This is a genomic window from Actinomycetota bacterium (genome assembly GCA_013152275.1).
Lineage (GTDB): Bacteria > Actinomycetota > Acidimicrobiia > Spongiisociales > UBA4744 > BMS3Bbin01.
Genome location: JAADGS010000026.1, coordinates 1 through 43,982 on the forward strand (window position 1 = coordinate 1; position 43,982 = coordinate 43,982).

Sequence of the window (43,982 nt, forward strand, 5' to 3'; positions counted from 1 at the left end):
GGGGTCGCCACGACCCCCCTGAGCCCTGGGTTCAAAGGAGGCGAGGCGTGAAGGCGCCGTGAGCGATCCGGGCGGGCTACGCGAGATACTCTGTGATGCGGTCCTGAGCCACTTCCATGACCTGAGCGGCGAGCGATCCGAGCGCTCGCGCGATGGCCAGTTCTTCGCCCACGAGAGGTATCAGGGGGTCGCCGGGGTTGCGTCGGGCCTTGCCGTAGGACTCGAAGCGATCTCCTTGGAGATCCAGGCGCGCGTGCACAGTGGTTTCGGTCCCATCTTCCTCGACGTGGAGGTTCACGTGAAAACTTCTTCTCATCAGGGGACCCCTTTCACGAGCATCGTGCCTCAACGCTCTCGTTGATGGAAGGGGGCGGAAGACCCTACGAGGTGGGCCGACCGGACTTTTGGAGAAGGGGGGAGCACTTCGCGTCCCAAGAGGGAGATGGGCGCCGGTTGGTCGGTCGAGGTGATCTGGATCGTGACCACGTCGGCGGCGAGATTCGTTGCGAGAGGCGGGGGGGCATCGACACTACCCTCCACGGAGGCGGCGACCATGTGGCGACCCGGGATCTCATCCCGGGGAAGCTCGTCGGAGGAGGGGATCGCCCGGACCATCTCGTCTCCCGGTTGAATCGCGGGGCTTCGCCCGAGAGGGGCGACAGTTCGATCCGTAGGGGCGGTCGGAGTGCCGTGGTCGACGTGATGGTGCGACTCGGTGCGATGGCTGAGGCGCATCCTGAGCTCATCGAAGTGGAGATCAACCTCCTCTCTGCGCGTGCCGGCGGTGCGGTCGCGCTCGGCTGACGCGTGTATGTTGGTGGCGGCGAGGCATGAGCGTGCGAGAATACGACCTTTGAGGAAGAGCGTGACCGACCGAAACCAACACAAGACCCGACGACCGTCCGGCTCGGACGACTCTCAGAACCTAGGGAAGCCTCCCGGTCCCGGCGGTTTGCCGGAGCGGCCGAAACTCTCTCCGTTGTGGTGGTTCATTCTCATTGGATTGCTCATTTGGAACGTGTTCTCGATTCTGGGTTCGGCCCCCAAGAAGGCGCCCCTCCCTTACACGGAGTTCCTTCGTCAGGTACGTGCCGACAACGTCGATCAGGTTCAGATCAAAGGCGATGCGATCATCGGCAAGCTGGTCCGTCCGATCAGTCTCGCCGCGGTGGAGGCGGCATCGGGTGTCACGACAACCACGGCCGCCAGTGGCAAGTCGACGACAACCACGACCAAAGTGGTCGAGTTCACCGAGTTCAAGACCACGTTTCCACAGAGCGTCGGCGACCCCAGACTGTTACCGCTCCTGGACGAGCATGGGGTCATCGTCAATGTTGAGCCGGCGACCACGACCTGGACGGCGCTCCTGATCAACGTTCTCCCGCTGGCCCTCTTGGTCGGCGTCCTGTGGTGGATGGGCAAGCAGACCATGCAGAGACAGTCCGGAATGCTTGGTTTCGGGAAGAGCAAGGCACGTGAATACACCACGGAACGACCGGACGTGTCTTTTGCCGATGTTGCCGGGGCAGAGGAAGCGAAAGCCGAGCTGGAGCAGGTGATCGGGTTCCTCAAGGATCCGGAGAAGTTCCATCGGATCGGAGCGCACCTCCCGCGCGGTTTCCTGCTCGTCGGACCCCCGGGAACAGGCAAGACACTGCTGGCAAAGGCCGTGGCCGGGGAAGCCTCGGTGCCATTCCTGAATATCAGCGCGTCCGAATTCGTCGAGATGTTCGTAGGCGTGGGTGCCAGTCGGGTGCGTGACCTCTTCCAAAAGGCAAAGGATATTGCACCGGCGATCATCTTCATCGACGAATTGGATGCCGTGGCACGCCGCCGAGGTGCGGGGTTGGGGACCGTGAACGATGAACGCGAACAGACCCTCAACCAACTTCTCACAGAGATGGACGGATTCGACGAACGGCAGAGCGTAATCGTGCTTGCTGCCACCAACCGGCCCGATGTGCTGGATCCCGCACTCTTGCGGCCGGGCAGGTTCGATCGGCAGATCGTCGTTCCCTTACCGAATCTGGAAGGCCGCCAAGGTATCTTGGAGATTCACACCAAGAAGCTTCAACTGTCTCCGGACGTAGATCTGGCCAAGCTGGCCCGGCGGACCATCGGCTTGAGCGGTGCGGACCTCGCCAATATCGCGAATGAGGCGGCATTGATTGCGGCCGAGGCCGGGGCGAAGACGGTGGGGGAGAAGGATTTCGATGCGGCGGTCGACAAGGTCACGCTCGGCGCGGAACGGCATATGCCGATGAGCGAGCACGACAGGAAACTGGTGGCCTATCACGAGTCCGGTCACACGCTCGTCGCCTGGTACTCGAAGCTGGCAGATCCGGTGGACAAAGTGACGATCGTTCCGCACGGATTGGCGCTCGGCGTGACGGAACAGCTTCCCGCCGAGGAGCGTGTCAACTACACCAAGGGGTACCTTTTGACGAAAGTGGCCGTCATGCTCGGAGGTCGCACGTCCGAAGAGCTGATATTCGAGGATTTCACGACCGGGGCCGAGTCCGACATCGTCGAGGCCACGAAGCTGGCACGCAGGATGGTGACGAAGTGGGGTATGGGAAGCTTCGGTCCACTCTCGCTCGATGGTGACGAGGATCAGCCGTTCCTCGGCTACGAGTTGGCCCAGGGCCGCAACGTGAGCGAGGAGACGCAGGCGCAGATCGACAGGGATATTCGGGGGATCATCGAAAAGCAGCACAAGGCCGCCCGTTCGGTGCTCGAACGGCATCGGGAGGTTCTCGATCGTCTCGTCGGTGCCCTCATCGACCATGAGACCGTTGAAGATGGGGAGCTTCGGGAGATCCTTGGGCCACCCGCGTCCGAGACCATGACGTCCCAAGGATGAGAGTCACACGGTACATCGATCGGCGGTAGGACGATCAGGGTGTCGAGGGTCGTTTCCGGACTTCGATCGGCTCGTCCTCCGGGGCCAGGTCGGCAGCCGCTTCGACGACCTCGTCCATTTGTGGAAGGGCGAGGCCTGGTCGCGATACCGAGAGAGCACTCGCAACGTTGGCGAACCGGGCGGCTTCTCGCCAGCCACCCCCTGTTGCACGGTACATCGCAAGCGCCGCGATGAATACGTCACCGGCGCCTGTCTCATCGGTGGGTTTCACCGAAAGCGTCGGGATGCGCATCAGTTCGTCCTTGTGGCCGAAGAGCACGCCGGCGTGGCCGAGTTTGAGGAATACGTTCTTCGCTCCAGCATCGAGGAGATCGCGCACGGCGAGCACCGGGCTGAGGAGCGACGTGGACGTGCGGCCGGCGAGTGACGTTCCTTCCTGGAGGTCTGGCGTAATGGCCTCCGCTGTGAGCAGGGCGGCCCTCGTGACATTCTCCGGTGGTGCAGGATCGAGGAACAGCTGGACGTTTTGCCCGGCAGCCCATGTCGTGAGACGAGCGAGCACGTCGGTCGGGACCTCTGCCTGCACCAGGATCACGTCGCACGATGCGAGCGCGGGGAGCGCAGCTTGCACATCGGACCATGTGAGGTACTCGTTGGCACCAGGTACGTAGATCAGTGATTGATGATGGCCGTCGGTGAGGCGGATCGCAACGAAGCCGGTGCGGGCACCCTTCGTGGTGAGAACGTGCTCGGCGTCGACACCGTCTGCGACGACGGACTCTCGGCAGTCGCTTCCGAATTCGTCATCTCCGACTCGACCGACGAGGAGCACCTCCGCGCCGAGCACCGCGGCGGCGCGAGCCTGGTTGGCACCCTTTCCACCTGGCTGGGCCAGGTAGCGGCCTGCCTGGACCGCGGCTTGGCTGCCGCTCTCTCGGACGTCGAATAGGTGGATGTCCATGTTGAGACCGCCGACGACACCGATCCGAACGCTCATGCCTCTCTCCTTTGCGATGTGCATCATGTTACGCGCACGGGCTTCGCGGTAGTATTTCCGGGTTGTCGCGAGAAGGAGTCGCGGTGGACTCGAAAGAGGCCACGAAGGCGATCATCGGCATCTTGTCGGACCGGTCGGAGCACCCGCCGGCGTTTCAGCTGTGGGATGGTGAGCGTATCGGGCCATCCGACGCTCCCGCCACGGTGGTACTCCGACATCCCGGGGCGCTTCGGGCACTGCTGATACCCCTGAGCGACCTGACCGCCGGAGAGGCGTACGTGTACGACGATGTCGATATCGAAGGCGACATCTTCGCGGTGTTGAACTTCGGCTTTGAGCTCGTGGAGGGCACCGGCGACAAAGGGATGGCGCTGTCGATCCTTCGTCTTGCACGCAAATTGCCAAGACAGAACCGGCGTACGAAGGTCTATCGGCCGAGGAAACAAGGTCGTCTGCATTCGATCCGGCGAGATCGCGAGGACATCCGATACCACTACGACGTCGGCAACGACTTCTACCAGCAGTTTCTCGATCCCCTGATGGTCTACTCGAGCGCTGCGTTTCTCGACGCTTCCGAACCGCTCGAGGTGGCACAGCGACGGAAGCTGGACGTCATCTGTCGCAAACTCCAGCTTCAGCCAGGTCAGCGTCTCCTCGATGTCGGCTGCGGGTGGGGAGCACTCGTGACACACGCAGTCCGCAACTACGGCGTTGAAGCGGTCGGGATCACCCTTTCGTCCCGGCAGGCGGCATGGGCTCGCGACATCGCCGATCGTCAGGGCCTGAGCGAGCGAATCACGATCCTCGAGCGCGACTACCGGGAGATCGAAGGAGCGTATGACGCCATCGCCTCCGTCGGCATGTTCGAACACGTCGGCCGCGTCAAGATGCGGGCCTATTTCGAGCGGTTGCGAAGCCTGCTCACCCCGGGTGGCGTTCTCCTCAACCACGGCATCGGAACCCGTGACCGTGACCGCGGCCGGATGAAACCGACGTTTGTCTCCACGTACGTCTTCCCAGATGGGGAGCTGCTACCGATCGAAGAGGTCATTGGTGTTGCCGAACGAGTCGGCTTTGAGTTGCGAGACCTCGAGTCGTTGCGCACCAGCTACGCACTCACGCTGCGTCAATGGGTGACGAATCTGGAGCGAAACCGGGTCCATGCCGTCGCCGCCGCCGAGGAGCGCGTCTACCGGATCTGGAGGGCATTCATGGCAGGATCCGCCCTTTCGTTCGAGAAGGCGAGGATCAGCGTCTACCAGCTTCTGCTGGCGGACCCGGGCCGACCGTGGACCTACGGGAGAGCGTGGATGACGGCCGCGGACGATGAGGGTTGAGGAAGCCGCTCTCTGAGCGCAGATAGGGCTCAGGTTCGTCGCGGAATCGGAGGATGGCATGGAAGTTGCGCCGGGAGTTCACCGTCTCGGGACCAGTTTCGTCAACTTCTACGTCATCGAGGATGGGGGGAGGCTCACGGTGGTCGATGCCGGGTTGCCCGGGTACCGGCGTTTCCTCATGGAGTTCCTCGACTCGTCGGGAAAGAAGCCGGGCGACATCGAGGCCGTGGTCCTGACACACGCTCATGTGGATCACATCGGATTCTCGGAACATCTGCGCTCCAATCAACACACTCGGGTGCTTGTACATGAGGATGATGTCGCCCTTGCCACGGGTCGGGAAAAGGCTCGTATCCCCTTGGGTCCGATCTGGCGGCCGATGCTTTTGCGTTACCTTGCACATGGGCTCGCGTACAAGGGATTCTCCTTTCCGACGGTGCTGGAAGTGGCTGCGTTCGATGATGGCGAGGTCCTCGATCTTCCCGGCAGGCTTCAGGTGATCCATGCACCGGGGCACACGAAGGGGAGTTGTGTGTTGCGGTTCGGAAACGTGCTGCTTGCCGGCGATGTCCTGGCGACCGTCGACATCACGACCGGAGAGGTCGGCCCGAGAATCGGCCCGAGCTTCGTGAATGTCGACAGCGAACAGGCACTGCGATCCCTGGATCGTCTCGTGGGGCTGGATTTCGACACGGTGCTTGTAGGACACGGCGATCCGTGGACGGATGGGATCGACGAAGCAGTCCGGCAGGCCCGTCAAGTGGGCATTTGGTGACCCTCAGGTGCTCTTGACGAGTGATCCGCCCTTCCACACCTTGATGATGTTCGTCGGGTCCGCAAGGACGGCGATGTCGTCGAGCGGATTGGAGGAAACAGCGATGATGTCGGCGTCGAAGCCTGCCGTGAGCAGACCCGAGTTCGGTGCCTGTGGTCCGAGCGTCGCGGGACCGTTGGCGGTGGCGACCTCGATGATTTCAGCGGGTGAGAGGCCTGCTCGCTCGAGGTGAATGACTTCCTCGCCGTTTGCGCCCCAGGGCACGGCAGAGTCCATGCCGCTCGTCACGATGTCGGTACCGAGCGCGATTCTGACTCCTGTCTCGTGCGCCAGCGAGATGGCCTGCATATGGCGGTCTGCGATCTCGACGAGTTTTCGATAAGCGTATTCGGGCATGCCGGAGTTGCTGCCTCCGGCGAGGAGACGCTCCACGATGAAGCGGGTTGGTACCAGGATCGCACCCTGCTCCTTCATCTGTGCAGCGGTCTCCTCGTCGAGATAGGTGCCGTGTTCGATCGTCGAGACGCCGGCATCGAGGGCGGCCTTGATCCCAGGTGTTCCGTGGCAGTGAGCCATAACGACCCGTTCGGCTCGTGCCGCCTCCTCGACGATGGCGCGCAGCTCTTGTGCGCTGAACTGCTGGTGGATGGGATGGTCGATCTCACTCATGACGCCACCGGACGCGCAGACCTTGATCACCCGCGCGTTGCGGCGAAGTTGCTTGCGGGTCGCCTTCAGGCACTCTGCGACGCCATCGCAGATGCTGAGCCAGCCGCCGGAGGCTTCATAGTCGAGCATCCAGTCCAGCGGGTAGGAGTGCAGGTCGCCGTGGCCTCCCGTGGTGCTGAGAATCGATCCGGCAGCGTAGATGTTCGGCCCGACAAAGGTACCTTCGGCGATCGCTCGGGCCAGGTACACCCCGAGGCCACCCGCCTCGCGCAGGGACGTGAATCCCGCGTTGAGAGCAGCCTCGGCGTCTCTGGCGGAGCGCACACCGGCGAGGGCGTGGGGGATTCGTAGAGCCTCGTCGATGTTGGGCGTGGTGAGACCCGTGAAGTGTGTGTGACAGTCCCACATGCCGGGCATCACTACGGGCACCTTCGTGACCGTGGCCGACGATGGTGTCGGTGCCGCTTCGACGGGCCCTGCATAGGTGATCGTGCCGCCTCCGATGATCACACAACCGTCGTCGATGGGCGTTCCCCGCCCGGGAATCAGGACATCGGCCTCGATACGCTGCATTGGTCACCTCTTTCTTTGACCGCAAGTTACCTACCTGTCGCGACGGCTGCCGGCCGCCGGCAGGAGTTACGACCCTCGCCCCTCGGTCTCGAGGCCGGGTAGGCGCGGTACGAGATATACGAAACACGAGCTACCGGGTACCGGGCACGGTGAGCGAGGCGAGCCTCCTAAGCTCACCCGATGCAGACAGGGACCTCCACGACTCGCATCGGCGCCACGATCGGTGTCGTCTGCATCTCGTTTTCGGCAATTCTCGTGCGAGCGGCACAGGTCTCGCCTTCCACGGCTGCATTTTTCCGGGCCGTCTACGCCATTCCGTTCCTTACCGCAGTGTGGTGGTGGGGACGCGGTCGTGACCACCGAGACCGGAAGTCTCGATGGATCGCTGCAATGGCCGGTCTTCTCCTTGCCCTCGATCTGACCATCTGGCACCACTCGATCGAGTTGATCGGCGCGGGTCTTGCGACGGTACTGGCGAATGCGCAGGTCGTCTTTGTCGCTCTGGCAGCCTGGTTGGTGTGGCGGGAGCGTCCTTCGATGGCCACGTTATGGATCGGTCCTGGCGTCATCGCGGGGCTGATCCTCGTGTCGGGACTCGGCCGTGATGACGCCTTCGGATCGAATCCGACGCTCGGCGTGATCCTTGGCGCTGCCACGGGGATCACGTATGCGGGGTTCCTGATCGTCTTTCGCTTGGCGACACGTCGCCACGATGCCCCGCCGGCAGGTGCGCTTCTCGACGCGACGATCGGGGCGGCCCTTGGCTCGTTGGCGTTGGGAGTGGTATTCGGAACCATCTCATTTGTGCCGACGTGGCCTGCACACGGATGGCTGGTGCTTCTGGCAGTCGTCTCCCAGGTCGTTGGCTGGCTCTTGATCGCCGTGGCACTCCCAAGACTGCCGGCGTTGGAGACTTCGATCCTGCTGCTCATCCAGCCGGTGGCGGCGTTGCTGTGGGCCCGACTGTTCTTTGCAGAGACCATGTCGTGGATCCAGGCCACCGGGGTGGTGATGGTGATCGCAGGGGTGCTGGCGATCTCGACACGTGGTGCAACCGTTCAACGAGGCGTCGGGGACGCTGGTAGCCTGCGGCCGAGGAGGATGACATGAGACTCGAGGTCATCACGCATCAACCCAAGACAGACCGTAAGCCGATACCGCTGCTGTTCGTTCACGGAGCATGGCATGGCGCATGGTGCTGGAACGAGCACTTTCTTCCCTATTTCGCAGAACACGGGTACGAAGTCCACGCGCCGAGCCTTCGGGGTCATGGGAAGAGTGAAATCGACGGGAGTCTGCGCTTTGCTCGGGTGCGTGACTACGTGGCCGATGTCGCGTCCGTGGTCGACGGCTTGAGCGCTCCTCCGGTGCTCATCGGTCACTCGATGGGTGGCCTCGTCGTGCAGATGTATCTCGAGGACCATTCGGCTGCCGGGGGAGTGCTCCTGGCTTCCGACCCGGTCCGCGGTGTCTTCGGCACGACGCTGCGTATCGCCAAACGCCATCCGGTAGCGTTCATGAAGGCGAACCTCACCTGGAATCTCTATCCGATCGTTGCCACCCCCGAACTTGCCCGGGATGCCTTCTTCACCGAGAGCATGTCCGATGAACAGGTGGCCACATATCATCGACAGCTTCAGGCCGAGTCCTATCTGGGCTATCTGGACATGATGTTCCGGCTGCCCAAACCCGAGAAGGTGAAGACACCGATGCTCATCATGGGAGCCGAAAAGGACGCAATCTTCACTCCGGCGGAGATCGCGGCGACCGCTGCCGCCTATGGAACGGATCCGGTCATGGTGCCTGGCATGGGGCACGACATGATGCTCGAATCCGGCTGGCAGGACGTCGCCGATACGATTCTCCAGTGGCTGGAGGACAAATGAGTCATAGTGGCAACTTATGGTCACTGATCTGGGGGACAGGCGAAATAGGGTCCTTTGTCCGTCATTTGGCCTCTAGAAACGGATTGCCGTTGAGCGTACGGTGAAATGTGATGGGCAAGCATGTCCATTTTGATAATCAGGAGAGAAGAGAAGAGGGGTTCTGAGAGACCGCTCTGTTGTCAAGGAGTCTGCGCCCATGAAACGCGAAATCATTTTCGCGGCAGTGCTCATGACGGCTCTGACACTGGCGGCGTGTACAACCGGGTCGACCTCCACGACTGTGGAGGCTCCGGTGACCACATCGACAGCGGCACCGACGCCATCCACTACCACCAGTACCACCACCACCGCTGCGCCTGCAGGGGTCACCCTACGGACCGACTGCGAGACCTGTCATACGGACGTCCACAAGACGTGGACCACGGGGTCGCATGCGGATACTCAGGGAGACGTCGCGACCGAACTTGGTGAGGAGCGTGCAGGTCAGACCCCCGACGATGTCATCCACGGTGACGATCCGGAGAACTGCATCGCATGCCACGCCCCGACCGCCGGGGCGACCATGAGTGGCGTTACAGCCCTTGACATGTTCTTCACGACGACCGATGGTGTGTTCACTGCCGACACGACCATCAAGGATGCATCGGACTGGCCCGCCGTCGCATGCACGGCCTGCCACGAAGTGGCTGACGATCACCCCGCAGGGTCCATGCCCACGATCGCCGCATTCGACGCGACGACCGCCTCGTACACGGCCGTTGCCGGGATGAGCGAGCTATGCGGACAGTGTCATGGAACGCTCAGGTTTCCCGAAACCGACCACGTGACGTACGACGACTGGAAGGCCGGCGTGCATGCGGATACGCAGAGCGACGTCGCCGGTGAGTTGAGTGAGGAACGTGCAGGGGAGACTCCGGCGGATGTGATCGCCGGTGATGATCCGGAGAACTGCATCGCCTGTCACGGACCGTCGGCGGTTCTGACCAACGGTGGCATGACCGAACAGGATGCGTTGGCCTATTTCTTCACGACGGACAACGGCAAGTTCGGCGCAGCCACGACGAGCGCGCATTCCGAAGAGTGGCCTAGCGTCGGATGCGTATCCTGTCACAACCCGCACAACCCGCAGCAACCGGCGCTGTTGGATTCATCGACGGGGAAGTACGTCGCGATGTCGAGCAGCTCGCGGCTCTGTGGTCAGTGTCACGGGAGTCTCCGCTTCGACACAGATCATCTGACGTTCGACGCCTGGTCCTCGAGTTCGCACGCGGCGACACAAGCAGACGTGGCCGGCGAGCTGGCCGAGGAGCGTGCAGGGGAGACTCCGGCGGATGTGATCGCCGGTGATGATCCGGAGAACTGCATCGCCTGTCACGGACCTACGGCGATACTCGCCAACGGCGGGATGAGCGAGGCTGACGCACTCGCGTACTTCTTCACAACGGATGGTGGGAAGTTTGACGATGCGACAGCACCCGACCACGCGTCCGAATGGCCGAATGTCAGCTGTTCGACCTGTCATGATCCCCATAACCCGACTCAGCGTTCGCTGTTCGACTCGTCGACCGGCGAGTACCTGGTCATGAAGGACGACTCGCAACTGTGTGGGCAATGCCACGGGAACCTGCGGTTCCCCGACACGGACCATCTCAGCTACAACGTCTTGACCGGTACCGGCGGCATCGGCGTGCCGGACGGCCGCACGATGCCGGGAACGACCTGCACCAGCTGCCACATGTACGCGAGTGATGTGGATGGGAGCAACTCGTCGATGCAGCATGGGCACACATGGGCCATCGTCACTCCCGAGGCAAATGGTGAGATCACAGCCTCGTGTAACCAGTGTCATGCAGACTTCTCGAGCAGTGACATCGAGGCAAAGATCGCTGCGTGGCAGAAGTCCTTCAAGTCGCTCGACACGGTCGTGGCGGCGAAAGTGGCTGCCGCGAGTGACGCCATGGCCGATGTGGACAATGCCGACCTTCAGGCCAAGCTGGACGAATCAGAGAAGAACCTGGCACTCGCGGAAGGCGACGAGAGTGGCGGCTTCCACAACCACAAGTATCTGATGGCTTTGCTGAAGGATGCGGAAACAAAGGCGGAAGAGGTGCTGTCGACCCTCGGGAAGTAGCTGTTGCAGGCATGATCGAGGGGCCCGATCGGGCCCCTCGAGGCGGCGTCGATTCGAGGGCGGTCAACCCTGGGAGATCAGGCCCGGGCGGATACGGCTGCGAATCTGTTCGCGTGCGTCGGCGAGGCGTTCGGCGAGCATGTGGGTGAATCGCGCCAGGAGGTGGAGCCCAACGGCCGGGTTCTCTTCGAAGGCCTCCCAGAGTTCCGCGACGGGCATGACGACGAATTCAGAGTCCTCCATACAGACCGCACTGAACGGATGCACGGCGTCGTCCGCGGTTGCCAACGCCGAAGCGCCGATCACCTGGCCCGGCCGGCTGACAACATTCATGAGGATGTCCTCGCCCCCGTGGATGGGGTGCTGTCGATTCGCAACCATGCCGGTGACGAGCACGAGCAGGGTGTCGGAAGGTGCGCCTTCCTCGAATACCCGCTCACCGGTCTTGGCCGTGAGCAGGTTGGTGTGCGGTGCAAGCACGGCTATCGCTTCGTCGTCGAGCGAGCGGAAGAAGGGGAGGGTCTTGAGTTCGGCAGGATCGATCATGGTTTCTCCTCCTCAGAAAAGGCCTTGCACTTTGCCGGTCTCGGTGTCGATGTCGACGTTCTCGAACGCCGGTCTGGTGGGCAGCCCCGGCATGGTCCGCATCGTGCCGCACAATGGATACAAGAAGCCGGCCCCCACGCTGGCTCTGATATCGCGCACGGGAAGCCGGAAGTGCTTTGGTACGCCTTTGGCGTTGGGGTCGTGGCTCAGACTCAGATGCGTCTTGGCCATGCAGATCGGCAGGTTGTCGTAGCCGAGCTTGGTGTAGAGCTTGACCTTCTTCTCTGCCGCGTCCATGAAGTCGACACCATCGGCGCCATACACGCGTGTGGCGATCAACTCGATCTTGTCACGGATCGGCATGTCGAGCGGGTAGAGGAATCTGAAGTCCTTGGGCTGCTTGGCTGCCTCGACTACCGCCGCGGCAAGATCTTCGGCGCCTGCACCGCCGCGAGCCCAGTGGTCGGTCATGACTGCATTCTCTGCGCCTGCCTCCACGGCGATCTTTCTCAGGATCTCGACCTCCCGCTCGGTGTCGGTGTCGAAGTGATTGATGGCCACGACCACCGGCACGCCGAAGCCGCGGGCGATCTTGATATGCGCGACCAGGTTGGCGGCGCCGGCTTCCAGTGCCGGAAGGTTCTCGGTGGTCAGTTCGGGGGGTAGAGGTCTCCCGGCAACGACCCTGCCCAGTCCGCCGTGCATCTTCAGTGCTCGGATCGTTGCCACGACCACGACCACATCGGGGGTCAGTCCACTGGCGCGCGACTTGATGTCCATGAACTTCTCCATCCCGATGTCGGAGCCGAATCCGGATTCGGTCACGACGTAGTCGGCGAGCCGCAACGCCATCTGATCGGCCACGATGCTGGAGTTGCCGTGCGCGATGTTGGCGAACGGACCGGTGTGCACCAAGACCGGTGTGTGCTCGAGGGTCTGCATCAGCGTTGGCATCAGGGCGTCTTTCAGCAGTACCGCCATCGCTCCTGCAACCTTGAGGTCTTCTGCGGTGACCGGATGTCCACCGGATGTGGTGCCGATCACAATGCGACCGAGTCGCTCGCGCAAGTCGGCAAGGCCGGTCGAGAGTGCAAGGATCGCCATGACCTCCGAAGCAACCGCGATATCGAACGTCGACTCGCGGGGCGAGCCGTTGGCCTTGCCCCCGAGACCGATGACGACCTTGCGCAGCGCCCGGTCGTTGAGGTCCACGACACGGCCCCAAGAGACGGAGAAGGGGTTGAGGTCGAGCTGGTTTCCATGCGTGAGGTGGTTGTCGATCGCTGCAGCAAGCAGGTTATGGGCGATCGAGACGGCATGGATGTCTCCGGTCAGATGCAGGTTGAAGTCCTCCATGGGGATCACCTGGCTGTAGCCGCCACCGGCGGCGCCGCCCTTGATGCCAAACGTCGGGCCCATGCTCGGCTGGCGCAGCGTCGTGAACACCGAATGGCCGAGGCGGCCCAGGCCTTGGCTGAGCCCGACGGCGGTGGTGGTCTTCCCCTCACCGAGCGGGGTAGGGGTGATGGCCGTGACGTCGATGTACTTGCCCAGCGGCAGGTCGGAGAACTTGCCCCGAACGTCGAGATGCACTTTCGCCTTGTATGTGCCGTACAGGTCGAGATCGTCCGGGCCGAGTCCTACACCGGCGGCGATATCGAGGATCGGATCGAGAGGGGCTTCTTGAGCGATGTCGAGGTCAGACGGGACGGGGGTGCGAGGCTGGAGATAGGAACTCAACGGATACTCCTCTGGAGGTCTGGTGATGAGTCTATCGAAACAGTGCTGCATCGAATCCATCGGTCGATTCGGCCCACCCTGGGACTGGAGGTGGGCCTGGCGACGGATATCTGGGTGACGCTTGCCGATTCGCGCGAGGCTGCTACGTTCGAGCCGCTGCTCCCGCCCCGCGGTCTTGCACGGTGCCGTGTCGCGATACGAAGGACAAAGTACAAGACACGTGCCTACGCACCGGCATCACTCAACAGCGTCCTAATACCCCTCTTGCGGAGTGTGGCAGTCGGTGCAACGGATCTCTTTCCACTGGTTGCCGATATTCACCGGATGGCGAAACTCGAGACCGAGAAGGTTGTTCTCCAACTTCGACAGGTCGGTGGACGGGCCCTGGGCCACGATCGTGTGACATGTGTCACACGCGCCGTTGATCTTCTCGCCGGTATCGGAGACCTTGTTGGAGCCGTGGCATCGGAAGCAGCCCTCGTTGACGAAGTGGCTGAGGTTGTTCAGATGCGACCGGTAGTCGGTCTTCATCACGGGAAAGAAGTTGTTGTCATAGACACGAATCAGTGCCTCCGAGGCCGTTTCGATCTTCTCCCGGAGTTGATCGACACGCTCGGGATATGCTTGCTCGTAGTAGGAGAGCAACGTCGAACGGATCTTCTCGGCAGCCTCTTGCTGTGTGCTGTACGGACTGTTGAGAAGGTCCAGGCCGACCCGCCGGACGTAGGGCAGATCAGGAGAGATGGCCCCACGGGCGATCTCCTGGTTGATCGCCACCGCCGGCGGCAGGAAGAGGTGGCTGGGTCGGTTGTGGCAATCCATGCAATCGAACACCCTGAGTTTGGTCTTGGGGTCGTTGGGGTCGGGGTAGTCCGACACGGTGGGGTCTTTGTAGACGGTCACGGTGCCGTCGTCCCGGGTCACACGTATCCACGGGATCACCTGCCGTTTCTCGTCGGTGGCCAGATACTCGATCTTCTTGCCGATGAGCATGTGCCAGTGGATCCCTTCCTGGGAGCCGGTGCGTGTGTCGCTGCCACCGATATTCACCAGCAGACTGATCGTCCACGGCGAATTCTGCTCGTCGGTCTGGTAGTAGCGGCGTGTGACCAGTTTCCGGCCGTAGAACTGATTGGGCCAGTGGCATGTCTCGCAGGTTTGCTGGGCAGGGCGCAGGTTCTTGACCGGCGTCGGGATCGGCCGGGGGTAGGAATTCGTCAGGGTGGCAACGACCTGGCGAATGCCATCCACCTTCGACCGCACCCAGAATGATGTTCCCGAACCGATGTGGCATTCGACACAGGGGACTCGAGCGTGCGGCGAGTGTTCATAGGTGACGGCCTCGGGTTTCATCACCTTGTGACATGTCTGTCCGCAGAACTCGACCGAGTCTGTCGCCTCGTAGCCTTTGAAGCCGCTCCAGCCGACCACCAGCAGCACAAGGGCCCCGACACCGAGGAAGACCCAGAGGCTGCGCATATACCGCGGGTTCGAAGGCTCGACACGGAGCGTGAACTGCACCTTTTCGCCGCGACGCCTCGCGTTCATCACCTGGCGCCGCACCGCAAGCAGGAAGATGATGGCGCCGAGGAGAACTACGGACGGCATCGCGACATAGGTCACGAGAGAGCGGTACGAATTCTGGCTGGCTGACGTCATGTCGATGGCTACGAGCACCAGGAACATCAAGCCGCCTGCGACCATGATGGCGCCACCCACTCCCGCCAGTGGATGCCGGTACAGGCTTCGTGTCTCGATGGTCGGCTCGGTCTCGCTCGGAGGGTTGGCAGAGACAGGGCTCGAGCCGGCAGGTGGTTGCCCAGGTGGAGTGACGGAGGACTCGTCGGGTGTGCTGGCGTTGGGCTTGTCTGGGGGGTTCACTTCAGACACCGAGTTCCTCCCTGAAGTTGCATTGAGTGCCGGAGTGCCGGGATGGATGTGGTCGTCGATCCTGAATCATGGAGCCCTTCGGTCCGAAAAGCAACCCGGCACGAACGTCAGGGCACCGTGCTACTCGGGGCGGTTTGTCCGGACTCCGCAGGTGGAGTGTACGGCACATAGATCTGGACAGGGCTGGCGGGAGGCGGAATCGTCTTGATCGCCACCTGTTCGTAGGTGAGGAACACAACGACAACGATGGCAAACGCAACGGTGAATGCGCCATAGGCGGTGAAGAACGCCTTTCGTCTCTTTCGCAGAACCTCAGGAGGCACGGGCGGTACCGGAGGAGCACCGGCCTTGATCTCGGCCAGCTGGGCCGGATGCTCCTCGAGCATCTCTTCTTCGGTCAGATATCCGTCGAACATGCTTCGGTTCAGGTGCCGTAGGTGGACGTGATAGGTGTGCCACACGAGGATTGCCAGAACCGCGAGGATGGCTTCACCCCCGTGCACCGCTTTTGCGGCCGGAATGAACTCGCCGGGGAGGAGTCTGGTCGTGGAGATGGGGTTCCACATCATCAGGCCGGTGACCACCATGAGGATCGTTCCCCAGATGATTGACCAGTACTCCATCTTTTCGTCGAATGTGAACTTGCCTTGGCGGGGAGGATCGGAGCGAAGACCGAGGCGGAAGGCCACGGTCTGCACTGCTGCACGAGCATCGTCGAGCCCTGGAAGCATCTCCCGCCCCATCCGAAGCACGAAGAATCGATACCCGGCCGTGCCGATGTGATACACGGTGGCGACGAGGACCATCGCGGCGAGCGAATGATGGATCAGTCGCGTGGTGTTGATCCCCCCGAGCGCACCAATGATCGCCTTCGAAAGCCATCCTTCCGCCCACTTTTGCACAAGGCCGGTGATGGCGAGACCGGTGAAGACGAAGACCTGCACCCAGTGTTCGACACGGTCGGAGACCGAGAATCGAAGATAGCGGGGTTGGGATGTGACCTCAGGCATCTCGCACCTCACGTCGGGTTCTTCGCTTCTCCCTGTAACGGCCGAGCGCATCGATGATTACGTACAGCAGCATCCCTCCGATCACGGTCGGGATCAGAATCCGGTAGAAGAGTCTCGCGTAGTAGACGATCGGCCACTCGTGGGGAGTCGCCGTATAGTGGCTCATCCACGCCGTCGGGAAGTTGGTGTCGGCATCGGGATGGCAACGCCGACAGGTGGTGAGCAGGTTCGCCTTGAACACGGTGCTCTCGGGGTCGCTTGGCGGCATGATGTCATGCACACCGTGGCAGGAGACACAAACCGGCTTGTTGGTCTCCTGGCCCGGCGCCAGGTCCTCGAAGAGGGTCACCGTCTTGCCGTGGAAGTCTGCGACATAGGTGCTGAACACGTCCGTGCGGATCCCGTACTTGTCCATCATCTCCTTGTTCGCGTGGCACTTCTTGCAGATGAGTGGGGAGAACAGCCGGAACGGAGAGTTGATGGGTCCTTCGATTTCGTGGATACCGTGGCAATCGGTGCACGTGGGGACATCGGGATTGCCATCGGTCAGTGCACTCCCGTGGACACTTTCTTCATAACGGTCATAGATTTCCGCATGGCACTTCCGGCACGTCTTGGGGATGTCCACTCGGGCTATGGGCGGGTTGGTCACGTAGTGAGGGTCGTGGCAGTCGGAGCAGACTGCGGCCTGTTCGATCCCTTCCTCTCGCGCCTTGGCGTGGACGCTGTCCGTGGTCTTGGTTGCCTGCTCGAGGTGGCAGACGGTGCATGATTCAGATTCCCGGATCGCATACTGACGAAGGTCTTGGGCGGTTGGAGGATCGTGGGGAATGGATGTGATGCTCGTGTGGCACAGAATGCATTTCATGTTCCAATACGCATGGATCGAAGCCTGCCAGCGAGTCTTGTCGATGGTGGCGTCGAGATGTTCTCCAGAGGGCAGTTCGGTGGAGAGCCCAGAGTTGCCGTGGCAGCCGAGGCACGTGGCGTTGTCCCATTGCGAGGTGTCATTGGTGAGGCCGACTTCGGGCGGGTTCTGTTCGGCACTCACGGACGTCGGACGGCCGACAGCGAACACGAACAGGATGGCGACGAAGCATGTCAGCCAGAGAATCCTTCGATATCCCATCGTCCCTCCGTGCCGGTTCAACTCGCCCATCCGCGTCGATCCACTCGTCCACCCCTCCGCACCAACCCGTATCATGGTCCCATTCGAGTCGCGCATTCAAGGGCCGAAGGGCCCTGAACGTCGGGACGTTCGGCCGGTCCAAGGACACATGTGAGGGCGAGGAGCCCTCTGCACCTCGTCCCGGTGGCCGTTGATCGGAAGGGCTGATGGCAGGCTACTCCGTATTGTGCGCGCGGCGCAGCACCCTGGGTATCGCGATCGGGTGAGCCGGCGACACGGGGCCGGACCGTTTCCTATGAGGAGTTCGGTTGCGCCGACGCCATTCTGCATCTGGAGGGCGAGACCGTTCTTCCTTCGCAGTCTCCCACGATGGTCTTGTCACGATCGGCGCCGAAGCCTGCGTTCGGGCTTGCTTCACCCGGACACCGCACGCAACCCATCTGGGGATGGTGAAGTCGTGCACGGGCGCGACGACACATCCTTGTGATTACACCGGGGACAGGACACCAGGTTGGCCCTGTCGCATGGGATGAACCGCCTGGCCGCCGGGAGGTTCGGTGCGGTCGAGTCGGTCAGGACCATCAGGGTTTGTCGGATCCGCGGTTGTGCCGAAGACCACCTTTCCATCGGTTCGTGCAGGGTCTCCGGTGGGTGTCCTGCGGCGAGACGAAGGCATGCGCGTGCACCGGGTCTACAATCGCCGACGTGTACGCCTGGCATCGGGTTTCCTGGGGGGATCTCTCCTCGCTGCGACCGGGACTAGTCCCGGGTGTCGCGAGCAAAGGGCTTTTGGCCCTGGCGGACGCGGCCGCAGTCCGGATAGGCTTTGTCCCGTGAAGGGAATGGAGCCGAAACGTGGCCGCTGATCGCTTCGACGCTCGCCATTGGAAGCAGCGACTGCCGGTGCCTTCGGTCCGCGCAATCGTGTCGACGGGTGGGTTCGTGTTACTCGCCCTGGTGCTTTTCGCTACGACGGCGTGGGCGCTCGATGGCCCGACGCCACCACAGCCGAGTGATCCTGTCGGTACACACGTGGCACCACACGGTGGCTACTCGGCAAGCAGCAACATGTGTCTCCAATGTCACGACGTGCACGATGCGAGCGGGGATTATGCGTTGCTGTGGAAGAACAGCGTTACCTTCATGTGCGCGACGTGTCACGGTCTGCATGGGCTCCGCGGAACGCTCGGGCTCCCGAGCGACTGCACCGAGTGCCATGACATGCACAGCGGGGGAAGCTTCTTTCCAACGCCTCGAGACCCGATCGGACCGGGAACCCTCGGCACGGTTTCGAGTCGGAGCGCCTACAACACATCCACACCGGCATCGACACACGGCATCGGGGCCTTGGCACCTCCCGGTGAGACCGGCATCGTGATGACCCGGTCCGACTGGCAGTACTCGTGGGGTGCGAGTGGCCCGCCGCCGGCGGACGCGACGAACCCGTCGGGCTCCGGGACGGCATCCGACATCGGTGGCGGGCTCTACTGTGGAAGCTGTCACACTCCGCACGGGGACTTCGGACAGGTCGTGAACAAGTGGACGGCAGCCGACGAGGGAAGGTCGATATGGTGGACCAACCCGACGACAGGCGACCAGGAACAGAAACTCTTGCACTATGACACCGGAACCGGCGCGTGGCAGGTGTGCGATACCGGCGTCACGAATTGTCAGTTCGCCCAAGTGCGAGATGCCGAGGACCAATTGGTGTACCTGTACGCGTACAAGCTGCTGTCGGCATATCCCAATCATGCGTACTCGACGCTTCAGAGCTACGGTACCGAACAGAATGACGACGACGGGGCTCGGTGGTGCGGCACCTGTCACAGCTCCCGAGTCGACGGCGCCGGCTACCACAATCATCCGACAGGGTGCAGTGCGTGTCACGGCAATCCGACAGGTGGAGCATCAACGGACTTCCCGCACACATCGTCCACGGAGTCGCTCCTCATCGCCTACCCGGACGCGCTCTGTGTCACCTGTCACACGTCGGGCAGCCTGCCATAGAGGTGTGTGGTGCAACGAGGCACGCGCCCCGCAGTTTGGACCTTCGGCGAGACGACGCCGGTTGAACGGTAATCGTCGTCAGGGTCCGTCGGTTTTGCTCAGCTACCATGTAACTCTCCGGCCGAACGGCCAATCGGTTCGGGTCCTTTGGCCCCATGGAGGGGGGCTGAGCGCAGATACTGTGGACTGTGACCCGACGGGGACGAGAAGAACTCCTGATCGAGACAGGGAGGCGGCGAAGTTGATGACACGAGAAGTTGGGCATGCTCTCCGCTGCGTCCTCGAGGTCGAGCGACCTCGATCGCTGTCTACCGCCTCGGCCGGCTCGATGCGGGATCCCGGTCGCTTCCACGCCAACACCGAATCGAGGGGGAGGCGAGATGTGATCGACCTTCCTCGCGGCGGCTGAGAGTTCCATGGCGCGCCATCGAAACCTGCGTAGGGTCCTGTCCGTTGTCGTGGTGATCGGAGCGATCGCCGTCGCCGGTGTACTCGTCGTCTCGCGGTCCCGCAACGGGAATACGCCGGTGACTTCGACGACCGTCGTCGACAACAGTGCATTTGCAGGGTGCACCGAGTGCCACGCCGACTTCGACGCCGCTCTCCTTTCCGGTCAGGTGCCGACGCTGACCTTCACGCACGCGCAGCACAAGGCGGCTGCCGGCGCCGTGGAGTGCGGTTCCTGTCATCCTTCCGAGACCCACGTTGGTCGCATAACCTTCAAACCGACGATGGAGGCCTGTTTCAGCTGTCATGGTGCGGCTGCCGCCTTCCCGATTCCCTGCGCCGCGTGTCATCCTCTCTCCGTGGTGCCCAAGCCTCCGAGCCACAAGGCGACAGATTGGGGCACGACGCACGGCATCGGTGTATTGGATGTCGAGTCCTCCTGTACCACCTGTCACTCACAAACGACGTTCTGTGATGCTTGTCACGGGGTCGAGATGCCTCACCCGAAAGGCTGGGACGGAAAACCACACGCCCTGGCGTTCTTCGACGCGGGTTCCGACGTGTGCGCGAAATGCCATTCGTTCGGAATCGACGTGAAGAGTCGCGACAAGTGTGACACGTGTCACCACTCTGGAGGACCCCAGGATCAACCCTGGGTGAAGGCACACCAAGATGTGGTTGGAGCCGAGGGCGGCGGTTCGTGCTTTGCTTGCCATGAGCCGGCGACGTGCGTGCAGTGTCATCTTCACGGTATCGAGAACCTCGATGCCGATCGGGCACGCCTTCTCGAGACTGGCGGGTGACATGGTCCGGAAGCACCGCGTCGGATGGTTGCATTCCTGAGGCAGCAGGCGATCATTCTTACGAGTTTGCGGCCGCGCTCCAGACCGTCAAGCATCAGGCGTGTCTTCCATCACGCGATCGACCCCGAGACCGACCTCCCACAGGCCTCGGCTCCTGGAGATGTCTCCTGTCTCGGATGCTGCCCCGGGCCCGGAGCCGTTGGCGCACGATCTCGTCGGTCCTTCTCGTCACAGAGTTCGTTCAACGGGTCACTCGTTTTCCCGCGGCCGACAGAACTCTTGGAACGCGTCCATGTCGAGGTGCCATGCCCTCAGGCGTCCGCCGGGACCGGCCTGCCATCCATGGGCGGGAGGCATCGGGCCGAGAGGATTTGGTGTATGCATGAGCTGTCATACTGACGCCTGCCACGCGAGGCGCCACTCCAACCACGCATCCAACCCATCCGAGAAGAAACCGCTGCGTACCGGAGGTCAACGATGACAAAGCGTCTAGTGGCGGTCGCTGCTTTGCTTCTCATTGTGGTGGCGGGTCTGGCGGCTGCCATCTGGTATCGAACCGGGGTGCGTGACCCCGTCATCGTCAAGGTCGACGGCGTACCCATCCACGAGTCCCAGGCCGAGGCCAGGATCGCCGGGATTGCGGCGGTGCACAAGGACATCGCCTCGACTCTCGGACCCGATTGGCGCTCGTTGGTACTCCAGTCACTCGTCGACGACGTTCTCATGCAGCAGGAAGCACGTCGAGCCGGCATCGAGGTGATCGATCAGGACGTCGACGCGTCACTCGACTCCCTGCGCAGCAAGTTTCCTTCCGAAGCCGACTGGAGGCGTTTCCTGGAGGAACAAGGCATCGATCAAACCGAACTCGAGAGGAGGATCCGACTCCAGCTCGTCGGTTCCAGGGTCTATGAGGAAGTGACGGCTGCGGTTGCTCCCACCGAGGACGAATTGCGCGCCTACTACCGGGCTCACGAGTCCGATTTCACCGTGGATGGCAAGGTGCAGCCCTTTCTCGAGGTCCGCAACTCGATCGAGGACAAGGTGACGAAGCAGATGCGGGACGAGGCGTTCGGTACCTGGCTGCAGCAGCGCCGGAGCGAGGCGGACATCGTGGTTGTGAGCGATGAGTGGCGGTAGCAGTCCGAGCATCGGGCTTTCCAGAGGCCTCCTCGTCGGCACCCTCGAAAGGTTACGACTCGTCCGGAGCGGCGCGGAAGGAGTCGAACCGTTCTACGGAGTGGCAGCAGCCGGTGCGCTTGTTCTCTTCGAAGCCAACTTCGGTTTCGCTCGGACGCCGCACGGGCTCGGACCTTCGGTCGCGGCCCCGTGAAGGACCACGGCATGGAATCGCCACAAGAACCGTCGCTCGAGCGGGAAAGGCGGCCTTTGGGGCAGGCCACGATTCACCGCCTGCTCTATGTCCTCATCGGTCTTCTCGGCGTAGCGGCGGTCATCCTGCTCGTCATGCTCATCTGGCTGCTACGTCCCCAGCCCACCTCGATGCCGGTTGCCGTGGCGGGATGTCCCATGGAGATCACCCGATCGATCTACGGATACGGAACGAAACCGGCCGAGTTGCTGGTTCAACCTCTCGCGGTCACCTTCGACGGGACAGGCAATGTGTGGATCTCCGATACGGGGAACGCCCGAGTGGTCGAGTTTGGTCCCAACGGGAAGCTGGTTCGCTCCGTGGGTGATGACGGCGGTCAGGGACGTCTCCACAGTCCCTACGGCCTGGCGTTCGGCAGCGACTTCGAGCGTCTCTACGTGGCGGATTGGACGCGACGAGAAGTGGTGGTCTTCTCGGCCGACGGACACTACGTGAAGAGCCTGCCCGCAGGCGACCAGGACCTTGCCGTGTTCGGTCCCGACGGGTTCTCTCCCTACGATGTCGCCGTTCGCGGAGCCCAGATCGTGGTTGCCTCCAACGATGGCCTGTATTTCTTCGACAGGTCCGGGCACGTCGTCGATCGGTGGGGAGGTGACACGCGAGGATCGGACGTGGGTAGTTTCGCCTTCCCCGATGCCCTCGCCATCGACCCGACAACCGGCAACGTGTACGTTGCCGACACCCTCAACCGGCGCGTGGTTGCCCTCGACGGGGACGGCAACGTGCTCTGGGTCTCGGGAAAGCGTGACGAGGAGGGCAAGATCGTCGGCTTCTGGCAGCTTCCAAGATCGGTTGTGGTCGGCCCGGATGGTCTCGTCTACGTCACCGACACGTTTCGAGCCCAGGATCACTGCGCCGGCACAGGACACATCGTGGTGTTGAAGCCGACGGGAGAGCTGGTCTCCGAGTTCGGTGCCGCCGGGCAATCGGAGGACACGCTCAGTTTCCCGGAGAAGATGGCGATCGGCCCGGAAGGTACGTTCGCCCTCGCCGACCGCGAGAACAACCGGGTGGTGCTCTTCACCGTCGGTCCGCTGCCACCGGCCGATCCTGGTGAAGCGAGCCTCTACGAGAAGTCGTTCGTGCGTTTCGGACCGTGACCGACCACCGGCGACGGTGACGAGGTCTCCGAACGTCGTACCTAAACTTGTCGGGCCGGGAGTACTTTCGAGGAGGCCGATCGCAATGGCGCGATCCGTGGAACGCATGATCGGGTACGGGAAGCTCCTGGCCGATCTCGCCGAGAGCGGATGTCCGGTCTGTCGAGGGTCGGTTGGTGCCGCGGCGAGGTACTTGGAGAGCCTGCTCTGGGAGAACGTGAACGATGCCGAGGTCCGGGAAGGACTCCGGCGCGACCACGGATTCTGTCGGGAACACTCTTTGGCCCTCCTGCAGGTGGCGGCGGCGCGAAGTGAGGCGCTCGGTGTGGCCATCCTCTACGAAGATTTGCTGGATCACATCGAGCAGGAGATCGTCACCGTGGGAGCGAGTTCGCGACGCAGACCTTCCCGCTCTTGGTTGAATATGAGATCCGGCCCGTCATGTCGGGCTTGTACGGTCGCCGACGATGTGGCCGTCAACTACCTCCGCATCATCGCGACTTCCGAACCGGATACCGATCTGGATCGACATCTCGGAGGAGCTGCCCTGTGCTTTCCTCATTTTTCGAGAGGGCTGGAGATTCGGGGGCTCGATCATGAGCGGCTCGAGGCGGTGTATCTACGAGGGTCGGTTTCGATTCGAGCCGAGCTCCGGCGTCTCATCGATCACGCAGACTATCGACGGGCCGACGAACCCCTGGGGAACGAGAAGGACGCCTGGGCACGCGCCGTCCACCTCGTCGTCGGTTCTCCCGTGTACGGTGCCGTCGCGGAGTCGGGATCATGAGCAACTCGGAGTCGGGGCAAGGAGCAGCCCGGCCGACCGACGAATGTCCCGTCTGCAGCGAAGTGTCCCTGGCCCGCCAGAGACATTGGTTCTGGGTGTTCGCCGAGAAACTCGGGGATGGGGCGTTCCTGACCCGACTGGGAACGGGAGGCGGCTACTGCGTCAGGCACGCTCGTGAGCTGCTTCTTCACGAGCAGGGGGAACGCACGGCCCGGGGGTTCCAGTTCGTGTTGCGAGGATGGCGTGCCGGCCTCGGAGCTTCGATGCGTCTCGACTGCCCTGCATGCCGCATCGAGGCCGAGACGGAGGCGTATGTCCTGCGCCTGCTGAGTCGCGGATTGTGGAGCGGAGATCAGCAGACACGTCTGGACCCGGACGCCCTGTCATGTCTGCCACATGCCCGGATGCTCCTCGAGCAGGCGCAGGAAGGGATTCTGCCCGAGGCTCTGAAGCGGTTGGGTGCAACGGTCGATCGAGTGCGAGCAGGTGACGGTGGATCGCAGGCCGAGATCCACACCGCGATCGGTCACGGGTACGACGAGACGTTTCGGAGGCCTGAACGTTGCGATACCGATGCCACGGCCGTGCTCTCGTTCGACGCTGCCGATCGTGCACTTGCCCAGGGATGGTGCCCTCTCTGTCTGGCAGGCCGTGAGGCGTCGGAGAACGTCATCGGATGGCTCGGGCATCCGGATCGAACCGACCGGGACCAGGATGATTTTGCCCGGCTGTGCCCCGCCCACCTGTGGGATGCCGCGGCGAACGATCCGGAAGCTTCGGCCCGGACGATGCAGCGGATCCGTCGCACCTGGATCAGGAGCCTCGGGGGACTCGAGGCGCTTGTCGAAGGGGCCGCGCAATCCGATCGGAAGGGACGATCGGGCAACGGGTCGCGCAGCAGGTTTCGCGGATGGTTGGAACGCGCGTTCCCGAAACGCAGTCGCGAAGTCCAGTTCCGCAGGATCCTCGTGGAGGAGGAGTGCGTGGCGTGCGTCGCAGCCGTGACCGCGGTCGACCGTGGCATCGCACTCCTCGATGCCTACCTTCTCGACACGGATCGAAGCGATTGGTACCTACGCTCGAGCGGCGTGTGCCTGCAGCATGCCTACGCCGCGATCCCACACCTCGGTGAGCAGCCTGCGCTCATTGTGACCGACCGGGCAAAGACCCTCATCGCGCGCACGATGTGGGGCCTCGACGAGGCGATCCGCAAGGTGAGCTGGTCGGTGCGGTATGAGCCATCCGGGGAAGAGACCGAGACGTGGCGTGAAGCGGTCGTGCTCACCGTCGGACGAGGCGTGTTGTGCTCAGACTGGCTCGCGCCCGTTCTGCAGCGTCCCGAGCGAGCCGTATAGGAGTCCGCCGGGTGACGGTGCCCCGGAGGCACGCGTCTCGTATTTCGTATTTCCTACTTTGTAGTTCGCATGGAAGTCGGTGTCGATGCAGGAGCGCGAGGAATCCGACTACGAGGAACCGACACACATTCGTGTCGGACTATCGGTCGAAACCTGCGTGGACCACCTTCCGGACTCCCGGGAGGTGGTCCGGCCGCAACGACCGCTCTACCGTCTCGAAGGTCCGTCAGATCCACACGATAGAAAAGCGGCAGAGTGTCCGGGTCGACGTTCTCCACAATCGAGGGCTGATCTTTGAACGTGGCTCGGAATTCGGCGTAGACGGCGACACGATACAAGTAGCGGACCGGATTCGTCATCTCGCGGATACGATCCCAACGCGGCCACGCCCACGCCGACACATCCACTGCTGCTTCCCGGCCGGCAGTCGCACCGAAACGCGCGACGAGACCGTGTCGGAGCATCGGCTCGACTCGCTGCACGAATTCCGGAAAGGAGTTCTCTGTCACAACCTGCCTGCTCACACCCTTAAAAGGCACCCGGCAACCGGACTGCACCGCAAGATCCCGCACCTTTGGAGAGAAACACAAGTCGCCTCACACGGTCGGTGATCGCGCGGTCATCCCGCCTGGAGCAGTGTTTGCGTTGTGCACAAGGCGGCTGTCGGCATCGAGGCCGGCGGGATGCCGCCTGCCAACACGCTAGGGCGGGGGAGCCGTCGCCGGCCGTGTGGTCTTCAGTGCCACGGTTCCCGCCCCGGCGATGAACCCGAGGGCGATGAGCCCCTCCAGCGACGTAACGCGGTCACTGGTGCATATCGACCCGGTTACGCCGTCGCCTCCGGAGGAGATCGAAGTCGACTCGCTTCCGGCGAACCATTCACTCCCCGTGGCGCCGTTCAAAGCAGTCCTCGTGTAGGTGACGTGGCCATCGGCCCCTTTGGTGGAGTCCCAGCAGGCCGGGTCCTGGTGGGCAAAGAAGGTGAGGCCGGCGAGGATTGCGAGTATCGGGATGGTGAGCGGCAGGAGGTCGCGCCGCCAGGAGCGTGCACTTTGTGGACTTGGCCAGCGCAATGCGGCCTGTATCCATACCAACACCGGGATCACCAGGACGAGGCCGACCGAGAAGACGGTGAGAATCGTTGGTACAAGGCCCGTGACGATCGCCGGCCAGAGTATGCGCGGATCACGCCGGCGCAGACCCAGAAGCGCGACGAACGCGGGAAGCGAGAGCAACGCCGCCCACGCCAGCGCTGCCGGGACGTTTTCCAACTGTCGCGGAGGCACGCCGTTGAGCCAGAACAGCAGACCGACGACGATCGCCAATCCGAGAAAGATCACCGCACCGATGATGATCAGCACGCCGGCCGTCTTCGGTGGCGTTGCGACAGGCGAGCTGTGATTCATGGTCTAGCCCTCCCAGTTCCAGAAGTCGACGTCGAGTTGAGTCGCTGTGTCGGCACCTGACGCTTCCATGATCTTGGCGACGTTCTCGGTCGGTCCGGTGACAACGAGCGACACGACGGCCGGATCATTACCGGCCAGCCACGCCGCCACGGCGTCGGCATTGCTGAGCGCCTCCGAAGTCGGACCCCCTGCTTTCATCAGTTCGGGATGTGATGCCAGATTGTCGAGAGCGCGACGCACCTGTTGGAGGGCAGAGGTGATGCTACTTCCGCCGTTCGGGCGGCAGCCGAGCCGGCCACCGCCTCCCGAAGACCCGGACGTCATATAGCCGACCGCGGAATCGAGGATGGTCGGCTCTCCACACGTCTCGTACCCGAGCATCTCGAAGGAAGGGTGCAGCGGGTCTGGTGGAAGGGCAGGAGTCACGTCGAAACCGACCCACACGATGCGTGCCTCGCCCTCTGCCGGCTGGAGCGCCTCGGCTTCGGAAATGCTGATGGGGTCCTCCCACCACTGCAGCTGCACGGTGACGACGGTGTCCGCAGGTAGTCGCTCGGGTGTGAATGGGCGGGATCCATCCCCAACGAAGTAGGGGAGGAGCGGTGAGCCGTTTTCGCCGGTGAACCTGACCAATCCCAGATGCGTGTTGAACGTACCGAGGGGGCGTGTGGCGTCGCCGATGGGACGGACCAGATCGACAGCGAGGTCTCTGCCGAAAGGAGTCGGGTTGTTGCGCCAACCCGACACCCGGGCTCCGGGTGTGGAGAGGACGGGCAGGTCCCACGTCGCGATCGCGGCAGCACGAATCCGGTCGCCGCGATCGACGAGGAGAGGCTGGATGGCGAACGCCGACAGGATTGTCAGCGCCACTGCACCGATGATCCAGATGGAGATGGCATCGAACACGAGCCGGAACAGGGTTCGGCGGATCGTCTTTCGCAACTGCTTCTCATCCCATGGCTGAGCCGGCCGGCCGATCGTGTTCCCCAGATGGACGGGCGCCTCCACGCCGTCCGGGATGCTTCGGCACTCATCGCACCCGGCCAGGTGTTCTTCGAGTTCGGCTCTCGTGCCGGGCTCGAGGCTGTCCTCGACGTAGCCTTCGAGCAGGTCACGAGCAATGTGATGTTCCACGCTCACGCCTCCTTCTCGAATGCGGTCCGAAATGCCGCCCGTGCCCGGTGGATGATCACTTTGGTTGCGCCGAGGCTCTTGCCCAGAACTCCCGAGACCTCTTCGTACGACAGTCCGAGTTGGTCACGGAGAATCAATGCCGACCGCTGTGTTTCAGGGAGATTGGCCAGCACCGTCCGGACCGTGATCTGCTGGGCGATATCCGGATCGAAGGCCGCCACATCCGTCGGTTCGTCGCTCGTTGGGTTTCGCGAGCGACGGCGGACGTCGTCGAGGAAGGTGGTGCGGGCAATCGCAAATAGCCAGGCTCGTGGGCTTCCGCCCCGGTACCCGGCGAGCGCCCGAGTGGCCCGCACGAACGTGTCCTGCATCAGATCCTCCGCCCACACGGGGTCCCGGCATTGCGAGACCAGGTACGCGTAGATCGCCCGTGCGTGATCCCGGTAGAACTTCTCCAGCATCCCCCTCCTTTACCGGGCACTGCCGTGGACACGGTAGGTGAGGACGCCGGCGCTTCGCGATCAACGTCTCCTCGATACCTTCCGGCAGTTGTGATCGTTCGCCTCATACCAGGGAGACGAACAGGAAGGTACAAAAGTTACAGTCCGTGCTTCGCGCAGCCTTTCGGCCCGGCGCGCTCCACCGTCGGGGGAGATGATCGGCGGGGAGCCGTCTGCCCGTGTCGAGTGCCGCGTCGGCAAGGACCACGTGAAGATCCTGATCTTGGCTCGCTCTTGCGCACACGGTCATGGCACGAAGTACTATCACGAGGGAAGACCAGGGGGTGAGTGATGGCCGATACCGACAAGAGCCTGGATGATCTGTTGGAGGAACTCGCCGAAGTGCAGGGGCGTCTCCTCGAGTTGCCGTCCGACGCTTTCGCCGAGCGGTTCGGACTTCAGAAACGTCAGGACGCCCTTCGGGAGCAGACGGCCAGGTTCGCCCGGGACTGGGATCTGGACCGCAGCAGTGAAGATTTGTTGGCCGAGCTCGTTTCGCTCCAGGCACGCGTGAAGAGCATCGACAGCCTGCGCATCAACACCGCCGCACAGCAATTCAGTTCCGACGGCTCCATCGGGCCGATTGGCGATGGTGGGGGAGCCATACGCCTGAATCAAGGCATCGCCGACGCCCAGGGGGTCGGCGAACTTCAGGCAAGAATCGGACGCATCAAGGCGATCCTGACCGACCGTGGTGTCGACTTCGATACGAGGTAGCCGAGGCGTGGGCTCTCTGGACTTCCTCGCCGGCATCGCCGTCGGCTTGGCCGTGGCCCGGGGTGTCTGTTGCCGGCGCGGATTCCCGTGGCGTCGACGCACCGGGTATGCCACGAACTGGAATGAAAGCCGGACCTTGTCCATATCCTCGAGCCGAAAGATCACATCCTCCCGGCCCTCTCCCAGGCGAAGGATCCAGCGGCTCGATAGGGCAGGTCGCGCTCCGTCCCCGCTACGCGGTTCCCCCTACGCAACCGACGTGGCTCCTTCAACAGGGACGTGGTCGACGCCTTCATCGATGTCGGCCTGGGCCATCCATGGACGCAAATCCGACTCCAAGGCACTCGGATCCTGAGCCAGAAGCCGAATAACTTTCGGCTGCCGTTCCGTCAACCCGCCGGCTTCCGACGGAGACTGCGACGGGAACGGTGCACGTATCACCTCATTCTTCTCCCCCGATCCGTAGGCCTCAGACGATGCGTGTCGGGGGAAACGGGGGAGAGTCATCCTGCTGCGGCGCGTCTGTCCACGGTGAGGGGCCACGTCGGATACGACCGCTTTGAAACAGGTCTCTGCATACTATCGAGCCGATGAGCAGCAGATCATGGCGTCGTCGTGTCGTGCACTCCGTGCGGGCGGACTGGAGCGAGGTGGGGAGCCTCGGCAGATTGGCCTTCGTCGGTATCGTGCTCTCTCTCGTTGTCACGATCGTTCTGGGGTTCTCGATTCAGAATGCGACACGGCGACACCTGCTTGCGGCGCGAGGGCAGATCTTGGCCAATGTGATCGAGGAGATCGAGGCCCAACACCTTCGCCCCTCATCGGGACCGGGCGGTGCGAGTTATGAGGCGTTCGATCAGGAGGTTCGACTTCGGCTGATCGGTGGAGAGACACTCCGTGTCAAACTTTGGGCGCCCGATGGCACGATCCTGTATTCGGACGATCCGGACCTGGTCGGGTCGGTATTCGAGCTTTCACCGCCGGCCCTTTCTGCACTGCGCGGCGAGCAGACGTACAACATCTCAGACACCTCGGATCCGGCTCACGCCGATGAGAGCTCCGTCGGTTCACTCATCGAGTTCTACATCCCCTATCACGACCCGGCAGGTGAGATCATCGGGGCATTCGAGGTCGAACAGCGGATCGATACGCTGCAGAAGACCCTGCAGAGGGTGGGTGTCAACGTATGGCTCACGATAGGCAGCGGGTTGTTGCTGCTCGGGGGCTTCATGCTTGCTCTTCTGCTTGCTCGTGCCCGCGCATTCAACCTCCGTCGGAGGCAGGTCGAGTCGCTCGTTGGTGAGATCCTGAAGGCGCAGGAGAACGAGCGGCGACGCATCGTCGGTGCCCTGCATGACGATATCGGGCAGCCCCTCTACCGACTTCTCTACGGACTGGAAGGAGGTAAGTCACGTCTTCCCGCAGGCAGCCCGGTTCGAAGCGAACTGGATCGGCTGGAGGGGATCGTGCGAGATATCGACGCAACGCTGCGCACCGAACTGCGGGTGCTCCATCGTGGTCTTGCCGAGGACTTGGGGCTGGAAGCCGCCTTGGCCCAGCTTCTGGACGCCACCAGGCAAGAGACGGGGCTCGACATCGACTTGTCGGTGAACCTCGGCAACGAGCCGGACCCGATCCCGCGATCGGCACTGCTGCGCGCCGCTCAGGAAGCTGTGACCAATATCCGAAAACACTCGGGGGCAGCCTCGGTATCGGTTGGCGTGTGGGAGCAAGACCGGGAGGTCATCATGGAGATTGTTGATGATGGGTTCGGAGTGAAGGGCCCTCGAGGTCTTGGACTCACAACGACCCGGGAGAGGCTCGAATCGATCGGCGGAGGCATCGAGGTGCGGCCTCGTCGCGAGGGAGGCACCGTCTTTCGTGCATGGGTGCCACTTCCGGAGCCGGGCGCATGAGGGTCGTCATCGCCGATGACCACCGCATCGTGCGCGAGGGGTTACGGTTCATGTTGTCCGATCACCCCGATGTCGAGATCGTCGCAGAAGCCGAGAACGGTGAAGACCTCTTGGAGACGCTGGAGGCGGTCAAGGCCGATGTGGTTCTTCTGGACCTTCGGATGCCCGGCATGACGGGACTCGAAGCCTTGGATCGGATTTCTGCCGACCACCCCCGGACAAAGGTCATCATCCTCTCGATGCATGACGATCCGGGCTACGTGCGTCGCGCCGTCGAGCTGGGGGCGTCAGGCTATCTGCTCAAGAACACTGGACGTGACGAGCTTCTGAGGGCACTGAAGGCGGTCCAGGAGGGCGGTGCGTATATTCAAGGAGAGATCATGGGCCCTCTCCTGTCGATATTCACGCACGGTTCCGAAGAGCAGGACACGCCGTCGTTGAGTCCACGAGAGAGTCAGGTCCTGCAGCTCGTCGCCGACGGTTGTGAGAACAAGCAGATTGCCAAGGATCTCGGCGTGTCCGAAGCGACCGTCAAGACGTACCTCAAGAACGTGTTCGCGCGCCTCGGAGTGCGCAGCAGGGCGGAGGCCGTCGCGGTCGGGTTACGAATCGGAATCATCGAATAGGGTCTTTCCGCCTTGCCCCCATCGCCCAAACGGGTGATGGTCTCGTCCCAAACGGGTGACTACCAGGAGCCGCTCGTTTCCTGTACGTTCCTTCGAACGGAAGGTAAGGAGCTATTCCCATGCGTAATCTGAGAATCTTCGCGATTGTTGCCGTGCTGGCGGTGCTCGCCGCCGCCTGCGGCGGAAACGCTGCCGTGGATACGACGGCGGCACCGACCACGACGGCGGCAGCGACCACGACGGCGGCACCCGCGGAAGGCCCGGTGGTCGTGCATGTCGTTGCCAACGAGATGACGATCACCTCCGATCTGACCACGTTCAAGGTGGGGGTGCCATACCGTTTCGAGGTCACGAATGAAGGTGCCATCGCGCACGAAGTCATGCTGGTGGAGCCGACAGATTCCACCGACATGGAAGCGATCGATGAGATCGCCAAAGGTATGGTCGAGGCAGAGGACCTGGTCCCGGGCGCCACGGAGTCATTCGACTACACATTCACGACGGCGGACCTGGCGGGTCCGCTGGAGCTGGCGTGCCACGTTCCGGGCCACTACGAGGCCGGCATGTCGCTACCGATCACCGTCGAGGGCTGAACCGATCCGATCGAAGGTTTGGGGGCCGGCGGGATACCGCCGGCTCTCTTCGTTCGTGTGCCACCGGGGCGTTGATCGCCCGACACCGTGGCTCTGCTGCGGGCTCCGGGTTGGGTGTTGATCTTGTGTGCATCATTGCCGCCGGGATTCGTATTCCGGGGTTGTGTCATGTCGCGGATTCCGAAGTTTGGGCCGATCGTATTCGTGCCGTGCGCTCGTCCGGAGTCGTGCCGTTGAAACGCTACAGCTTGCGTGTCAGGACTGCTTCCGAGACGGTGAGGCACGAGATGTCATGCGTGTTCGATTGCGGTGGCAGCCGACATGCACCAATGGCCTACGCCATGCGCCTGTGCGGCCTGCTCATGTGGAACGAAGCTGCGCGGACCGACGAGGCCGCCGATGTTCGTATGGTCGCGAAGAGGGACTATCCCTCCTGTGGGGGGCGATCCTGCTGCGGATCGGGTGACGCATCCGGGTGGTGCCGCCTCCGGCTGCGGTTTCGTAGCTCGGTGGTGCCTTCGATGAAGGGGGTGAGGTCTTCCACCGGGGTGAGCGCGATGTCGCCCGCCGGCAGACCGCAGGCGCGGAGGGTCACGACGGTGTCGGGAAGATCGACCACCGCGGCCCAATTGTTGCCGTCGACCAGCATCTGACCGTCCCGCATCGTGTCGTCGATCGATAGCTGGAAGTGATCCCACACCGGGATGGGGCGGCGCTCGAACTCCTCGTAGCGCCGGGCTGCCCACCGGGCTGCCTCGTCGGGTGAGAGGCTCTCGGGCGGCGGTCCGAAGCTGTCGTGCCACAAGCCGCGGGTGACGTCTGCTTTGACAAGTTCGACAGCGGGCAGGCCGGGCAGCTTCCACTGCGTGTCCACCCGCAGATACGGCCCATCAGGTGGCTCTCCATAGATGAGTTCTATGCGCTGTAACCCCACCGGTGAGGCCCAGCCATGGCCACCCGGCGAGCGCAGGCCGTCCCATTGCGCGAGACCGTACGGTGGCCCTGGGGCGGCCTCGACTGCCTTCACGAGCCGCTTCGTCTCCAACTGCTCGGCTCGTGTCGGGCTCACGGTCTGCACCAACTCGGTCCACAAACGTTCTCGGCCGGATGTTCGCAGTGCGGTCGTGAGCACCGCCAGCCACATCACGACCAGCCACCCGACTGCCACCGGAAACCATGGCCACGCGACGGTCACCTGGGCGAGGACTCCCAAGCCGACCCCGACGGCCGTACCGGCGATCCACAACAATGGCACCAGCTCGATGGTTCGGTGCCGCAACACTATCTGCAGTGCCCGGTATGGCCAGAACGACTGGAAATACCGGACCGTCAGCAGGCCGGCCGTCCCAAAGGCCCACTGGTGACCGTTGACACATCGAAACCGTGGTCCTGAGAACCGGCCGTGCGTTAGCCGGCCTCTCAACCGTGCCCACCGGCCCGAAGTGGCTGTCTGTCCTTCCGACCCGCAGACCGGACACGGCGCATCCATCGACCCGATCCACGATCCCCGGCTCTTGTATCGCACACCATGAGTATGCCAGCCCAACGCGGGGGTTCAGCAGGCCGGCTTGCCGACGTCGTTTGTCACCGTAACGGGCGGGGGCCGGTCGAAAGTGCCTTCAACAAGGCCCATGGCGACGTCACCGGCAGCCGTGACATCGACCGGTTGCCCGCCGACGGTGACTTTCCAGTCGGGATCTTCGACGATCACGATGGCGTAGCCTGCGTTGGAGTAGTCGACTCGGTAGCAGCCCTGCCAGGTCTCGCCCGGCTCGCCACCAACGAACCCTTCGCCGCCGCCGGTGAACAGCTCTGCCGCCCAGTAGTAGGTCGCGGCCGGCTGTTCGTCCTTGATCATCACGACGAACCCGTCACCGAACGGGAACCGGGCCACCGGTTCGTTACCTTCGGGAAGGTCGAAGTCTTCGGGAAGGAACGAGGAAGAGTCGATGCTCGTTGCCAGCAGCGACGATTCGTTGCTGTTGGACGGAAAGTCATCGGGCCAGCGAACCGGGTCGCTGATGATGGTGGACCCATCGATGGTGGCAGTGACGGTCGCATCGTAGGGGGAAGGTCCAAGATCGAGGACGTCGGCGGTGAAGTGCGCCGGTGCGTCCAGGCTGACCGTGCCCTCCCAACAGTTGCCCGTCTGTCCCGCCGTGAGGTCGAACTGTCGTGACGCTCCGTTGCCGGCGGTGACCATCACGGATCCGGTCACGCCGGCCGGTGGTTTTGCGATGTTGCCGACGAGTGCGGAGAACGGGGCATCTGCTTCGAGGTCTCGGCCGGACGGATACCAGAACACCTGGGCGTACGGGGGTGGCGGCTCCCCGCCTGTCGTGGTGATCAGCTCGAAGGCCCAAGAGGCGTCGCCCTGATCGCCCCGACCGAACACGTCGATCCGATAGGTGCCGGTCGGACCCGGCCGCTCGACCGGCGCTCCTGCCGGATCGACACGGACCACGGCACCGCCGCTGCAGTACTCACCTCCTGGCAGGAACTGCGCCTGGATCACCCATGGCAGCGGGAACATCATCGCAAGGTCGGCGGTGTCGGCGAGCGTGACACTGGGGAGCGGATCCGGCGGCGGCCCGTCGGCGCACACCACTTGTCTTTGTCCTTCGCCGCCGGTTGACCAGCAGTAGCTGATGGCGGCGAGGGTGAGCCGTTCGTCGCCGGCGACAACCACGAGGTCCGGGGGATGATCACGCTCAACCGTCGCATCGCTCGGCGTCGACGCCGTGGCCGATGTGTCGGCTCCGAGGTTGTTCGGGCCTCCCGGGCCTGCAGCGCAGGCAGTGGCTACCACAAACAAGAGCGCCAACAATGTCGAGCGTGTCATTGCCACCTCACGTTACTCCCGACCGGCCCGACTCCCAGGGCGAGTGTCCCGGAATCCTGGCAGGGCTCGTCAGCGGTTTGGGGCGTCTCGTCGACGCCTCGGCGGCGATCTCTCCAGGGTGTCGAACTGCCGGATCCAACTGTGCTGCGCCGAGGCAGGGAAGCGCCACCCGGCGCCACCGGGCCGGCCTGCCAACCCGTCGTTCGTCGATGAGCTGAACGGCGAGTTCGGGTATCGGACCGAACTCGCCGATCGGGGCGGTGTCCTTGTCGTCGAGGTGCTCGACGAGCTCGGCGATGAGTTCCTCGATGGCACGCCCGTCCACACCCGAATGGCCGAGCCGGGTGGCGGGCTGGTGCAAATACAGGCGGGCGGCGTCAGTCATCAGGTCGTTCCTTCCATCACGGCGGTCACACGCGTCGCGAGCTCGCACCAATACGGGCCGGCGGCCTGCAGCACGTCTGGTCCCTGGCAGGTCGGCTCGTAGTGCTTGCGTTCCGGACCTTGATCGCTGGGCTTCCACGTCGTGGAGACCGGAGCGTCCTGTGCCAACCGGGAGAGAAGCGGTAGAAGGTTCCACCTTTGATTGGTCCGAGACCGGCATCCTCGAGGGTTCCGGCGATCTTGCAGGCGTAGCGCTCTCGGTCTTCGAGGAGGCCGAGCACGCAGAGATCGATGGCTCCCTTGAGCCATCGACCGCTTCTGGCGGTGGTGGGTCGGGGGGCCGTGTGGGTAGCTTTCTCATCTACAGGCCGGTCTCGATCGGGTGGCTCGTCTTGACCATGGCCGGGTCTCCACTGCGTGTGGGTTGAGGATGTGATTCAGGGCACATACACGGGGAGGGTGGTGACTCGGAAGCCACCGTCCTGGGCGATGACGGTGAAGGGAAACTGGGTTTCGGGCGGACCGCTTGAATCGTCGCCACAGCATGGTCCTCTGGTGAACGGCACGCCGGCACTGGTCTCGAACTCCACCCAGAACTGGTAGCTGTCACCGGTGATCAGGCCAGGTAGCACCCGCCGGACACGAAGGTCGCAGAGCAGTTGGTTGCAGGCGGCCTCCAGCAGGGCGACGTGATCGGAAGCATCAACCGTCGGGTTCCAGTCGATCACGGTGTCGAGGCTGCCCGCATAGAGTTCCGCGGCGGTGGCGTAATCGCCCGTCCGCATCGCGGAGAGGAACCGTTCCAAAGTGGAGACGGCTGAACGCACCTCGGGGGTGTCCGGAAGCGAGGCAAGCCCTCTGAGTTGCGTCAACTCCTCCTCGTAGCGGACCCGTTCGGCCTCACATGCCACCTGGGCCGACTCGAAGATCCCTCGCAGTTCGGCCTCTTGAGCGCTGATCCTCTCCGTCTCACTTCGGCTGTCTTGCAGGGTCTGCTCCAACTCGGCGACCCGAGTGCGCAATCCCGTCACCTCGGCTGCAAGTTCGACGATCCTCTCTCGGAGATGCTCGGCCTCAGCCGGCGGGGCCGACGTCGTCGACGCGACAACAGAGGCCGACGTCGTCGATTCGGAAACCTCTGCAGGGCTGCATCCGACAATCAACCCTGACACCACCAGGCCCAGCAAGAAACGGTTCACATACAACACTCGCTCCTTCCCGTCAGTTCGGTCCGCCGGCGGGTTGGCGCGGACCTTGGCGTCGCTGTCGAGGGCGGCTACTGGTGTATTCGCTGCCGAGCCCGTTTGGGTTCCAGGATACGCGCTCCTCTGTTGGGGGATGATGCGTGTCGATCTCGCGTGGTTCTGTTCACACGTGTGGGTTGGGCCCCGGGTGCCGCACAGGGGACTCCTTGGATGGAGCAGGTCGCGTTCTGCACTTCGGCGCGTCGGCTCGGCTGCGGATGTGCGCCCGATGTTCTTGCAGCCTGCAGGGTGTGGCGGGGTGTGGGTCGCCGGCGGGGGAGTGCGGGAGGGTCGCGTCTGGGCCGGGGGGAGATGGTCTCGCATGCGGGTGTCCTGGCCGGATGACGGTCGCTCTGCCGGGAGGGGTGTGCCAGCATATGTCTGGTGGGCACGGACGTTACCGATGCGGAGTTGATCGAGGCGTCGTGGAGCGACGCGTCACGTTTCGGTGAAGTGTTTCGGCGCAACCACCGCCTCGTGTACGCGTACGCGGTGCGGGCGGTCGGCCCGTCGGACGGTCCGGATCTGGCCGCGGAGGTGTTCGTGCGCGCGTTCGAGTCGCGGCGACGTTACGACGTTGCGTATGTGAGTGCTCGCCCGTGGCTGTTGGGTATCGCCCCGCATCTGGTCGGCACCTACTACCGCAGCAAGGCTCGCGCTCGTCGGGCGAACCGCCGACTCGGCAACCCGGAGACCGTCCCGGATCTTGCTTCCGATGCTGCCGGACGGGTCGATGCCGCGGCGGCGCGGGATGCGATCGGCGGGGCGTTGAGGGGGTTGCGGCGCGAAGAGGCAGAAGTGGTGTCGTTGTTCGTGTTCGCGGGTCTGTCGTATCGAGAGATCGCCGAGACGCTCCGGATCGCGGAGGGAACGGTGCGGTCACGGTTGAGCTGGGCCAGGGGGGAAACTTCGGAACCTGTTGGACGGTTTCGGCGAATTAGGTAGAGGCGAGTCAGATATGGGTACACCATGACACATCACGGCGGGGACCCGTTTGAGCTGCTTCGACGCTTGGGCGGTGATCCGGTTCCGACGGTCGAGGAGGAGCAGCGGGCTCGAGCCAGGCTGGTGGAAGCGATTGCAGGCGAACGGCCGGCGCGGCGAGGGTTTCGTCGAGTCCGTTGGCTGGTGCCGGCGTTGGCGGCTGCGGCACTGGCGATTGTCATAACCGGCGTGTTCGTGGCCCGTCCGAGTCCGGTGCAGGCAGTTTTCGATCAGATCGCGTTCGCGGCCCGTCTGGCAACACCGCAGGAGATCCCCGAAGGGTCGTTCCTGTATACGCGCTCCGTGAACGTCCAGCTCGCCATCACACAAGGCGACGTGTTGGGTCTCGCCCAGGAACATGCCGCTTATCTCGTGCCGACGACGCGAGAGTTCTGGCGCAACGACACCGGCTTCGTGCAGATGAGCACCACAACCCGTCGGCCTGCTTTCTTCAGCCCTGAGGTTGAGGCCGCCTACTACACACACGGCTTCGACAAGAGGGATCATATTGGCGAGACGTTGCCCCGGCAGTTCGTCGGTGTTACCGACTCGTACGGTGACGTCGAGTGGCCGACCGATCCCCGGCGACTTCGCGAGTCTCTCGAAGCCTACGTGAGGCAAGGCGGCAGCACGTTACCGCTGGACATCCAGGTCTTTGACCTTGCCACCGACCTGCTCCGAGAAGCCGACCCCGGACCTGACCTTCGGGCAGCACTCATGCAAGTCTTCGCCCAACTCCCCGTCACGCTCGTCGATCAGGCACCCGACGGGTCGATCACCCTCGCGGTCACCTACAACCGACCGCCATCGATGCGAGATACGATCACTTTGGACGCTCGTGGACACCTCATCGCGAAAACCAGCACGCTGCTCGAAGACTATCTCGACCTTGGCATCCCTGCCGGGACCCAAATCAGCGCCTCCACCTACACCATCCCGACCATCGTCGACAACCTCGACACGAACCCGTGACGGCGTACCAGGGCCGACGGCGGGAACCCGAAAGCATCCTGCGGCGAATACATCAATAGGTCCAGACACGAACTAGCGCAATGACATCCGAGGGTGATACTCGAGGGACGAAGCCAGGTGAACGGCGGTGCGCCAACCCGTCAAAGGCACAAGAGGGGATCTTCTGTAGCCGCCGGCTCGTCTAAGGAGGAGAAGAGGTGATGATCGCACAATGGACATGCATCGCCGCCGCAAGCCGGTGAGCCTGAAATCCACCACCTGGTGGCGATTCCTCGTCACGGTGACTGTCGTGTTCGGGATGCTTGTGGCCTCTTGCGGATCGTCGCCTGCGTCCTCTCCGATCACTGTCGATGCCGAGACGGCGCACCAGTTGATGCTGACGGGCGTGAACATGACAGGTATCACCGCACCGACCGAAGAGTGGGTGCGGGTCGCCCGGCGCGGATGCGACAACGGCGCCTGGGACTGGACGGTCGCCAAAGAAGAGGGTGATGCTGCAACCGACGTCGTAGGCAAGCCGCTGCCTCCTGATGTTGTGTGGATTCTGACGGTGATGGCATGCCACGATCTCGTACCCGCCACTGCGATCCGGCAAGGCCCTCCCTCGTGAGCGGCCGGCTGCAACCCGTGGCGGGCATCCACCGCATCTGGGCTGGATCACGGTCGCGTTCAGCGCCGGCGCCAAAGGCACGCGACGATGAGTTCGAAGGTGTGTTTCCCGATGCGGGGAACGGTCGTGGCCCCGGTCGATTGACGGTGTGGAGCAAGTGATGGACGATGTCGACAGAAGCCTGGGTGATCCGTTGGAGGAACACAAGCTGAGGGGATTGCCACCGATCGGGGGTGTCTTGTGGGTGATCGGATGGCTGGCCTTCGCTGTGATGGTGCTGTCGGCGTGCGTTACGGCGGAGACTCCGACGACACTCTCGAGTGAGGTTGCGACAACGATTCTCGGGACCACTTCCACAACGTCGGCTCCGGCGATCACCACGACAGCGGTCCTGCCCACCACGACGTCGACGACATCGACGGTGGTGCTCGACACGAAGGAAGCGACCCGCCGCCTCGAGGGCCTTCTCGAACGAGCAGAGGGGATCGCGGCGGGTTCCGGGGATGTGGCGGCACTCGACGAGATCGCCAAGCAAGCCGGCCCTGGTATCCGACGAAGCAGCCGATCCCCGGTATGGGCCGACGATGGACACGGTGTGGGCTCTGATACGGGCAGGTCGTGACGGTCTGCGGATCGGACCGCTGCTCGGCCCCGATACCGTCGTGCAGCTGCCCGGAGAGGGCGTGGCGGTCGACATTCATGGGCTCATCGTGCTCATCGATCTCGACGGGACCGTGATGGGCCATCTCGATCGCTACCGGATCGACAACCGTTTCTTCGCTCCAGGCCCGATCGTGCTCCGAGACGCCGACGACGGCCTGTGGGTTCTCGACGGCGACGGTCTCCGCGAGGGGGCCGGGGTGCCCCTCGCCGACGGCAACGTGCTCATCGTTGGTGACGACGGCTGGGAGATCCGTCGGGACGACACCGTGGTGTTCGCGGCCACCAACTGGACGTCTTTCGACATGTCTGCCCATCGGGACGTGGTCACCGCATTCGGGGACACTTCCATTGTCATTGATCTGACTGCCGAGTCTGAGATGACGCTGGCCGACGGATGTGACGTCATCGACCGGGCCGGCGGCCGGTTCTACCTCGCCTGTATGTCCTACGGTGCATCTTCCGGTGACCAGTCGGGCTCCGACATCTCGGAGATTCGGACGCTCGGCGGCGATGTGCTCGTGCCGAGTGCGGCGCGTGACTACGAGCTCCCCATGGGGCATTGGCGGTGGGGTGAGGTCTCTCCGGACGGGTCGGAACTGCTATTGCAGTGGAGCGCCGAGTGTGAGATACCGGTGGCGTTCTTCGCTCCGGCATCAGGCGGAGATCCTGTCGGCTACGACGGCTCGGCCGATTGGTCGCAGACACCGGAGTCGTTCGGTCTCGGATGGACCTCGGACGGTCACGCACTGGTCCTCGCGTGGGGGGAGGGGATATGCGGTGCTGCGGCCGACGCTCCGGGCGTGTACCTCATGGACGGGCCTGGTGACGGTCGACTCCTCTACCAGGTCGACGGTTCACCGGATGCTCGCCTATGGAGGGATCGGGACTGAGTGGAGCTTGTGTGTGTGCGACTCTCGTGTCCGGCGCCAGAGAGCGGGAGCTTGAACAGAAGCACGTCTGCCAGGGAACGGCTCGATTCCATGTGTAACCGAGAATCATGGCACCAGGTACTATGAGAGGCATAGGCGAGGAGCGAATATGACCGATGACGCCAAGAGCCTGGATGAGTTGTTGGCCGAACTCGCGGAGGTGCAGCAGCGCCTGCTCGAGTTGTCGTCCGACGCGTTTGGGGAGCGGTTCGAACTTCAGAAACGCCAGGATGTTCTGCGGGAGCAGACCGCCAGGTTCGCCCGCGACTGGGACCTGGACCGGTCCGGCGAAGATCTTCTGACCGAGTTGGCGTCGCTGCGGGAACGTTTGGGCCAGTTGGACCGTCAGAAGATCGACGTGGTAACCCAGGGTGGGGCCGGTACGGCCGCTCCCGCCGGCGACGGTTGGGGTGCGGTGCAGCTCAATCAAGCCATGGGTGCCGCGCAGGGGGCCGGTGAACTGCATGCGAGGATCGGGCGTATCAAAGCGATCCTCACCGACCGGGGCATCGACCCTGATGGCGAGTAGGGAGCGGAGAGGTATGCCCGTGCATCGAGATGGCGGCGACGGTTGCGGATCGTGGGCGCCGTCCAGGGAACCGATACCGGGTGTCCGGCGAATACTTGGGTGAAGGGAGATACAGACGTTGACGTTCGTCGGCAGGAATCTGGGCCGTGGCGATCGTGTCGGGCCGGAGCAGACCGAGTGGGGGACGACATGAACAGGGCACGCGCTTCACGAAGGGGAGATCATCTGGCGGGCGCGGTTGTTGTGGCGCCGGCGGCCAGGGGGCACAAGGTGAAGCTTGGTCGGGGTGATACGGGTCGGGTGAGGCTTCTTGCGGGCGCCGGGTCCATTCGGGCACGATCGCTGGTCGCTCTGGCGGTCGTGTCCATGCTTGCTGCCGGCTGTGCTTCGGCCGAGAGCGTGCCGCCTGCGACGGGGCCGGCTTCGGTCGCTTCGATGACCACGCTACCTGTGACCACGACCTCCACGATGGCCACAACGCACCCTTCCATCTCCACGACGACACCATTACCGGTGATCGGTCGGTGGGAGTCGATGCCGGCCGGCCTGGTTGCGCGGTCTGGGCATGTGTCGGTGTGGACCGGTCGAGAGTTGTTGGTGTGGGGGAACCCGCTGGGCCCGGTGGAGACGCAGGCGACGGGTGACATCTATGACCCGTCAAGAGGTGTGTGGCGTCCGATGTCGGCTGCACCGGAGGCACGCAGGGCCCCGGCTGCGGTGTGGACCGGCACCCGGATGCTCATCTGGGGCGGCGATCGCACGATGGGCGACTCGACGGTGCCTGATCTGGCGAATGACGGGTTCGCGTACGATTCGGCCACCGACACCTGGAGTCCGATCCCTGCAGCGCCGATCGGCGGACGCTCGTCCATGTTCAATGTGTGGACCGGCACCGAACTGGTCGTCTGGGGTGGCATGGTCGAGCGCGACGGGATGCAGGTCGCCGACGACGACGGTGCCGCCTATGACCCGGCGACAAACACGTGGCGTGTCCTGGCGCCGTCTCCGTTGGGTGGGAAGGACCCTGGGGTTGGGGTGTGGACGGGACGAGAGATGATCATCGGTGGGGCCGGTGACGCCACCGACGGTGACCTGGGCTGGGCATCCTACGACCCGGTTACCGACACGTGGGTCAAGATCCCCGATCCGCCCGGTGTCCGCTCGAGCTTGGTGTATGTGGGTGTGTGGACCGGCACCGAGGTGCTTTTCTCGCCCCACGGGGTTCCCGACCAGCCGGCACCGTTGGCTGCATATAACCCGGATCTGGGTGAGTGGCGCCTCACGGCACTACCCCCGGTGAACCTCTCGACGGTTCCGGCAGTGTGGACCGGCACCAAGGTCGTCTTTTGGGGACACACTGTGGCAGGCATGCCTGGGGTAGCCCCGATGGTCGGTGTGGCGTACGATCCGGCCACCGACACGTGGGACCGTCTCGCACCCGACAGTCTCGGGACCCGTTGGGTTGGCGGTCTCATAGCCACCGGTGAGGGTGTCATCGTCTGGGGAGGCCACTCATACAAACAATACGGAGCCTCCCCCATACCCCTCCACGACGACGGCTCGATCCTGGTGCTCCCGCCGTCGACGACGCCCGTAGCCACGACCGAACCTCCCGGGTCGACGACGACTTCGGTCGCCACGGGCACAGGTCGGGCCGAGACCGTTCTGGATCGGATCACCAAGGTGGTGCTGACCCTTGACGGTTTCGACGATCCTGGTTGGGATTTGCCACACGGTGCACCCTATTCGGCGGTGGTGTATTCGCGGAACGGCGACCTTGAAGCCCTCTGGGCGTTCTACGACCCTGCTCCGGTAGCACCTTCTGGGTTTCTGTTCGGACTCGATCAGATGCCCGACGGTGACGTGGTGCAGACGGACGTCGGACCGGTCACCGTGTGGGATGCCGCAACCATCGGACGAGTGAGCGGAGGCGCCGCCAGCCTGCGACAACTCTGTGGCGCATACCAGATCTGGACGGATTCGTTCGCGTCACAGGAGACTGCCGTTGAGGACCTTGTCGCGGTCGCACGGGCGATCGACTGTGCTGTCGTGGCTGACGGTCCATAGGTGAGCGGGTCATGTCCAGCTACGAACAGGAGACTCCGCTGGAAGTGCTGACGAATACGAGATACCTTCTCCATCCACACGTGGCTGCAACTCTCAGGGCGATGGAGCTCTTCCCTCTCGCGAGTGGGGACCGCTGTGGAATCGCGCCTCTGATGCCACGCAGTCCATCAACGGGGAAGAGCCGGCTGCATGGCGGCAAAACGGGTCTCGCGGCCTGTCCTCGCCGTGCCGTCAACGGCATGCGAACTCAGATCTGCGACCCGACTCCCGGTAAGTGTGCGCCACGACTGCCCGCTTCAACGCCTGCCAGGCCCCTGGACGGTTGGTCATGTTGAGGTTCATCCGGCCGAGGATCAAGCTGTTCTCAGTCGCGGTTCTCGTGTCTGTGACCACGATCGTGTCTGCCGGGTGCAGTCCGCAAAGTTCACCGG

At 63.3% G+C, this 43,982-nt stretch carries 40 protein-coding genes; 24 read left to right on the forward strand and 16 right to left on the reverse strand.

Annotation, left to right across the window (positions count from 1 at the left end; all coding sequences use genetic code 11):
- Nucleotides 1-76 precede the first annotated feature (76 nt).
- Nucleotides 77-316, reverse strand: coding sequence for a DUF1876 domain-containing protein (locus GXP34_02915; protein NOY54915.1), 240 nt, complete (start codon nucleotides 314-316; stop codon nucleotides 77-79).
- Nucleotides 317-979: 663 nt separating this feature from the next.
- On the opposite strand from GXP34_02915, the gene hflB reads away from it, so the two are divergent.
- Nucleotides 980-2,863 carry an ATP-dependent zinc metalloprotease FtsH gene (gene hflB / locus GXP34_02920; GenBank protein NOY54916.1) on the forward strand — a complete coding sequence of 628 codons (1,884 nt, stop codon included), beginning with the start codon at nucleotides 980-982 and terminating at the stop codon, nucleotides 2,861-2,863.
- A 34-nt stretch (nucleotides 2,864-2,897) separates the two neighbouring features.
- On the opposite strand, the gene GXP34_02925 is transcribed toward hflB, so the two are convergent.
- Complete coding sequence (locus tag GXP34_02925; protein ID NOY54917.1) at nucleotides 2,898-3,860, reverse strand: hypothetical protein; 963 nt, start codon at nucleotides 3,858-3,860, stop codon at nucleotides 2,898-2,900.
- An 83-nt stretch (nucleotides 3,861-3,943) separates the two neighbouring features.
- On the opposite strand from GXP34_02925, the gene GXP34_02930 reads away from it, so the two are divergent.
- Complete coding sequence (locus GXP34_02930; protein NOY54918.1) at nucleotides 3,944-5,197, forward strand: class I SAM-dependent methyltransferase; 1,254 nt, start codon at nucleotides 3,944-3,946, stop codon at nucleotides 5,195-5,197.
- A gap of 58 nt (nucleotides 5,198-5,255) precedes the next feature.
- Nucleotides 5,256-5,972, forward strand: coding sequence for an MBL fold metallo-hydrolase (locus GXP34_02935; GenBank protein ID NOY54919.1), 717 nt, complete (start codon nucleotides 5,256-5,258; stop codon nucleotides 5,970-5,972).
- Nucleotides 5,973-5,975: 3 nt separating this feature from the next.
- Here GXP34_02935 and GXP34_02940 read toward each other — a convergent pair whose 3' ends face one another.
- Nucleotides 5,976-7,166: an amidohydrolase family protein gene (locus GXP34_02940; protein NOY54920.1), complete on the reverse strand. Its 1,191-nt coding sequence runs from the start codon at nucleotides 7,164-7,166 to the stop codon at nucleotides 5,976-5,978.
- 228 nt (nucleotides 7,167-7,394) lie between these two features.
- Between GXP34_02940 and GXP34_02945 the strand changes: the two genes are divergently transcribed.
- The 3 genes from GXP34_02945 to GXP34_02955 all read left to right on the forward strand — a co-directional run bounded on the left by GXP34_02945 (nucleotide 7,395) and on the right by GXP34_02955 (nucleotide 11,231).
- Nucleotides 7,395-8,324, forward strand: coding sequence for a DMT family transporter (locus tag GXP34_02945; protein NOY54921.1), 930 nt, complete (start codon nucleotides 7,395-7,397; stop codon nucleotides 8,322-8,324).
- Nucleotides 8,321-9,100 (forward strand): alpha/beta hydrolase, encoded by a 780-nt coding sequence (locus GXP34_02950; GenBank protein NOY54922.1) that lies wholly within the window; start codon nucleotides 8,321-8,323, stop codon nucleotides 9,098-9,100. Before GXP34_02945 ends, GXP34_02950 begins: the two co-directional genes overlap by 4 nt.
- A 196-nt stretch (nucleotides 9,101-9,296) precedes the next feature.
- Nucleotides 9,297-11,231, forward strand: a complete 1,935-nt coding sequence (locus GXP34_02955; GenBank protein ID NOY54923.1) for an ammonia-forming cytochrome c nitrite reductase subunit c552 — start codon at nucleotides 9,297-9,299, stop codon at nucleotides 11,229-11,231.
- Between the two features lie 63 nt (nucleotides 11,232-11,294).
- On the opposite strand, the gene GXP34_02960 is transcribed toward GXP34_02955, so the two are convergent.
- From GXP34_02960 to GXP34_02980, 5 genes are all read right to left on the reverse strand, one after another.
- Complete coding sequence (locus GXP34_02960) at nucleotides 11,295-11,777, reverse strand: Crp/Fnr family transcriptional regulator (GenBank protein NOY54924.1); 483 nt, start codon at nucleotides 11,775-11,777, stop codon at nucleotides 11,295-11,297.
- A gap of 12 nt (nucleotides 11,778-11,789) precedes the next feature.
- Complete coding sequence (locus tag GXP34_02965) at nucleotides 11,790-13,568, reverse strand: formate--tetrahydrofolate ligase (GenBank protein NOY54925.1); 1,779 nt, start codon at nucleotides 13,566-13,568, stop codon at nucleotides 11,790-11,792.
- A 201-nt stretch (nucleotides 13,569-13,769) separates the two neighbouring features.
- Nucleotides 13,770-15,407 carry a cytochrome C gene (locus GXP34_02970; GenBank protein NOY54926.1) on the reverse strand — a complete coding sequence of 546 codons (1,638 nt, stop codon included), beginning with the start codon at nucleotides 15,405-15,407 and terminating at the stop codon, nucleotides 13,770-13,772.
- A gap of 107 nt (nucleotides 15,408-15,514) precedes the next feature.
- Complete coding sequence (locus GXP34_02975; protein NOY54927.1) at nucleotides 15,515-16,417, reverse strand: hypothetical protein; 903 nt, start codon at nucleotides 16,415-16,417, stop codon at nucleotides 15,515-15,517.
- Nucleotides 16,410-17,546: a hypothetical protein gene (locus GXP34_02980; GenBank protein NOY54928.1), complete on the reverse strand. Its 1,137-nt coding sequence runs from the start codon at nucleotides 17,544-17,546 to the stop codon at nucleotides 16,410-16,412. The genes GXP34_02975 and GXP34_02980 overlap by 8 nt, the downstream gene beginning before the upstream one ends.
- 855 nt (nucleotides 17,547-18,401) lie before the next feature.
- Between GXP34_02980 and GXP34_02985 the strand changes: the two genes are divergently transcribed.
- From GXP34_02985 to GXP34_03015, 7 genes are all read left to right on the forward strand, one after another.
- Nucleotides 18,402-19,553 (forward strand): cytochrome c3 family protein, encoded by a 1,152-nt coding sequence (locus GXP34_02985; GenBank protein ID NOY54929.1) that lies wholly within the window; start codon nucleotides 18,402-18,404, stop codon nucleotides 19,551-19,553.
- 416 nt (nucleotides 19,554-19,969) lie between these two features.
- On the forward strand, nucleotides 19,970-20,803 hold the full coding sequence (locus tag GXP34_02990; protein NOY54930.1) for a hypothetical protein: 834 nt from the start codon (nucleotides 19,970-19,972) through the stop codon (nucleotides 20,801-20,803).
- 477 nt (nucleotides 20,804-21,280) lie between these two features.
- Nucleotides 21,281-21,940, forward strand: coding sequence for a hypothetical protein (locus GXP34_02995; protein NOY54931.1), 660 nt, complete (start codon nucleotides 21,281-21,283; stop codon nucleotides 21,938-21,940).
- Entirely contained in the window at nucleotides 21,927-22,133 is a 207-nt protein-coding gene (locus GXP34_03000; protein ID NOY54932.1) for a hypothetical protein, read from the forward strand. The genes GXP34_02995 and GXP34_03000 overlap by 14 nt, the downstream gene beginning before the upstream one ends.
- A gap of 11 nt (nucleotides 22,134-22,144) precedes the next feature.
- Nucleotides 22,145-23,293, forward strand: coding sequence for a hypothetical protein (locus GXP34_03005; protein ID NOY54933.1), 1,149 nt, complete (start codon nucleotides 22,145-22,147; stop codon nucleotides 23,291-23,293).
- Between the two features lie 85 nt (nucleotides 23,294-23,378).
- Entirely contained in the window at nucleotides 23,379-24,080 is a 702-nt protein-coding gene (locus GXP34_03010) for a hypothetical protein (protein NOY54934.1), read from the forward strand.
- Nucleotides 24,077-25,435: a hypothetical protein gene (locus tag GXP34_03015; protein ID NOY54935.1), complete on the forward strand. Its 1,359-nt coding sequence runs from the start codon at nucleotides 24,077-24,079 to the stop codon at nucleotides 25,433-25,435. The genes GXP34_03010 and GXP34_03015 overlap by 4 nt, the downstream gene beginning before the upstream one ends.
- Before the next feature lie 701 nt (nucleotides 25,436-26,136).
- Here GXP34_03015 and GXP34_03020 read toward each other — a convergent pair.
- From GXP34_03020 to GXP34_03030, 3 genes are read right to left on the reverse strand one after another with little or no spacing between them, the layout of a single operon-like run.
- A complete protein-coding gene (locus GXP34_03020) occupies nucleotides 26,137-26,841 on the reverse strand; it encodes a hypothetical protein (GenBank protein NOY54936.1) in 705 nt (234 codons plus the stop codon).
- Nucleotides 26,842-26,844: 3 nt separating this feature from the next.
- The gene (locus GXP34_03025) at nucleotides 26,845-27,975 is read right to left on the reverse strand and encodes a hypothetical protein (GenBank protein NOY54937.1); all 1,131 of its coding nucleotides are present in this window, start codon (nucleotides 27,973-27,975) and stop codon (nucleotides 26,845-26,847) included.
- 2 nt (nucleotides 27,976-27,977) lie between these two features.
- Nucleotides 27,978-28,436 carry an RNA polymerase sigma factor gene (locus GXP34_03030; protein ID NOY54938.1) on the reverse strand — a complete coding sequence of 153 codons (459 nt, stop codon included), beginning with the start codon at nucleotides 28,434-28,436 and terminating at the stop codon, nucleotides 27,978-27,980.
- A gap of 330 nt (nucleotides 28,437-28,766) precedes the next feature.
- On the opposite strand from GXP34_03030, the gene GXP34_03035 reads away from it, so the two are divergent.
- From GXP34_03035 to GXP34_03050, 4 genes are all read left to right on the forward strand, one after another.
- Nucleotides 28,767-29,192, forward strand: a complete 426-nt coding sequence (locus GXP34_03035; GenBank protein ID NOY54939.1) for a hypothetical protein — start codon at nucleotides 28,767-28,769, stop codon at nucleotides 29,190-29,192.
- 590 nt (nucleotides 29,193-29,782) lie between these two features.
- Complete coding sequence (locus GXP34_03040) at nucleotides 29,783-31,108, forward strand: hypothetical protein (protein NOY54940.1); 1,326 nt, start codon at nucleotides 29,783-29,785, stop codon at nucleotides 31,106-31,108.
- Nucleotides 31,105-31,734, forward strand: a complete 630-nt coding sequence (locus GXP34_03045; protein NOY54941.1) for a response regulator transcription factor — start codon at nucleotides 31,105-31,107, stop codon at nucleotides 31,732-31,734. The genes GXP34_03040 and GXP34_03045 overlap by 4 nt, the downstream gene beginning before the upstream one ends.
- Nucleotides 31,735-31,853: 119 nt before the next feature.
- Nucleotides 31,854-32,327: a hypothetical protein gene (locus GXP34_03050; protein ID NOY54942.1), complete on the forward strand. Its 474-nt coding sequence runs from the start codon at nucleotides 31,854-31,856 to the stop codon at nucleotides 32,325-32,327.
- A gap of 424 nt (nucleotides 32,328-32,751) precedes the next feature.
- Here GXP34_03050 and GXP34_03055 read toward each other — a convergent pair whose 3' ends face one another.
- The 5 genes from GXP34_03055 to GXP34_03075 all read right to left on the reverse strand — a co-directional run bounded on the left by GXP34_03055 (nucleotide 32,752) and on the right by GXP34_03075 (nucleotide 36,761).
- Nucleotides 32,752-33,582, reverse strand: a complete 831-nt coding sequence (locus tag GXP34_03055) for a hypothetical protein (protein ID NOY54943.1) — start codon at nucleotides 33,580-33,582, stop codon at nucleotides 32,752-32,754.
- Nucleotides 33,583-33,882: 300 nt separating this feature from the next.
- Complete coding sequence (locus GXP34_03060; protein ID NOY54944.1) at nucleotides 33,883-35,169, reverse strand: hypothetical protein; 1,287 nt, start codon at nucleotides 35,167-35,169, stop codon at nucleotides 33,883-33,885.
- Between the two features lie 7 nt (nucleotides 35,170-35,176).
- On the reverse strand, nucleotides 35,177-35,554 hold the full coding sequence (locus tag GXP34_03065; GenBank protein NOY54945.1) for a hypothetical protein: 378 nt from the start codon (nucleotides 35,552-35,554) through the stop codon (nucleotides 35,177-35,179).
- Entirely contained in the window at nucleotides 35,554-35,721 is a 168-nt protein-coding gene (locus tag GXP34_03070; GenBank protein ID NOY54946.1) for a hypothetical protein, read from the reverse strand. The genes GXP34_03065 and GXP34_03070 overlap by 1 nt, the downstream gene beginning before the upstream one ends.
- A 269-nt stretch (nucleotides 35,722-35,990) precedes the next feature.
- The gene (locus GXP34_03075; GenBank protein NOY54947.1) at nucleotides 35,991-36,761 is read right to left on the reverse strand and encodes a hypothetical protein; all 771 of its coding nucleotides are present in this window, start codon (nucleotides 36,759-36,761) and stop codon (nucleotides 35,991-35,993) included.
- A 420-nt stretch (nucleotides 36,762-37,181) separates the two neighbouring features.
- On the opposite strand from GXP34_03075, the gene GXP34_03080 reads away from it, so the two are divergent.
- From GXP34_03080 to GXP34_03110, 7 genes are all read left to right on the forward strand, one after another.
- Nucleotides 37,182-37,742, forward strand: a complete 561-nt coding sequence (locus tag GXP34_03080) for an RNA polymerase sigma factor (GenBank protein NOY54948.1) — start codon at nucleotides 37,182-37,184, stop codon at nucleotides 37,740-37,742.
- A gap of 24 nt (nucleotides 37,743-37,766) precedes the next feature.
- Nucleotides 37,767-38,753: a hypothetical protein gene (locus tag GXP34_03085; protein ID NOY54949.1), complete on the forward strand. Its 987-nt coding sequence runs from the start codon at nucleotides 37,767-37,769 to the stop codon at nucleotides 38,751-38,753.
- A gap of 211 nt (nucleotides 38,754-38,964) precedes the next feature.
- Nucleotides 38,965-39,363 (forward strand): hypothetical protein, encoded by a 399-nt coding sequence (locus GXP34_03090; GenBank protein ID NOY54950.1) that lies wholly within the window; start codon nucleotides 38,965-38,967, stop codon nucleotides 39,361-39,363.
- 160 nt (nucleotides 39,364-39,523) lie between these two features.
- A complete protein-coding gene (locus tag GXP34_03095; protein ID NOY54951.1) occupies nucleotides 39,524-39,985 on the forward strand; it encodes a hypothetical protein in 462 nt (153 codons plus the stop codon).
- The gene (locus GXP34_03100; protein NOY54952.1) at nucleotides 39,957-40,916 is read left to right on the forward strand and encodes a hypothetical protein; all 960 of its coding nucleotides are present in this window, start codon (nucleotides 39,957-39,959) and stop codon (nucleotides 40,914-40,916) included. Before GXP34_03095 ends, GXP34_03100 begins: the two co-directional genes overlap by 29 nt.
- A 148-nt stretch (nucleotides 40,917-41,064) precedes the next feature.
- Entirely contained in the window at nucleotides 41,065-41,484 is a 420-nt protein-coding gene (locus tag GXP34_03105; GenBank protein ID NOY54953.1) for a hypothetical protein, read from the forward strand.
- 435 nt (nucleotides 41,485-41,919) lie between these two features.
- Nucleotides 41,920-43,551: a hypothetical protein gene (locus GXP34_03110; GenBank protein NOY54954.1), complete on the forward strand. Its 1,632-nt coding sequence runs from the start codon at nucleotides 41,920-41,922 to the stop codon at nucleotides 43,549-43,551.
- The last annotated feature ends 431 nt before the right edge of the window (nucleotides 43,552-43,982 follow it).

Bases quoted from the DNA above. Each gene is read 5' to 3' on its own strand.
- GXP34_03020 (NOY54936.1), bottom strand. From the start codon at position 26,841: ATGAATCACAGCTCGCCTGTCGCAACGCCACCGAAGACGGCCGGCGTG.
- GXP34_03085 (NOY54949.1), top strand. From the start codon at position 37,767: ATGACACATCACGGCGGGGACCCGTTTGAGCTGCTTCGACGCTTGGGC.
- GXP34_02995 (NOY54931.1), top strand. From the start codon at position 21,281: ATGACAAAGCGTCTAGTGGCGGTCGCTGCTTTGCTTCTCATTGTGGTG.
- GXP34_02945 (NOY54921.1), top strand. From the start codon at position 7,395: ATGCAGACAGGGACCTCCACGACTCGCATCGGCGCCACGATCGGTGTC.
- GXP34_02915 (NOY54915.1), bottom strand. From the start codon at position 316: ATGAGAAGAAGTTTTCACGTGAACCTCCACGTCGAGGAAGATGGGACC.
- GXP34_03065 (NOY54945.1), bottom strand. From the start codon at position 35,554: ATGACTGACGCCGCCCGCCTGTATTTGCACCAGCCCGCCACCCGGCTC.
- GXP34_03040 (NOY54940.1), top strand. From the start codon at position 29,783: ATGAGCAGCAGATCATGGCGTCGTCGTGTCGTGCACTCCGTGCGGGCG.
- GXP34_03000 (NOY54932.1), top strand. From the start codon at position 21,927: ATGAGTGGCGGTAGCAGTCCGAGCATCGGGCTTTCCAGAGGCCTCCTC.
- GXP34_03105 (NOY54953.1), top strand. From the start codon at position 41,065: ATGACCGATGACGCCAAGAGCCTGGATGAGTTGTTGGCCGAACTCGCG.
- GXP34_02975 (NOY54927.1), bottom strand. From the start codon at position 16,417: ATGCCTGAGGTCACATCCCAACCCCGCTATCTTCGATTCTCGGTCTCC.
- GXP34_03005 (NOY54933.1), top strand. From the start codon at position 22,145: ATGGAATCGCCACAAGAACCGTCGCTCGAGCGGGAAAGGCGGCCTTTG.
- GXP34_02980 (NOY54928.1), bottom strand. From the start codon at position 17,546: ATGGGATATCGAAGGATTCTCTGGCTGACATGCTTCGTCGCCATCCTG.
- GXP34_03050 (NOY54942.1), top strand. From the start codon at position 31,854: ATGCGTAATCTGAGAATCTTCGCGATTGTTGCCGTGCTGGCGGTGCTC.
- GXP34_02965 (NOY54925.1), bottom strand. From the start codon at position 13,568: ATGCAGCACTGTTTCGATAGACTCATCACCAGACCTCCAGAGGAGTAT.
- GXP34_03095 (NOY54951.1), top strand. From the start codon at position 39,524: ATGGACGATGTCGACAGAAGCCTGGGTGATCCGTTGGAGGAACACAAG.
- GXP34_02935 (NOY54919.1), top strand. From the start codon at position 5,256: ATGGAAGTTGCGCCGGGAGTTCACCGTCTCGGGACCAGTTTCGTCAAC.
- GXP34_03060 (NOY54944.1), bottom strand. From the start codon at position 35,169: ATGACACGCTCGACATTGTTGGCGCTCTTGTTTGTGGTAGCCACTGCC.
- GXP34_03030 (NOY54938.1), bottom strand. From the start codon at position 28,436: ATGCTGGAGAAGTTCTACCGGGATCACGCACGGGCGATCTACGCGTAC.
- GXP34_03035 (NOY54939.1), top strand. From the start codon at position 28,767: ATGGCCGATACCGACAAGAGCCTGGATGATCTGTTGGAGGAACTCGCC.
- GXP34_02955 (NOY54923.1), top strand. From the start codon at position 9,297: ATGAAACGCGAAATCATTTTCGCGGCAGTGCTCATGACGGCTCTGACA.
- GXP34_02950 (NOY54922.1), top strand. From the start codon at position 8,321: ATGAGACTCGAGGTCATCACGCATCAACCCAAGACAGACCGTAAGCCG.
- GXP34_03090 (NOY54950.1), top strand. From the start codon at position 38,965: ATGGACATGCATCGCCGCCGCAAGCCGGTGAGCCTGAAATCCACCACC.
- GXP34_03015 (NOY54935.1), top strand. From the start codon at position 24,077: ATGAGCAACTCGGAGTCGGGGCAAGGAGCAGCCCGGCCGACCGACGAA.
- GXP34_02960 (NOY54924.1), bottom strand. From the start codon at position 11,777: ATGATCGATCCTGCCGAACTCAAGACCCTCCCCTTCTTCCGCTCGCTC.
- GXP34_02990 (NOY54930.1), top strand. From the start codon at position 19,970: ATGGCGCGCCATCGAAACCTGCGTAGGGTCCTGTCCGTTGTCGTGGTG.
- GXP34_02925 (NOY54917.1), bottom strand. From the start codon at position 3,860: ATGAGCGTTCGGATCGGTGTCGTCGGCGGTCTCAACATGGACATCCAC.
- GXP34_03110 (NOY54954.1), top strand. From the start codon at position 41,920: ATGACCACGCTACCTGTGACCACGACCTCCACGATGGCCACAACGCAC.
- GXP34_03045 (NOY54941.1), top strand. From the start codon at position 31,105: ATGAGGGTCGTCATCGCCGATGACCACCGCATCGTGCGCGAGGGGTTA.
- GXP34_03010 (NOY54934.1), top strand. From the start codon at position 23,379: ATGGCGCGATCCGTGGAACGCATGATCGGGTACGGGAAGCTCCTGGCC.